This window comes from Streptomyces sp. NPDC045678, from assembly GCF_056432085.1.
This window is the reverse complement of sequence record NZ_JBWKJS010000010.1, coordinates 1-57152: the sequence shown is the minus strand read 5'-3', so window position 1 is coordinate 57152 and position 57152 is coordinate 1. Positions and strand designations below refer to the sequence as shown.

General features: G+C 71.2%; 46 protein-coding genes, 1 pseudogene and 1 riboswitch (1 of these 48 running past the window's edge). Of the genes and pseudogenes, 22 read left to right on the top strand and 25 right to left on the bottom strand.

Annotated elements, in window-relative coordinates; genetic code table 11:
- Window positions 1-2024 carry the 3' portion of a phosphoinositide-specific phospholipase C-related protein gene (locus AC07DO_RS31335; RefSeq protein WP_479064322.1) on the top strand. It extends 217 nt beyond the left edge of the window, so only the last 2024 of its 2241 coding nucleotides appear in the window; the start codon falls outside the window, past its left edge; the stop codon is at window positions 2022-2024.
- 27 nt (window positions 2025-2051) lie between these two features.
- Here the strand turns inward: AC07DO_RS31335 and AC07DO_RS31330 are convergent, their stop codons facing one another.
- Together AC07DO_RS31330 and AC07DO_RS31325 are read right to left on the bottom strand one after the other, a co-directional pair.
- Complete coding sequence (locus AC07DO_RS31330; RefSeq protein ID WP_479064320.1) at window positions 2052-5780, bottom strand: AAA family ATPase; 3729 nt, start codon at window positions 5778-5780, stop codon at window positions 2052-2054.
- Entirely contained in the window at window positions 5780-6478 is a 699-nt protein-coding gene (locus AC07DO_RS31325) for a GNAT family N-acetyltransferase (protein WP_479064886.1), read from the bottom strand. Before AC07DO_RS31325 ends, AC07DO_RS31330 begins: the two co-directional genes overlap by 1 nt.
- Window positions 6479-6755: 277 nt before the next feature.
- Window positions 6756-6975, top strand: a riboswitch (cobalamin riboswitch).
- Between the two features lie 164 nt (window positions 6976-7139).
- On the opposite strand from AC07DO_RS31325, the gene metE reads away from it, so the two are divergent.
- The 3 genes from metE to AC07DO_RS31310 all read left to right on the top strand — a co-directional run bounded on the left by metE (window position 7140) and on the right by AC07DO_RS31310 (window position 11073).
- Window positions 7140-9464, top strand: coding sequence for a 5-methyltetrahydropteroyltriglutamate--homocysteine S-methyltransferase (metE, locus tag AC07DO_RS31320; RefSeq protein ID WP_479064319.1), 2325 nt, complete (start codon window positions 7140-7142; stop codon window positions 9462-9464).
- Window positions 9465-9689: 225 nt separating this feature from the next.
- Window positions 9690-10109 (top strand): hypothetical protein, encoded by a 420-nt coding sequence (locus tag AC07DO_RS31315; RefSeq protein ID WP_479064317.1) that lies wholly within the window; start codon window positions 9690-9692, stop codon window positions 10107-10109.
- A 100-nt stretch (window positions 10110-10209) separates the two neighbouring features.
- Window positions 10210-11073, top strand: coding sequence for an alpha/beta hydrolase (locus AC07DO_RS31310; RefSeq protein WP_479064315.1), 864 nt, complete (start codon window positions 10210-10212; stop codon window positions 11071-11073).
- A 28-nt stretch (window positions 11074-11101) separates the two neighbouring features.
- Here AC07DO_RS31310 and AC07DO_RS31305 read toward each other — a convergent pair whose 3' ends face one another.
- From AC07DO_RS31305 to AC07DO_RS31290, 4 genes are all read right to left on the bottom strand, one after another.
- Window positions 11102-13837: a discoidin domain-containing protein gene (locus AC07DO_RS31305; RefSeq protein WP_479064310.1), complete on the bottom strand. Its 2736-nt coding sequence runs from the start codon at window positions 13835-13837 to the stop codon at window positions 11102-11104.
- A gap of 167 nt (window positions 13838-14004) precedes the next feature.
- Window positions 14005-15426, bottom strand: coding sequence for an NAD(P)/FAD-dependent oxidoreductase (locus AC07DO_RS31300; RefSeq protein WP_479064307.1), 1422 nt, complete (start codon window positions 15424-15426; stop codon window positions 14005-14007).
- A gap of 114 nt (window positions 15427-15540) precedes the next feature.
- Window positions 15541-16170: a hypothetical protein gene (locus AC07DO_RS31295; RefSeq protein WP_479064305.1), complete on the bottom strand. Its 630-nt coding sequence runs from the start codon at window positions 16168-16170 to the stop codon at window positions 15541-15543.
- A 68-nt stretch (window positions 16171-16238) separates the two neighbouring features.
- The gene (locus AC07DO_RS31290) at window positions 16239-16433 is read right to left on the bottom strand and encodes an antitoxin (RefSeq protein ID WP_479064303.1); all 195 of its coding nucleotides are present in this window, start codon (window positions 16431-16433) and stop codon (window positions 16239-16241) included.
- A gap of 199 nt (window positions 16434-16632) precedes the next feature.
- On the opposite strand from AC07DO_RS31290, the gene AC07DO_RS31285 reads away from it, so the two are divergent.
- The 3 genes from AC07DO_RS31285 to AC07DO_RS31275 all read left to right on the top strand — a co-directional run bounded on the left by AC07DO_RS31285 (window position 16633) and on the right by AC07DO_RS31275 (window position 18855).
- Window positions 16633-17511 (top strand): NPP1 family protein, encoded by an 879-nt coding sequence (locus AC07DO_RS31285; RefSeq protein WP_479064301.1) that lies wholly within the window; start codon window positions 16633-16635, stop codon window positions 17509-17511.
- 115 nt (window positions 17512-17626) lie between these two features.
- Window positions 17627-18373 (top strand): alpha/beta fold hydrolase, encoded by a 747-nt coding sequence (locus tag AC07DO_RS31280; RefSeq protein WP_479064884.1) that lies wholly within the window; start codon window positions 17627-17629, stop codon window positions 18371-18373.
- Window positions 18370-18855 carry a hypothetical protein gene (locus AC07DO_RS31275; protein ID WP_479064299.1) on the top strand — a complete coding sequence of 162 codons (486 nt, stop codon included), beginning with the start codon at window positions 18370-18372 and terminating at the stop codon, window positions 18853-18855. The genes AC07DO_RS31280 and AC07DO_RS31275 overlap by 4 nt, the downstream gene beginning before the upstream one ends.
- A 66-nt stretch (window positions 18856-18921) precedes the next feature.
- Here AC07DO_RS31275 and AC07DO_RS31270 read toward each other — a convergent pair whose 3' ends face one another.
- Window positions 18922-19806 (bottom strand): endonuclease/exonuclease/phosphatase family protein, encoded by an 885-nt coding sequence (locus AC07DO_RS31270; protein ID WP_479064297.1) that lies wholly within the window; start codon window positions 19804-19806, stop codon window positions 18922-18924.
- A gap of 49 nt (window positions 19807-19855) precedes the next feature.
- Here AC07DO_RS31270 and AC07DO_RS31265 point away from each other — a divergent pair, with 49 nt between their 5' ends.
- Window positions 19856-20398, top strand: coding sequence for a DapH/DapD/GlmU-related protein (locus tag AC07DO_RS31265; RefSeq protein ID WP_479064295.1), 543 nt, complete (start codon window positions 19856-19858; stop codon window positions 20396-20398).
- Window positions 20399-20540: 142 nt separating this feature from the next.
- On the top strand, window positions 20541-22136 hold the full coding sequence (locus AC07DO_RS31260; protein ID WP_479064293.1) for a helix-turn-helix domain-containing protein: 1596 nt from the start codon (window positions 20541-20543) through the stop codon (window positions 22134-22136).
- A gap of 12 nt (window positions 22137-22148) precedes the next feature.
- On the opposite strand, the pseudogene AC07DO_RS31255 reads toward AC07DO_RS31260, so the two are convergent.
- Window positions 22149-22284, bottom strand: a pseudogene (locus tag AC07DO_RS31255) (dehydrogenase); the annotation flags it as partial.
- 121 nt (window positions 22285-22405) lie between these two features.
- Between AC07DO_RS31255 and AC07DO_RS31250 the strand changes: the two are divergent.
- The gene (locus tag AC07DO_RS31250) at window positions 22406-23323 is read left to right on the top strand and encodes an aminoglycoside phosphotransferase family protein (protein ID WP_479064291.1); all 918 of its coding nucleotides are present in this window, start codon (window positions 22406-22408) and stop codon (window positions 23321-23323) included.
- On the opposite strand, the gene AC07DO_RS31245 is transcribed toward AC07DO_RS31250, so the two are convergent.
- The 3 genes from AC07DO_RS31245 to AC07DO_RS31235 form a co-directional block, all read right to left on the bottom strand.
- Complete coding sequence (locus AC07DO_RS31245) at window positions 23301-24053, bottom strand: MerR family transcriptional regulator (protein ID WP_479064289.1); 753 nt, start codon at window positions 24051-24053, stop codon at window positions 23301-23303. The two genes, AC07DO_RS31250 and AC07DO_RS31245, sit on opposite strands and share 23 nt — an antisense overlap.
- Before the next feature lie 91 nt (window positions 24054-24144).
- Window positions 24145-25056, bottom strand: coding sequence for an alpha/beta fold hydrolase (locus tag AC07DO_RS31240; RefSeq protein WP_479064287.1), 912 nt, complete (start codon window positions 25054-25056; stop codon window positions 24145-24147).
- 93 nt (window positions 25057-25149) lie between these two features.
- Entirely contained in the window at window positions 25150-25524 is a 375-nt protein-coding gene (locus tag AC07DO_RS31235; RefSeq protein ID WP_479064285.1) for a VOC family protein, read from the bottom strand.
- Window positions 25525-25693: 169 nt separating this feature from the next.
- On the opposite strand from AC07DO_RS31235, the gene AC07DO_RS31230 reads away from it, so the two are divergent.
- The 3 genes from AC07DO_RS31230 (at window position 25694) to AC07DO_RS31220 (ending at window position 28330) form a co-directional block, all read left to right on the top strand.
- Window positions 25694-26326 (top strand): RNA polymerase sigma factor, encoded by a 633-nt coding sequence (locus AC07DO_RS31230; protein WP_479064882.1) that lies wholly within the window; start codon window positions 25694-25696, stop codon window positions 26324-26326.
- Entirely contained in the window at window positions 26323-27432 is a 1110-nt protein-coding gene (locus tag AC07DO_RS31225) for a CU044_5270 family protein (RefSeq protein WP_479064283.1), read from the top strand. The genes AC07DO_RS31230 and AC07DO_RS31225 overlap by 4 nt, the downstream gene beginning before the upstream one ends.
- Window positions 27433-27970: 538 nt before the next feature.
- Complete coding sequence (locus AC07DO_RS31220; RefSeq protein ID WP_479064281.1) at window positions 27971-28330, top strand: hypothetical protein; 360 nt, start codon at window positions 27971-27973, stop codon at window positions 28328-28330.
- Here AC07DO_RS31220 and AC07DO_RS31215 read toward each other — a convergent pair.
- Together AC07DO_RS31215 and AC07DO_RS31210 are read right to left on the bottom strand one after the other, a co-directional pair.
- Window positions 28327-28923 (bottom strand): GNAT family N-acetyltransferase, encoded by a 597-nt coding sequence (locus AC07DO_RS31215; RefSeq protein ID WP_479064279.1) that lies wholly within the window; start codon window positions 28921-28923, stop codon window positions 28327-28329. The two genes, AC07DO_RS31220 and AC07DO_RS31215, sit on opposite strands and share 4 nt — an antisense overlap.
- A gap of 35 nt (window positions 28924-28958) precedes the next feature.
- Window positions 28959-29408, bottom strand: coding sequence for a MarR family winged helix-turn-helix transcriptional regulator (locus AC07DO_RS31210; protein WP_479064880.1), 450 nt, complete (start codon window positions 29406-29408; stop codon window positions 28959-28961).
- Window positions 29409-29587: 179 nt separating this feature from the next.
- Between AC07DO_RS31210 and eno the strand changes: the two genes are divergently transcribed.
- Window positions 29588-30895, top strand: coding sequence for a phosphopyruvate hydratase (gene eno, locus AC07DO_RS31205; protein ID WP_479064277.1), 1308 nt, complete (start codon window positions 29588-29590; stop codon window positions 30893-30895).
- 134 nt (window positions 30896-31029) lie between these two features.
- Here eno and AC07DO_RS31200 read toward each other — a convergent pair whose 3' ends face one another.
- Window positions 31030-32733: a class I adenylate-forming enzyme family protein gene (locus tag AC07DO_RS31200; RefSeq protein WP_479064275.1), complete on the bottom strand. Its 1704-nt coding sequence runs from the start codon at window positions 32731-32733 to the stop codon at window positions 31030-31032.
- A gap of 309 nt (window positions 32734-33042) precedes the next feature.
- Between AC07DO_RS31200 and AC07DO_RS31195 the strand changes: the two genes are divergently transcribed.
- The 3 genes from AC07DO_RS31195 (at window position 33043) to AC07DO_RS31185 (ending at window position 35568) form a co-directional block, all read left to right on the top strand.
- Complete coding sequence (locus tag AC07DO_RS31195) at window positions 33043-34617, top strand: amidase family protein (RefSeq protein WP_479064273.1); 1575 nt, start codon at window positions 33043-33045, stop codon at window positions 34615-34617.
- A 128-nt stretch (window positions 34618-34745) separates the two neighbouring features.
- Window positions 34746-35303 carry a DUF2975 domain-containing protein gene (locus tag AC07DO_RS31190; RefSeq protein ID WP_479064271.1) on the top strand — a complete coding sequence of 186 codons (558 nt, stop codon included), beginning with the start codon at window positions 34746-34748 and terminating at the stop codon, window positions 35301-35303.
- A 25-nt stretch (window positions 35304-35328) separates the two neighbouring features.
- The gene (locus tag AC07DO_RS31185) at window positions 35329-35568 is read left to right on the top strand and encodes a helix-turn-helix domain-containing protein (RefSeq protein WP_479064269.1); all 240 of its coding nucleotides are present in this window, start codon (window positions 35329-35331) and stop codon (window positions 35566-35568) included.
- On the opposite strand, the gene AC07DO_RS31180 is transcribed toward AC07DO_RS31185, so the two are convergent.
- The 6 genes from AC07DO_RS31180 to AC07DO_RS31155 all read right to left on the bottom strand — a co-directional run bounded on the left by AC07DO_RS31180 (window position 35517) and on the right by AC07DO_RS31155 (window position 44677).
- Window positions 35517-36671 carry a hypothetical protein gene (locus tag AC07DO_RS31180; protein ID WP_479064267.1) on the bottom strand — a complete coding sequence of 385 codons (1155 nt, stop codon included), beginning with the start codon at window positions 36669-36671 and terminating at the stop codon, window positions 35517-35519. The genes AC07DO_RS31185 and AC07DO_RS31180 overlap by 52 nt on opposite strands.
- Window positions 36672-36831: 160 nt before the next feature.
- Window positions 36832-37872 (bottom strand): hypothetical protein, encoded by a 1041-nt coding sequence (locus AC07DO_RS31175; RefSeq protein ID WP_479064265.1) that lies wholly within the window; start codon window positions 37870-37872, stop codon window positions 36832-36834.
- Complete coding sequence (locus tag AC07DO_RS31170; RefSeq protein WP_479064263.1) at window positions 37869-38696, bottom strand: CpaE/TadZ family protein; 828 nt, start codon at window positions 38694-38696, stop codon at window positions 37869-37871. Before AC07DO_RS31170 ends, AC07DO_RS31175 begins: the two co-directional genes overlap by 4 nt.
- Before the next feature lie 45 nt (window positions 38697-38741).
- Window positions 38742-42665, bottom strand: a complete 3924-nt coding sequence (gene fxsT, locus AC07DO_RS31165; RefSeq protein WP_479064261.1) for an FxSxx-COOH system tetratricopeptide repeat protein — start codon at window positions 42663-42665, stop codon at window positions 38742-38744.
- A 24-nt stretch (window positions 42666-42689) separates the two neighbouring features.
- Complete coding sequence (locus tag AC07DO_RS31160; protein ID WP_479064259.1) at window positions 42690-43469, bottom strand: hypothetical protein; 780 nt, start codon at window positions 43467-43469, stop codon at window positions 42690-42692.
- Entirely contained in the window at window positions 43466-44677 is a 1212-nt protein-coding gene (locus tag AC07DO_RS31155; protein ID WP_479064257.1) for an FxsB family cyclophane-forming radical SAM/SPASM peptide maturase, read from the bottom strand. Before AC07DO_RS31155 ends, AC07DO_RS31160 begins: the two co-directional genes overlap by 4 nt.
- Window positions 44678-45208: 531 nt before the next feature.
- Between AC07DO_RS31155 and AC07DO_RS31150 the strand changes: the two genes are divergently transcribed.
- The 3 genes from AC07DO_RS31150 (at window position 45209) to AC07DO_RS31140 (ending at window position 48554) form a co-directional block, all read left to right on the top strand.
- A complete protein-coding gene (locus tag AC07DO_RS31150) occupies window positions 45209-46297 on the top strand; it encodes a TIR domain-containing protein (RefSeq protein ID WP_479064255.1) in 1089 nt (362 codons plus the stop codon).
- Complete coding sequence (locus AC07DO_RS31145; RefSeq protein WP_479064253.1) at window positions 46294-48000, top strand: hypothetical protein; 1707 nt, start codon at window positions 46294-46296, stop codon at window positions 47998-48000. The genes AC07DO_RS31150 and AC07DO_RS31145 overlap by 4 nt, the downstream gene beginning before the upstream one ends.
- An 89-nt stretch (window positions 48001-48089) precedes the next feature.
- Window positions 48090-48554, top strand: a complete 465-nt coding sequence (locus tag AC07DO_RS31140) for an HIT family protein (protein ID WP_479064251.1) — start codon at window positions 48090-48092, stop codon at window positions 48552-48554.
- Here AC07DO_RS31140 and AC07DO_RS31135 read toward each other — a convergent pair.
- From AC07DO_RS31135 to AC07DO_RS31120, 4 genes are all read right to left on the bottom strand, one after another.
- Complete coding sequence (locus AC07DO_RS31135) at window positions 48540-48956, bottom strand: hypothetical protein (protein ID WP_479064249.1); 417 nt, start codon at window positions 48954-48956, stop codon at window positions 48540-48542. The two genes, AC07DO_RS31140 and AC07DO_RS31135, sit on opposite strands and share 15 nt — an antisense overlap.
- A gap of 86 nt (window positions 48957-49042) precedes the next feature.
- A complete protein-coding gene (locus tag AC07DO_RS31130; protein ID WP_479064247.1) occupies window positions 49043-49906 on the bottom strand; it encodes a carbohydrate ABC transporter permease in 864 nt (287 codons plus the stop codon).
- Window positions 49903-50871: a carbohydrate ABC transporter permease gene (locus tag AC07DO_RS31125; protein WP_479064245.1), complete on the bottom strand. Its 969-nt coding sequence runs from the start codon at window positions 50869-50871 to the stop codon at window positions 49903-49905. Before AC07DO_RS31125 ends, AC07DO_RS31130 begins: the two co-directional genes overlap by 4 nt.
- 92 nt (window positions 50872-50963) lie before the next feature.
- Complete coding sequence (locus tag AC07DO_RS31120; RefSeq protein ID WP_479064243.1) at window positions 50964-52283, bottom strand: ABC transporter substrate-binding protein; 1320 nt, start codon at window positions 52281-52283, stop codon at window positions 50964-50966.
- 268 nt (window positions 52284-52551) lie between these two features.
- Between AC07DO_RS31120 and AC07DO_RS31115 the strand changes: the two genes are divergently transcribed.
- Both AC07DO_RS31115 and AC07DO_RS31110 read left to right on the top strand, forming a co-directional pair.
- A complete protein-coding gene (locus AC07DO_RS31115; protein WP_479064241.1) occupies window positions 52552-54963 on the top strand; it encodes a glycoside hydrolase family 2 protein in 2412 nt (803 codons plus the stop codon).
- Window positions 54960-55997: a LacI family DNA-binding transcriptional regulator gene (locus AC07DO_RS31110; RefSeq protein WP_479064239.1), complete on the top strand. Its 1038-nt coding sequence runs from the start codon at window positions 54960-54962 to the stop codon at window positions 55995-55997. Before AC07DO_RS31115 ends, AC07DO_RS31110 begins: the two co-directional genes overlap by 4 nt.
- Window positions 55998-56033: 36 nt before the next feature.
- On the opposite strand, the gene AC07DO_RS31105 is transcribed toward AC07DO_RS31110, so the two are convergent.
- Window positions 56034-57053: a LacI family DNA-binding transcriptional regulator gene (locus AC07DO_RS31105; RefSeq protein ID WP_479064237.1), complete on the bottom strand. Its 1020-nt coding sequence runs from the start codon at window positions 57051-57053 to the stop codon at window positions 56034-56036.
- Between the last annotated feature and the right edge of the window lie 99 nt (window positions 57054-57152).

Here is a 57152-nt window from a genome sequence, read left to right as displayed (position 1 = left end):
GGCTGTACGACGAGGTGCTCGTCGACCCCGCGACGGCACGCGTCACCCGTGATCTGCTCGGCCGGCTGCCCGTGCCCGAGGCGCAGGTGACGGCGAACCTGAAGAACGTGCTGCCGCCCGCCACCCTGCGCACCCTGGTGGACGAGCAGATCGGTCACGCCGTGGCGTACCTGCGCGGGCAGGAACCGCGCCTGCGCCTCTCCGTCGACCTGCGGCCCGTCCTGACGAACATCGGCAGCTTCGCCGAGATCTACCTCGGTGACCTGGTCGCCTCCGCCCAGGGACGCGAATCCCCCGACTTCGCCGCGTTCACGCGAGAGCTGACGGCCGCTCTGGACGACATCTCCCGTGGCCGGCGCCCCGACAACCTCCCCGAGCTGCGCCTCGAGCCCACGGCGGCACGGCAGGCGGCGGAGTGGCTCGTAAAGGCCGTCCCTGAGGACCGGCGAGCGGCGCTGCGTCCTCAGGTGGAGGCATCGCTCGGCACCGGGGACGTGGCATCCGCGCTGGCCGCTGTGGGGCCGTACGCGCTCGGCGACCGGGTGCCCGGCGCCGCTTCGGATCTGTCGGCCCTCACGGACGACGGCCGCTGGAACGTCGTACCGGATCTGAAGGCCGCGGGCGTCGACCTGGGCGCGGCCGAGCAGGCCCGGTGGTTCACCAGGCTGGCGCTGGGCTGGGTCCAGGGCATCGCCGGCGTGCTGGCCCTCGGGGCGGGCTGCGTGCTGGCCTTCACCGGTTCCGCGTCCTGGGCGGTGCGGGTGCGCCGCGTCGGCACAGCGCTCGCCGCGGGAGGCGCGCTGTCGGCCGTGGTCCTCGCCGTCGCGCGGTGGCAGGTCGGGGACCTGATGGTCCGCCCGCCGTCGGGCTGGCCGCCCTCCATGAGCCGGCTCCTCGACGACGTGCAGCACGGTGCGGCCGACGCCCTCGTCTCGGTCGGGCTGATCACGTCGGCGCTCCCGCTGGGGGCGGGTCTTGCGCTGGCCGGGGCGCCGTGGACGTACGAGAAGATCGTGGCGCGCCGCGGAGCGCGGCTGACCGGGCGGCGGCGGAGCGCGGTGCTCGGCACGGCGGGCGGAGTCCTCGTGGCCGTCGCGATGGTGGGCGCGGTGCTCGCCCCTCTCGCGGCGGGCAAGGACGCCCGCGAGCTGTGCCTGGGCTCGGAGTCGCTCTGCGACAGGCCGTACGACCAGGTCGCCTTCCTGGCCACGCACAACGCCATGTCGACGACCGCGGACCGGTTCATCGGCCCGCTCCAGGACCCGGACATCGTCGCGCAGTTGGACGCTGGGGCCCGGGGCCTCCTGATCGACACCCAGACGTGGGAGACCCCCGAGGAGATCTCCGAGCGGCTCCGGGAAGCGGATTTCCCACCCGACACGAAGCAGCAGATCACCCGTCTGGCCGAGCGCGCCAACCCGCCGCGCCCGGGTATGTGGCTGTGTCACGCGGTGTGCCGCGCCGGAGCGATCCCCCTCGTGGAGACGCTGCGCGAGATCGGCACCTGGCTCGACGAGCACCCCGGTGAACTGGTCACCCTGATCGTCCAGGACGCCATCGACGGCGAGCGGACGCGGGAGGCGTTTCATCGGGCGGGGCTGGAACGGCTGCTGTTCACACCGGACTCCGACCCGGACCGCCCCTGGCCCACACTCGGCCAGATGATCGACTCGGGGCGACGCCTGGTGGTCTTCGCCGAGGAGGCCGACGGCCCGGCGCCCTGGTACCGCAACTTCTACCGGTACGGCATGGAGACCCCGTTCGCCTACACCGCACCGGGACAGATGAACTGCGTTCCGCACCGCGGCGGCACCGGCAAGCGGCTGTTCCTGCTGAACCACTTCATCACCGACATGGGCGGCAGCCGTCTCGACGCCGCCGTCGTCAACAGACGCGACTTCATCCTGGAGCGGGCCCGACGCTGCGAGAAGGAGCGCGGCCGGCCGGTCAATTTCATCGCCGTCGACTTCGCGACGATCGGCGACGCGCTGGGCGCGGTCGAGACGCTCAACAGACGACGCTGAACGGGTGACGCTGAACGGGTCTGACGACTACGGGCGTTCGAGTCTGCTGAGGAGCCGCGGGTCCACGGCGAGAACCATGATGCCGCGCGGCCCGGCCGCCAGGATGCGATGTCCGGGCAGGAAACGGGTGTGCCACAGCACCGAACCGATGCGGAGGTGGTGCTCCTGATGCGTCTCGAGGGACCACAGCGCCACCGAACAGGTGTGTCCTCCGGTGACCGCCAGTGGCTTCCCCGCGATGTGGGTCGTGCGGACGTCCGACAACTCCATGCCGTGCCCGCGTTCAAGGTGGACGTCGGACACCACCGACCCGTCGTCGGTGTTCCAGACCAGCACACGGGAGTACGACCCGACCGCGACGGCCACCGGGACGTCTCCCGAACGGCCGACCGCGACCTTCGAGGTGGTGAGCGGGTCACCCGTGCCCCCGTGGGCGCTGAGCGGCAGGTCCTGGTAGCGCGCCTCGTCGGTGGTCACGTCCCACAGCCGTACTTCGCGGGGCAGCTGCCAGTTCCAGGTGATGACCCTGAGAGTTCCGTGCCGCTCCTCGGGCAGAGCGGCGACCTGGAATCCGCCGCCGTGGCAGGCGAGCGGTGCTCGGAACGGTGCACCGGTGGCCAGGTCGACGAAGTGCAAGTGACCGCTTCTCGTGGGGACGAGCAGTACGGGCCGTCCGTGATGCGCTGCGGCCACGACGGTCGTGTCGGCTTCCGCGACGGGCATGTCGCGCACGGCCCGCGCGTCCGGGAACCGCCGCAGTGCGAGGTGCCGACGGGCGTCCAGGGTGACGAAGGAACATGGATCGCCGGGAAGTGTGACCGCCGTACGGCATTCCTCCTCCGGAGGCAGTTCGCCGAGCACCTCACCGGTGGCCGCGTCGAAGACGACGAGGGCGCCGTCGCCCCTGACCGCCGCGACGCAGTCGCGCTGTGCGGCGTCGATGCCCGAGGCGACGCTCCGGTAGCTGTTGGCGGGGGCCGGTGGTCCGACGGCCGGGTTGTCCCAGACACGTACGGAACCGTCGCGTCCCCCGGTGATGAGCACGGTGGAACCGTTCAACTCGCACTGGGCGAGCGACTCGATCCCTCCGTCGTGAGCGGCCAACTGCCGTACCTCGCCCCGCGCGTCACGCGTGAAGAGGTTCCCGTTCCAGTCGCCCCAGCTCCAGGCCTCTCGGTGCCGACCGGTGAAGAGCGCGACGAAGACGCCGGCGTCGCCTTGGTGCGGTTCCCCGGCGATCTCGCCGCGGACCGGCTCCCAAGCGAGCACGTGGCCTCTCTGAGCGCCGAGAAGGATCAGGGGTTCGCCCTCGCGCTCGGCGATCGAAGCCGTCCAGAAGTGCGTGTCCGGCCCCCAGTCCGCCACCCGGACCGCGGGACGCAGTGGTTCGCCGAGCGGGACGGCGGCGTTCAGATCCCACACGGCCGTCTCGCCTTCCGGTCCTGCCACCACGGCGAGGCAGCGCCCGGCGACGTGGTCCACGTCGAGGATCCGGTCCTCTTCCCCGAGCACGACGCGCGGCAATGCGAAGCGGTGACCGTCCTCCGCGGACAAGACCTCGATCGCGAGGTCACTGTCGACGGTGACCACCGCGGTGCGCTCTTCGAGACGGACCGACCAGACACCACCGAATGCGGCACGGTTCCGGGCGAGGACCTGGTGCGAGTACGTCGCGTCGGGCGTCGTCCGCAGCAGGCTCCCGTCCTCGTGCAGGGTCACGACGGCCATGCCGTCGCCCTCCCGGAAGGCCGCCATGTCGGTGATGGGCGACGCCGGCTCGCGGATACCCGTCGCCACCGGTTCACCCTCCGCGAGGTACCAGGCCTGCACCCCCCAGTCGCTCGCCGAGGCCACGACGACTCCCCGAGGAGTCGCGACGACGGCCAGGGCGATGACGTAGTCCTCGTGGTGCCCGAGCATGCGGCTCTCGGCCAGGGCGTCCCAGTGCGCCCACAGCGCCGACCAGGGACGCTCGGGCTCGGTGGCCCCCAGCGCCTCCGCCAGGCGCTCGTCGCCGGTCATGCGGGCCGCCATCTCCAGGTAGCAGACGCGCTCGTCCTCCGGCGCCACGAGGAGCTGCTGGCCCACCCGCTGGACGAGTCGGGCCACGCGCCGGCCCGCTTCGGTGCGTGCCGCGGGCAGGGCTGCCAGCAGGCGGGCCGGGTCCGCGCGGGCGAGGAAGCCCGCGTCACTCAGGAGCCGGTCCAGCACCCGGCCCTCGCCCGCGTGGTGGGCCAGGTGGAGGCGCGTGTACCTGTCGGCGTTCGCCCAGTCCCGGCCAGGGCCGCCACCGGAGGACGGCGGCAGTTGCCCGAGGAGTACGTCCGTCAGGTCGCGTTGGATCCCGACCGGGGAACGTCGGCGTGCGCCGAGCTGTCGCAGGTGTTCGCCGAGCGCCTCGTGGAAGAGCCGGAACGCGACCCGGTCTCCGTGGTCCGTGCGGTGGAGCAGATCGACGGCGTTGGTGTCGAGGAGCAGCCGGGCCACGTCGTGTTCCGAGTACGCGGCGGTTCCCAGCGCGGTGGCCGCGGCCGCCCAGATGCGCGGGTCGTCGAAGCCGTCGCCCCGGGACCAGGCGAGTGCCATCAGCAGATCGCGCAGCCACGGGCCGCCCGGCACGTCGCGCAGGTACCGGTCCATGGCGGCGCCGACCGTGGCGGGAAACGCTTCCGTCCGCCCGGGGCCGCCGAGGTCGACCGGCTCGGCGGAAGCCATCAAGGAGAGTGCCGTCAGCTGTGCCACCAGGAAGCTGGAGCCGGCGCGCGCGGCGACGGCGGTGGCGACCGCGGCAGCCTGTGCGGGCCGTGTCCGGTAGGGCGTGCGGATCTGCGGGTCGGGCTCGGCGAGCAACGTACGGCGTACGTACTCGGCGACGTCACGCCGGTCCCGGTAGCGCTCGGCATCGAGGTCGAGCACGACCGCCGAGGCTCCGAAGAGGCGCAGCAGGCCGTCGTCGCCGCCTCGGCGCGTGCCGACGAGCAGGCGGATTCCCGTCCGTTCCGCTGCTGCCGCGAGGGGTTCGAGCAGGTCGACGATGAGGCGGTACGGGTCGGAGGCCTCGTCGACGCCGTCCACGACCACCACGGCGGGCCGCGGGTCCGGCTCCTCACGGAGGTGCGCCAACAGGCCGCTGGACGTCGTCTCGTCGATCGTCAGGGCCTGGCAGATCGCGGTGGCCACTTCGTCGGCGGTACGGCCGCGCACGTGGACGGCGACGGCGAAGGCTCCGGTCGGTGGCAGCGTTCCTGCCGGTGCGGTGGCGAGCAACCCGTCGCGCAGCGCGGCATCGGCCAGGCTCACCAGTCTCCCGAGAACCGCCGACTTGCCGGATCCCGGAGCGCCGGTCACGACCCGGGCCCGCTCGACGTCCGGCCCCTCGCCCCGGATCCAGCCGACCAGCTCCCGCAGGACCTGGACGCGGCCGCTGAAGTACGAGCCCTCGCGCACGATCGACGGCAGGATCCCCCGGCCCCGGGGGTGGAAGTGACTGCGCAACTGCTCGGCCCGCTGTGCGGCCGCGGAGTCGGACGTGAGGGCCCGCAGCCGCTCCTGCTCGGCCCGCGTCGCGGCGCGGTCGCGCAACCGGTCGACGGCCGGCGGGACGGCGAATGCGCAGAGGACGAGCAGAGCCGTGAGCACGACCAGGGCCGTGGTGACGTGGTCGGAGGTGAGAACTCCGAGGACCGCGCCGATCGACGCGCCGAGTCCCGGCAGCAGGTGGATCAGGAGCCGCTCGGCCGGCGGGCGCCGGCTCATCACGGGCGGAAGTCGTCGGCGGGCAGGTCGTGTTCGGTGAACCGGCCGCAGGACCGTAAGCCCGGTCGGCGGTAGACGGGCTCGCCGTCGGCCGAGGCCTGGAGCACGGCGACGGTGTGGTCGCGGTCGCGGGCGGCGTGGAGCGCGGCGAAGGTCATCGCGCCGCCGTAGCCGCGTCCTCGGTGTGCGGCCAGGGTGCTGATGTTGTGGATCCCTGCGACGCCCGCGTACGCGAACGCCCCGGCGGAGCAGACAACTTGGCCCGCCGCGTGGCCGACGAGGAAGCGGGGCGGGCAGTCCGGAGCGAGTGCCTGCGCGGCGGCGCGGACGTGGAAGCGACGCACGGTCTCGGCGGGCGGAGTCCGGTTCGCGGCGGGGACCGTGGCGTGGTCGTCGAGTTGCCGACGTGTCGATACGGGCCGGATGTCCGGCCCGGGCACGGAGGGTTGCGGCGGGAGCTCGTCCAGGTGTGTCCACATCGCCGTCTCCTGTTCCGCGGCCGACAGTCCGGCGGCCGCAAGAAGGGCGGACAGGTCCGGCGCTGTCGAGGTGGGGCGGACCCACCACGAGAAGGCGCGGCCCGTCGCGGCCGGTGCCCGTGCGGCGACGGCGATCAGGAGGTCGTCGGTCTCCACGACGCCGGTACCCGGTGTGTCCCGGTGCAGATGGCAGGAGTGCTCGGCGAGGTCCCTCTCCATCCTGTCGAGCGGGTCGGCGCGGTCGTCGCCGCCGGCCGGTCCGAGGGGTGGACCGTCGTCGTGATGGTGGTTCATATCTCCGTAGCTTGCCGTGCCGCGGCCCTGCCCGTCGGCCGATTCGGGCCGTCGGCAACCGGGTGGGGCAGGAACGCGCGGGTGGGCGGGAAGCGCGGAGTGTGCCGCCTTCCCGCCCCCGTGACCCAAGCGCGTCGCGCACGTGTTCCACCTCACCTCCTCAATACCGGACACGACCCGGTCCGCCGGCGGACGGCGCCGTAAGGTGATCAGTGCAGCTGGTTCGCCCCGTCCGCCAGAGGGGAGCGTCGCAAGAGGGAACCCGGTGGGAATCCGGGACTGCCCCGCAGCGGTGAGCGGGAACGACCGCCGTCACACGCACTGGGACCGACGAACGGTCCTGGGAAGCGACGGCCAGTAGATGTCCTCCCCCGGAGGACGTGCCCGCGAGTCCGAAGACCTGCCCGCTGTCCGTGCCCGAACCATTCGTGCGCGGATATCCCGGTGACCTCGAGGGCGGGTCGGCGAACACATCTGACGGACCACCGCGCCCGGCGCGGATTCCCGGACCGTCCGGTGCGTCACCCCTTCGCGCTGTCGTCCCGTCCCCGGGATCTCAGGGATTCATCTCGCGAAGGAGATCTCCGTGACCACCAAGACCGCAGCCGCGGCAGCACGCGCCACCGTGTACGGCTACCCCCGCCAGGGCCCCCACCGCGAACTGAAGAAGGCCGTCGAGGGCTACTGGAAGGGCCGCGTCACCGCCGACGCCCTGCGCGCCGCCTCCGCCGACCTCCGCCGCGCCAACTGGCGGGAGCTCGCCGACGCCGGCATCGGCGAAGTCCCGACCGGCGACTTCTCGTACTACGACCACGTCCTGGACACCACCGTCATGGTGGGCGCGATCCCGGAGCGGCACCGCGCCGCAACCGACGCGGACGCCCTGGACGGCTACTTCGCCATGGCGCGCGGCACGCAGGACGTGGCGCCGCTGGAGATGACGAAGTGGTTCGACACCAACTACCACTACCTGGTCCCCGAGTTGGGCCCCGGCACAGTGTTCACCGCCGACTCGTCCAAGCAGGTGGCCGAGTTCAAGGAGGCCCGTGCGCTGGGTCTGACGGCGCGGCCGGTGCTCGTCGGGCCGGTGACGTACCTCCTGCTGGCCAAGCCCGCGCCCGGGGTCGCCGCCGACTTCGACCCGCTGACGCTGCTCGACCGACTGCTTCCGGTGTACGCGGAGGTGCTCGCCGACCTGCGCGCGGCGGGCGCCGAATGGGTTCAGCTGGACGAGCCCGCCCTCGTCCAGGACCGCACGCCCGCCGACCTCAACGCGGCCGAGCGCGCCTACCGTGACCTCGGCGCCCTGACCGATCGCCCCAAGCTGCTTGTCGCGTCGTACTTCGACCGGCTCGGCGACGCGCTCCCCGTGCTCGCGAAGGCCCCGGTCGACGGCCTCGCCCTCGACTTCACCGAGGCGGCCGCCGGCAACCTCGAAGCGCTGGCCTCCGTGGGCGGACTGCCCGGCAAGCGCCTGGTCGCCGGTGTCGTCAACGGCCGCAACATCTGGGTCAACGACCTGGAGAAGTCCCTGTCCACCCTCGGCACACTGCTGGGCCTCGCCGAGCGGGTGGACGTGGCCGCGTCCTGCTCCCTCCTGCACGTCCCCCTCGACACGGGGCTGGAGCGGGACATCGAACCGCAGATCCTGCGCTGGCTGGCGTTCGCCCGCCAGAAGACCGCGGAGATCGTGACGCTCGCCCGCGGCCTGGCCCGGGGCACCCACACGATCTCCACCCAACTCGCCGCGAACCGCGCCGATCTGGCCTCACGGGCCGGCTCTCCCATCACCCGCGACCCGGCCGTCCGTGCCCGTACCGGCGCCGTCACGGACGCCGACGCCCGGCGCTCCCAGCCGTACGCGGAGCGGACCGCCGCCCAGCGCGCCGCGCTCGGCCTGCCGCTGCTGCCGACGACGACCATCGGCTCGTTCCCGCAGACCGGTGAACTGCGCACGGCCCGCGCCGACCTGCGGGCCGGGCGGATCGACGGCGCCGGGTACGAGGAGCGGATCAAGGCCGAGATCCAGGAGGTGATCTCGTTCCAGGAGAAGACGGGCATCGACGTCCTGGTGCACGGCGAGCCCGAGCGCAACGACATGGTGCAGTACTTCGCCGAACAGCTCACCGGCTACCTCGCCACACAGCACGGGTGGGTCCAGTCGTACGGCACGCGCTATGTGCGCCCGCCGATCCTCGCCGGTGACATCTCGCGCCCCGAGCCGATGACGGTGCGCTGGACGACGTACGCCAACTCCCTCACCGACCGGCCCGTCAAGGGCATGCTCACGGGCCCGGTCACCATGCTCGCCTGGTCCTTCGTCCGTGACGACCAGCCGCTCGGCGACACCGCGCGCCAGGTCGCCCTCGCCCTGCGCGACGAGGTCGACGACCTGGAGGCGGCCGGCACCTCGGTCATCCAGGTCGACGAACCCGCACTGCGCGAGACGCTGCCCCTGCGCGCCGCCGACCACCCCGCCTACCTGGCCTGGGCCACCGAGTCCTTCCGCCTCACCACCAGCGGGGTGCGTCCGGACACGCAGATCCACACGCACATGTGCTACGCGGAGTTCGGCGACATCGTCCAGGCCATCGACGACCTCGACGCCGACGTCATCAGCCTGGAGGCGGCCCGTTCGCACATGCAGGTGGCCCGCGAGCTCGCCGCGCACGGCTATCCGCGCGAAGCGGGCCCCGGCGTGTACGACATCCACTCCCCGCGCGTCCCCAGCGCCGAGGAGGCGGCCGCCCTGCTGCGCAAGGGACTCGACGCCATCCCCGCCGAACGGCTCTGGGTCAACCCCGACTGCGGCCTGAAGACGCGCGGCTGGCCCGAGACCCGCTCCTCGCTGGAGAACCTGGTCGCGGCCGCCAGGACGGTCCGCGAAGAGATCGGGGCCAGGAGGTCCTGACGCGCGTGCGGCGCTCCGGTTCGAACCGGAGCGCCGCACACATGTGCCCCACCGGGCGGGCGGTGACCTGGTCGGCCGTCATGTGTCCGAGGTGATGTACTCGGTGGTGTCCGGCCCGTGGCTCGTAGCGCCCGCTCATTTCCTGTCGCGCTCTGCGTCGCGTCGCACCGTGCAAGGATGCGTCCACCCGAGCAGTACTCCGCGCCTCTCCCGAGGCCCCACCTCATGAGGCAAGTTCCCTCGCTCATGTTCGTCCTGTACGTGGCCTGCGCGGTGTGCAAGGCACACATCGCACACCTCGAGTTCACCCCTCCCGGCACGCATCCCGTCAGCATGCCGCGCTGGGACGCGACGAGCCGGGCCGCCTACGCGACGTCCAGGAACCACTCGCTCTGGTGGTTCACCGTGGAGAGCGAGGCATACACGAACGGCGCGGGTGAAAACGTTTCGGCCGAGGACGCGGACCGTTACCGAAGAGCCTTCCGCTATCCGCGCACCTTCGCCCGCATCCACACGGCGGGCCTCAAAGGGGACGCGGGTTTCTGCGCGGAGTGCGATGTCCCTTACTGCGCCCGGCACTGGCGCCACCAGGAGACGGCAGCCGGCGAGGGCGCGACGCTGTGTCCGCTGGGCCACCGGCGCTGACGCGCCCTCGCTCGGGCCCCGGCCGTCGCCCACCCCTTCCCGGTGGGTACTCGTCCGCACCTACGGTGATCGAGGCACCGACTGAGACACAGGAGGCCATGTGTTCGACGACTTCGAGCTGACGCGGTGCGAGGGCGACGGGGTGCGACTGCGGGTACGGCACGGCGGGAGCGGGCCCGCGGTGCTGCTCCTGCACGGTCATCCTCGTACCCACGCGACCTGGCATCGCGTCGCCCCGCTGCTGGTCGCGGCCGGATACACGGTCGTCTGCCCGGACCTGCGGGGCTACGGCGCCTCCGGGAAACCGCCCACCGACGAGCGGCACAGCCCCTACTCCAAGCGCGCCATGGCGGGTGACTGCCTCGCGGTGATGCGCGGACTCGGGCACGAACGGTTCGCCGTGGTGGGGCACGACCGGGGTGCGTACGTGGCGACGCGCCTGACTCTGGACCACCCGGACTCGGTGTCCGCCCTGAGCGTCCTTGACGCCGTTCCCATCGGCGAGGCACTGCGGCGCTGCGACGCGACGTTCGCCGCGCGCTGGTGGCACTGGTTCTTCCTCGGCCAGACCGACAAGTGCGCCGAACGCGTCATCAACGCCGACCCCGACGCCTGGTACAGGGCCACTCCGGAGCAGATGGGCGCCGCGGCGTACGAGGACTACCGGCGGGCGATCCACGACCCGGCCACCGTGCACGCCATGTGCGAGGACTACCGGGCGGGCCTCGGCGTCGACCGGGAGCACGACGACGCCGACCGGCTGGCCGGCCGGCGCATCGAGTGTCCTCTCCAGGTGCTGTGGGCCACCCGCGACGACATGGCCGAGCTCTACGGCGACGTACTGGGCGTCTGGCGCGACTGGGCGGTCCGCCCACCGTCCGGGGGGCCTGTCGAGTCCGGCCACCACATCGCCGAGGAGGCCCCCGCCGAACTAGCCGCCGCCCTGGTCGGGTTCTGGAGCTGATCCGCTCCGGAACCGACGCCCTCCTGCGCTAGTTCACCGTCAGCTCCGCGACTCCCGGGTGCTTCTTCGCCCCCGCCTCGCCGCGCACGGTCACCCGCACGTACCGCGCGAGCCGCGGGTCGTGCGCGTCCACCCGGTGCCAGTTCCGTCCGTCGAGGGAGACCTCGACGCTGTGGGCGGCCGGCTCGATGTCGCTCCAGGTCGGCGTGGCCTTCTTGACGCGCATCGGCTTGGTGAGGTCCGTCGTGAGCCGGCCGTTCGCGCCGTCCGGAACCCAGGCGGTCGCCGAGTTGCCGTCGAAGGCGGCGCCCGCGTACATGCCGGGCTGCTCGGAGGAGGCCTTGGCGGTGGTGCAGCGGGCCGCGTTGGTGGTGGGGGCCAGGTCGGGGCGGCGGGTCTCCAGGACGACGGGGGCGTCCTTGCCGAGGGTCCGCCTGCCCTGCGGGGTGTCGAGCGTCATCGGCGCTCCGCCGGTGAGGCGCACGGTCGTGCGGCGGGCGCCGATCTCGATGTCGTACGTGCGCCCCTGCCAGGCCAGGCCGCGCAGGGTGACGCCGCGGCCGAGCTGCGGGGGCAGCATCGGGTCGAGGTGGAGGCTGTTCTCCCGCATCCGCATGCCGGTGAGGCCGTTGGTGAAGGTCTGCAGGAAGCCGCCCTTGCCGGTGAGGAAGTCGTGCGCGGGCGAGCCCGACAGGGGGTCATCGGCGCCCGCCTTGTCCCCGCGGGCCTCCGAGAACTGCGCGAAGGGGCCGCGGACGAACGGCTTGATGGAGCGCTCCAGGTAGGTGTACGTGGAGCAGCCCGGCTCACCGATTCCGGCGGCGTCGACGGCGTGCACCGAGTCCGTCATGGCCGGGCCGTCCGGGTCGGTGCGCTGCGCGTAGTAGTCGAGGGTGGCGGCCGCCGCGCCCTCGGGCATCTTCCACTCCAGCGGGTACATCAGGAGGACCGTGTCGGCCTGCTTGATGGTGCTGCCCTTGTAGCCGTCGTACTGCTGGAAGACCTTGCGTCCCTCGTCGTACGGGATGCGGATGCGGTCGGCGACGGTCTTCCACTCCGCGGGGGCCCGCTCCCCGGCGAGTTCGGCGGCGCGGCTGGCGTGGCGCAGGGCGGTGACGGCGCCCGCGTTGGTGAAGACCGCGTCGTCGACGCCGTTGCTGTACTCGTCGGGCCCGGCCGTGTCCTTGATCGAGTAGCTGCCGTCCTTGTTGCGGCTGACGCGGCCGGCCCAGAACTCGGCGATGCCCTTCATGACCGGGTAGCCGCGCTCGCGCAGCCAGTCCGTGTCCTTGGTGGCCAGGTAGTACTGCCAGGTGGCGAGGGAGATGTCGGACTGGAGGTGGATCTGGGTGCGGCAGTGCGGCGGATCGACGCTGTGGCACTCCTTGGCGAGGTTGCCCGAACTCCCGCTGTTCCAGGGGTAGAAGAGACCTTCGTAACCGAACTTCCGGGCGTTCTCGCGGGCTCCCGCGCGGGTGCGGTAACGGTAGTCGACCACGGACTTGGCGAGTTCGGGCCGGGTGGCGAGCAGGCCCGGGTACATCCAGGTCTCGGCGTCCCAGAAGACGAGACCGGCGTAGTTGTCGCTGGTCAGGCCCGCGGGCGCGATGCTGTTCGAGGCGCCTCGGCGGGTGTTGGCGAGCAGCCCGTACTGCGCGGACCGCACCCATGACTGCATCTCGCGCTGCCCGCGCACCTCGATGTCGCCCCGCCACAGCTCGGCCCAGGCGGCGGTGTGGGCGCGCAGCAGGGTCCGCCAGCCGCGGTCGGCGGCCCGCCGCGAGGTGGCGGTGGCGTCCCGGCGCGGTGCGCGGGAGGTCAGGCCCGTGTCGACGCCGACGTACTTGGTGAAGTCGTACGACTGTCCGCGCCGGACCGGCAGCGCGATGTCCTGGCGCGCCGTCAGGTTCTTTGCGTGCTTGGCCTGTTGGGCCTTGGCTCCGCGCGCCCCGTGGTCGGCGCGCAGCGTGGAGGCGACGGCTCCGTCGACCTTCGTGCCCTCCGTGCGGAAGGCGACGTCCATGCTCGGCGTGGCACGGGAGCCGTCGCGGTGTCCGCCGGTCCGGTCGCCGCCGCCGGTCTGCTGGATGCGACGTGCGCCGCGGCCGTCCAGCAGGTCGGTGACGGTGGCTTTGCCGCTCCAGTGCGGCGTCATCCTCATCCGGACGGCACCGACGTGCGGGTCGGTGCGGTCGGCGAGCACCTCGTAGACGAGATCGGTGCGGCGCCCGTCGGCGGCCGTCCAGGTCAGCGACGTACGGACGACACCGCAGTGCAGGAGGAGCGACTGGCGGTAGTCGGAGATGCGGTCGGACGGCGTAGAAGAGTTGAAGGTATCGCCCTGCGCTCCGCCCGTACTGACCGTGAGGGCGGACCAGTTGGGCAGGGCGGCGACGGCCTGACGGTTCTCGGCGGTCTTCGGGTTGTGCGCGTACAGCCCGGACACGAAGGAGCCGTCGTAGCGCGGGGTGAACAGCGGCCACCCCGTCTTGGCCTCGCTTTCGGTGTATCCGGCACCGTTGGGCGCCACGCGCTGTCCCAGGTAGCCGTTGCCGACGAAGGCGTGGTGGGTGTCCTTGGCGTCGGCCCGGGTGGTGGTGCCGAGGGTCCAGCCGTCACCCGTGCGGCAGTGCGCGGCGGGGGTGGTGTCACCGTCCGGGCCCGTTCCGGCCGCGACCGAGGGCACCGAGGCGACGAGGGTTCCGGCCAGCAGCACCGCGGTCAGTCGGACGGCACGCGGCCGCGCACCGAGGGAGTACGTCATTGTTCTCCGTCACTCTGGTTCGCCTTGCGAGGGTCCAGGGACCATAAATTTCCTGAACGAGTCACGTCAATAGATGCGTGTTCTCGGTCAAGTCTCGAAGACATGGAGAACGTGTGAGGGCGGGAGTGGTCACGCGCGGGGTGCGTGCGGTGTGCTGCGTTCGGCTCTCAGCGCCGCGTGCTGCTCAGTCCGCACACCGCGAGTTCCTCGGGCGTGATGGAGGGGCCCGTCTGAGCGCCGCGCCCCGGCCCCCGGGCGACGCCGAGCAGCACCTGCGGCCTGGCGAGGCAGGTCAGGGGCGCGGACAGGGTCATAAGATCGGTCAGTGCGCGCAGGACCGCGGTGTTGCCGGTGGCGGACCGCATCATCCGCTGGGTGTATCCGCGCAAAAGCCGCGCGGCAGGCGGGAGTCGGCCGCCCGTGGTGCCGGGGTAGTTGAGGTCCTCGCCGGTGGCCAAGTCCCAGGGCCCGCCCGTCGCGCGGGCCACCGACCGCTGGACGTGCCGGGCGAACCCCTCGCGGTCGGCCGGGCGCTCACCGAGGGCGCGGTCCAGTGCGGCCGCGCTGCGGGCGGCCACCGACAGGCCCTGGCCGTAGACGGGGTTGAACGTGGCGACCGCGTCGCCCAGGGCGATGAACCCGTCCGGCGCGGCGGGCAGCCGGTCGTAGCGGCGGCGCCGGTTGACGGTGCTGCGGGTGAGGTGGACGTCCGTCAGGGGCTCGGCGCGTGAGATCAGGTCGGCCACGAGGGGGTCGCGCAGGCTGCGGGCGAACGGCTCGAAGTCGGCCGCGTGCCTGGTGGGTTCGCCACCACGGGTGCCCGCGATGGTGACCAGCCAGCGGCCGCCCTCGACGGGCAGCAGCGTGGCGCCGCGGCCGGGGGTTCCGGCGCGCGGGTCGGCCTGGATGCTGACGAGCGGGAAGTCCTCCGCGCCGGGCGGGGCGCGGAAGAGGCGGGTGGCGTAGACCTGACCGGCGTCCACGACCTCTTCCCGTACGGCGGGCAGTCCGAGCCGGGCGAGGTGCCGGGAGGCCTGCGAGCCGCGGCCCGAGGCGTCGAGCACGAGGTCCGCCTCCACGTTGCCGACGGTTCCGCTGTCGATGTCCCGTAAGGCCGCGCCGGTGACCCGGCGCGGGTCGCCGAGGAGCTCCACCACTTCCGCGCCCTCGCGGAGAGTCACCTGCGGCAGGGCCAGGACGCGTTCGCGCAGCACCGCGTCGAGGAGGTCCCGGGTGCAGGAGACGAGGAACTTCGTGTCGGGCCTGCGCGGGAACCAGCCCTGGGGGCCGAGTACGACGATTCCGTCCGTCACCCCGAGCTTCCGCGCCCCCGCGGCCACCCAGGCGTCGAGGATGCCCGGCAGCAGGGCGTCGATGACGCTCGCGCCGCCCGACATCACCATGTGCGCGTGGCGGGCCTGCGGCAGCCCGCGGCGCGGTCCGGCCGTCTCGGGCATGCGGTCCCGGTCGACGAGCACCACCTCGTCCACCCGTCCCGCCAGGACGCCGGCGGCCAGCATCCCGGCCATGCCCGCGCCCAGGACGACCGCACGCCCGCTTCCGCCTGGCTCCCCGATGCGTGCGTTCATGACCTCGGCCTCCCGGGCGGACTGCGACGCCGGACGCCCCGGCGGCTCGTACGAGCACATTCCGTCCGGGGGCTCAGGCCAAACTGCGACAGGGAGCCGCCCTGCGAACACAAGTCATGAATCGGACCGTCGCGGGCGCTCGGTGGCCGCGAGTTCCACCGTGGTGACGACGCGGGTCAGGGACGGCCTGCGGGGCACGGACCCGAAACCGAAGCGGACCGGGGGTTCCACCGCCGTGAGCGCGCCCAGGTCCCGCCCGTCCCACGACGCGCGCGCCGACGTGACAGTACGCAGGTCCCTGGCGGCGTACCACTCCCTGCGCCCCCTGCCCGCGCTGCCGCGCGTCCGCACGCCCGGCATCAGCAGGCGGGCCGGCACGTCACACAGGGCGGCCCAGCCGGGGCTGCTCGCGAGGCGCCCCGGGACCAGGCGCAGCAGGCGCCCGAGCACGGTGGACCGCCCGGGTTCGAAGGCGAGCCGCAGCGGCCCCGCGGTCACGGTCCACTGTTCCCACCCCCGCCCGGGCTCGACGGTCACGGGGCAGATGGCGATGTCGTCGAAGTGGTACGTGGCGGTGACGAACTCCGCCACCTCGTCCGACGGTGCGAGCAGCACGCGACGGCCGTCGGCGTGCTCCACCATGACGTCGGCGAACGGCCCCAGCGGGGACACCGGCCAGTGACCGACGACCAGGCGCACGCCGGAACCGGTGCCGAGGCCAGCGATCCATCCGTCGAAGCGCATGCGGCCCCCGATCCTCCGTGTCCTTCGGAGGATCGGGGGCCCGCACCGTGCGCGAATGCGCCGCCCGCCTAACTCTGCGGCGGGTCCTGCTGGGACCTGTCCGAACCGAACTGGTCCCGGAGCTTGTCCTGACCGGTGTCGACCTGGCTGGAGTACTTGCCCTGGGTCTTGTCGTCGACGAAGTCGCCTGCCTTGTCGATTCCCTGCCCGGCCTTGTCCTCGTGCCCCTTGAGCATCTGCTTGAGCTTGTCCATGACCGACATGGGCTGTACCTGCCTCTCGACTCTCTGCGTTCCTCCCCTTCTCCTCCAGATTCAGGGCGCGAGGCGGGATCCGCATCCTGTGGGACGAACGAGCTTCGAACGCGTGAACCATTTCCGCGGTTCGGGCCAGGAGAGGGGCGACGGCTCCCCTGCCGGTACGCGTAACTCCTCGGACGCGTGACCAGGAGATGTTGCGGGCATGACAAGGCTGCCCGAGCTGCTCATGGCCGTCCCGAAGTGCCCGAGGAGAACCCCCTTGAACTTGAAGTCGAAGTTGAAGTCGTCGCCGGAGTCGTCATCAGAGTCGTCGTCGAAGTCGAGCCGAACGATCCGCCGTGCGTCCCTGTCCGTCGGCGGCGCCCTCACCCTGGTCGTGGCCTTCGCGGGGTCGGCCGTCGCCGCGCCGCCGCAGGCCCTGCCCCCGAGCGCCGACGGCACCGAGCAGACGTTCCAGCCCGCGTACGACTACGACGGCGACGGCTGCTACCCGACGCCCGCCATCGGCCCCGACGGAACAGTGAACGGCGGGCTCAAGCCGAGCGGCGCCGTCAACGGGCAGTGCCGTGACGCGAGCGACCTCGCCAACACCAACGGCTACGCCCGCAGCAAGTGCAACAACGGCTGGTGCGCTGTCATGTACGGCCTCTACTTCGAGAAGGACCAGGCCGTCGCCGGCAGCGGCCTCGGCGGCCACCGGCACGACTGGGAGCACGTCGTGGTGTGGGTGAAGGACGGCCGCGCCGAGTACGTCGCCACCTCGGCCCACGGCAAGTTCCGCGTCCACTCGCGCGACCAGATCCGCTGGGACGGCACCCATCCGAAGGTCGTCTACCACAAGGACGGCATCGGAACCCACTGCTTCCGCGCCGCGACCGCCGGCGACGAGCCGCCGGAGAACCACCGCGGCGCATGGCAGTTCCCCGCCCTCGTCGGCTGGAACGGCTATCCGGCGGGCCTGCGGGACAAGCTGAGCGCTCATGACTTCGGCAGCGCCACCTTCGGACTGAAGGACGGGAGCTTCCCCGGCCACCTGGCCGCGGCACTGCCGTCCGGTGTGCCTTTCGACGTCAACGCCTGAAGCGCTGGAAGGCTCGCCGCTTCACTCGCCGCTTGACGCGTCGGGCGTGTCACGCATTTTCGGCGTGTCATACCTTTTGGGCGGTACGAGAAGCGATCGTGGGCATGTGGATCACATGACTGACCTCGGCTTCCACGCCCGCGGGTACGGGCCTCCGCCGCGCGAGGGCCGCCCGGCCTTCGTGCTCGTGCACGGACTCGGGCTCTCGGGCCGCTACTTCGTGCCGCTCGCGCGTCGGCTGGCCGCGAGCGGCGCCTCCGTTGTCGTACCCGACCTGCCGGGCAACGGGCGCTCACGGTCCGTCGTACGCCGTGCGCCCGATGTCGGACAACTCGCGGATGCCCTGGCGCACGGCCTGGACCGCGGGGATTCGCCGGCCCCCGCGGTCGTGGTGGCCAACTCGGTCGGCTCCCAGGTGGTCGCGGCCCTGGCCGCCCGCCACCCCCATCTGGTGAGCCACCTCGTACTGGTCGGCCCCGCGCTCGACCCGGGCGCCTCCGGTCTGCGGCAGTTCGGACGGCTCGTCGCCGACGCTCCCAGGGAGCCCCTCGGCCTGATCGCGCTGGCCGGGTTCGACTACCTGGTCACCGGCCCCCTGCGCTGCGCGGCCTCCTTCCGCCACGCGCTGCGGGACGCGGCCGCGGCATTCGAGGTGAACCTGTCCCGAGTCCGCGCGCCCACCCTCGTCGTACGGGGAGCGGGTGACACCATCGCCTCCTCCGCGTGGACGCGGCGCGTGGCGGACCTCGTCGCCGACGGGTACGCGCAGGACCTTCCGGGCGCCGCCCACGCGGCCCACTTCGGCGCGCCGGACGCCCTCGCCGCGCTGATCGAGAAGTTCACGGCGGGAGAGCACGGATGAAGTCCCACCCCTCGCCCTGGCTGCGTCTGCTGCCCGGCATCTCACCGAAGCGCAGGGGCTTCATCCTTGCCTGGTGGGGATTCGCCCTGACCTTCGGCGGGATGCGTCTGCTCACCTGGCTCATCCACATCGACGTGGCCGGGATCGGCGACATGCAGGCCGGCGGGGTGCACATCCACCACTACGTGTGGGGAATCCTGCTCCTGGCGGGCGTGGGTGCGGCGGGCCTGGCCGAACGCTCCGCCCGGGCACGCGCCTGGATAGGGCTGGCCTACGGGGTGGGCCTCGCCCTCGTCGTCGACGAAGCGGCGCTGCTGATCAGCCTGGAGGACGTGTACTGGGACACGCAGGGCGGGATCAGCATCGCCCTCGCCATCGCCGTGATCGCCGTCGCCGGCAGCGTGCTCGCGGTCACGAGGGGGCGCCGGGCGTCCAAGAACGATGTGGACGAGGACGGGAAGGACGACGAGGACGACGGCTGACCCTCGTCGCCGTGACCGCCGCCGTCGCCGTCCCCGTCCCTGTCTGTCCCTGACCCCGGGAACGGCCTACTTCGGTTCCACGTCGGTGTGCAGCATGTGGTGGTCCGAGTACGGCGTGGGCTGTACGCGGTGCTCGCGCGCGGCGAAGCCACGGAGGAAGACGTAGTCGAACTTGCTGTGCCAGTCGGTCGTCGGTTCGCAGGGTCCCGTGGGCTCGGGGTGGCACTCGGAGTCCGTGTCCTCGGCCAGCTCCCATATGCGGCTGAGTTCGGGGGCGTCCGGCACCGCGTTGAAGTCGCCGAGAACGATCGCGCGGTCGTGCCGGGCGATGGCCTTGGCCAGTACGCCGACCTGGGCCGCCCGGAACGTTTCCTGCTGCCGCTGGGCGAGGTGCGTGTTGAAGACCCGCACGGACCGGCCGCCGACGGTGGTGGTGACGGCCATGTACCCACGGTCCTCGGATCCGCCGTCCGGATACTCCGCGGTGACCGGGTCCGTCATGGGTGCGGCCGAGAGGATCGCCTGGCCGAAACCTCCCGGGTTCCACGGCACTCCCCCGCACCGGCCCCAGTCCTGGAGGACCGTCCCGTACCGGACGTGGTACTCCAGCCCGTAGAAGCTGCGCAGGTAGTTCCGGATCCTCTCGACGTCCCGTACGCACGCTTCCTGCAGACCGATGACCTGGGGCGCGTACGTGGCGATGTCCGCCGCCCGGTCGATGTTGCTCACGTCGCAGGGGTTGCAGATGTTCCACGTCATGACCCGGTTCGGCACGACATCGCCGACGGCGTCGACGGGCAGCGACCTGACGAAGAGGGCTCCACTCGGGGCGCTGGGGCCGACGAGCAGCATGAAGGCCGCGAACAGGGTGCCCGCCAGCAGCCGCGTGCCCTTACGGAACACCCTCGCCTCCCCCGTGCGACGACTCCCCGCAGTCACTGCGGTGTGCATGCACGAGATTATGTGACGGCCTCGGAACACCAGAAGAAGGGACCCTGACATGTCCGGCGACCGGCTCATGCGCATCCACAGCCCCGAGTTCAAGGCCATGTCCGAGCGGGTCCTGCGGGTCACCGGGCTCACGTCCCGCCTCAACGTCCTGCCCTTCGAGGACGACGACGGCAAAGCAGCCCTGTTCGAACAGATCCTGGGCAGGCCACTGTCCCCGAGAACCACGATCTACCCGCCCTTCTACACGGACCACGGCCTCAACCTGGATCTGGCGGACCGCGTGTTCATCAACCAGAACTGCACGCTCCTGGATTACGCCGGTATCCGGATCGGCGAGCGCGTGATGATCGCCCCCAAGGTCACGTTCATCACCGTCGGCCACCCGGTCGACCCCGAGGAGCGGCGAGGCTGGCTCACCGGAGGGCCCATCGACGTGGCGGAGAACGTGTGGATCGGCGCCGGTGCCACGATCCTTCCCGGCGTCAGCATCGGCCGCGACGCCGTGATCGCCGCGGGCGCGGTCGTGGCCGACGACGTGCCGCCGGCCAGCCTGGTGACCGGAAGCAAGGCGACCGTGAACCGCCAGTGGTGAGGCCGGTTCAGGCCGGTTCAGGCCGGCTTCGGGGCCTGGTCGGAGCCGTGTGCAGGACCACGTTCGGAACCGTGTTCGGACCGCAGAGCGTCTGGGTCCCGGAACACGTTGCGGGGCGGGGCTGGTGGGGGTGCCGGGGCAGATGGGGACGAGGACTGGGGCGGGGGCCGGGGTGGACGCGGGCTCGCTCGCGGAGTTGCTTCGCGAGCTCAAGGAACGGTCCGGCCTCAGCTACGGGGTGCTGGCCCGGCGGCTGCACCTGAGCACGTCGGCGGTGCACCGGTACTGCAACGGAGACGCGGTGCCCCCCGAGTTCGTCACGGTGGAACGGTTCGCGCGGCTCTGCGAGGCGTCGCCGCGAGAGCTGGTGGAGGCGCACCGGCTGTGGGTGGTCGCGGACGCGGAGCGGGGACCGAGGGCGTCGCGGTCCGACGCTTCCGGCGGTCCGGATGCGCTGGAGGCCGGGGCTGTGCCGGGGACCCGGGCCGCACCGGAGGCCGGGTTTGTGCCGGGGGCCGGGGCGGCGCCGGGAGCCGGGCCCATGCCAGGAGCCGGGTCCGCACCGGAGGCCGGATCTGTGCCGGGAGCCGGGTCCGCACCGGGGACCGGATCTGCGCCGGGGACCGGGTCCGTGCCGGGAGCCGGGTCCGCACCGGAGGCCGGATCTGTGCCGGGAGCCGGGGCGGCGCCGGGAGCCGGGGCCGCGCCCGAGGTCGGGTCTGCGTTGGAGGCGGGGAGCGCGACCGTCTCCTCCCCGTCGGTCCCGCACCCGCGGCGGCGCATCCTCGTCCTCGCCACCGTCGCCGCCGCGATCGTCGGCATCGGCTCCGTCACCCTCGCCCCGCACAACAGCGGTGACGGCGAAGGGCGGACGCAGCAGCACATCGCCGGACCCACCGCCCCGCCGACCCGGGGCACCCCCAGCCCCTCGTCCTCCGACCGGTCCGGCAGGAGCGCCGACACCGACCGCCCCGACGCCGACGCATCGTCCCGTGCGGAAGCCAAGGGGAAGGCCCGACACGGCAGTCGGGACGGTTCGTCCGCGCCCCCGCGCAAGCACGGGGATCGCGGCCGGTCGACGCCCGGCACTCCCCAGGGCGGCGGCGGGCAGGAAACCGACTCCGGCCGCGGGCGGAGCAAGACTCCCGGCCCGCCGCTGACGACGCGCGTCAGGCCGTTCCTCTACGAAGGCTGTACACACAACCTCCTGGTCAACAAGGCGCCGGGCGCGATGCCGGAACCACCCGCGGAGCAGGACGTGCCCGCCTGGGTGGGGGAACTCGGTGCGGTTTCTGCCCGTCACCAGTACATCGAGGTCACCGTGCAGGGCACCGGCAAGGACCGTGTCGTCCTGGAGGCCATGGACGTCCGCGTGCAGAGCAGCAACGCGCCGGCGGCCTGGAACAACTTCGAGATACGGACTCGCTGCGACGACCAGATCTACGCCAAGTCCTTCACCGTCGACCTAGACGAGACGGCGCCGCGCGCCACGCCCGTGACAGGACAGCGCGGCTTCCCCTACGACGTCAGCGAGAGCGACCCGCAGGTCTTCCTCGTCACGGCAGGCACCGCACTCCACGACGTGAAGTGGTCCATGGACCTGAAGTGGTCCAGCGGCAAGCGGCACGGCGTGCTGCGCCTCGACGACCAGGGCAAGCCGTTCCGCACCAGCGGCTACGAGGGGCGTCCCACCTACACCTGGCTGGGCACCGACGGGTGGGGAACGGAGCCGTTCTGACGAGCGTTCACGTCACCACGGCACCTCCCCCCTCGTCGTCGAAGAAGCCCGTCGTGCCGCCGCGGACGCCGCGGAATCCGTTGAGGTCGGTCGCGCAGAAGCCGGGGCAGGCCGCGTTGATCAGGATGTTCGTGTCGCTCAGCTCCCGGTCGGTCGGCGGTACACGGCCGGTCCTGCGACGGGAAAATGGATCGACAGATGTGCCCGTGCGACGCTGGGATGACTCCGACCGCCCGCCGCGACGAGTGGGCCCAGCGCAGGAGTTGTCCTTGACGACCGGAAGAACCGCGGGCCCCCGGCCGACGATCGATGCCGCACTGGCCGGACGGCTGGTCGGCACGCAGTTCCCGCAGTGGTCCGCACTGCCCCTCGAACTGCTCGAACCGGCGGGCTCCGACCATGTGATCTACCGTCTCGGGGACGACCTGGCCGTTCGGCTGCCCCGCCACGAGGATGCCGTCGGGCAGGCCGCGAAGGAGTCCGTGTGGCTCCCCCGGCTCGCACCGCACCTGCCCTTGGCGATCCCGGTGCCGGTCGCGGTGGGCGAGCCCGACTTCGGCTACCCGTGGCCGTGGGCCGTGTCCCGCTGGCTGGACGGTGAGGTCGCGACCACGGAGTCACTGTCCGACTCGCCCCGGGCCGCCGTCCAACTGGCGGAATTCCTCACCGCCCTGCAGACGTTCGTAGCCGAGGACTTCCCGGTGGTGGGGGCCGCCGGCGTCGCGGGTGCCGACGACGACCTCGCCGGTGAGCCGCTGGCCCAACGGGACCGCACGACGCGGGCCGCCATCGCCGATCTGGACGGCGTGTTCGACGCCGCGGCCATGACCGAGCTGTGGGACGCGGCCCTCGACGCACCCGCATGGGACCGCCCACCGGTCTGGTTCCACGGCGACTTCCACACCGGCAACCTGCTGACCGTCGACGGCCGCCTCAGCGCGGTCATCGACTTCGGCGGCCTCGGCATCGGCGACCCGGCCTGCGACCTGACCATCGCCTTCACCCTGATGTCCGCCGGGAGCCGGGCCGCCTTCCGCACCGCCCTCGGCGTCGACGACGCCACGTGGACCAGGGGCCGCGGCTGGGCGCTGGCCACCGGCCTCAACGCCTACACCACGTACGCGGCCGTCGACCCCAGGGTCGCCGCGCAGACCTCCCGCCAGATCACCGAGGCGCTGACCAGCTGAGCGACTCCCGGCGCTGCTCGGCGCGGTGGACGAGAGCGTCGACGATGCGCCGCCACGCCGGTGACGCCTCGCGGATACGGGAGGACACCAGCTTCAGGTACTTGGCGGGGTCGCCGTCGTCCTCCTGTTCGTGTTCGATCTCCCGGGCGTCCAGGTCGTCGATGAGCGTGTCCAGGCGTGGATCGTCCGGTTCCCAGTCGACGGCCCGGTCGCAGGCGAGCAGCAGGCGCGTGGTCCCGGGGTCGTCGAGGGCCGCGTGCTTCTCCCGTATCCGCCGCGGCACGAGCTGCGGGTCCAGCGCCTGCATGAGGATCCACGCGTCGCGTTCGAGCCGGATCCGCCGTTCGCCGATCCCCAGATCACGCATCCGGTCCAGCACGGCGACCACCTCGGGAAGCAGTACGAGCCGCTCGCCGTGCGCGAGTTCGGCGATCCGGCGCCGGTTCTCGTTGAGTTGGTCGATCTTGCGCCGCAGTGCGGTGTCGATGTCGTCGATGGCCTCGGCGAATGCGGCCGGCTGGGCGTGCAGCAGCGCGTCGATGCGGGCCAGCGGTACGCCGGCGTCGGCGAGTGTCCTGATCCGGATGAGGTCGACGGCCGCCTGGGCGCTGTAGCGGCGGTAGCCGGAGGCGTCGCGGCGCGGCTCCGGCAATAGGCCGACGTGGTGGTAGTGGCGAACGGTGCGCACGGTCACGCCGGCCGTCGCGGCGAGTTGGCCGATCGTGAGCACCGTTCTCTCCCCGGGTCGTGGTCGCATCGAGTCTAACCAGAGGTGATCTTGGTCGATCCCGGTCAGGCGTCGACCCGGGCGTCGATCCCGGTCAGGTGTCGATCCGGGCGATGACGTCGCTGATCGCCTGGACCACGGCATCGGGGCGGTCGAAGCAGAGCCGGTGGTGGGCGGTGTCGTGGAGGACGCGTTGCTCCCCGCGCGAGACCGTGCCCACCAGGGCCGCGTCCATTCTGGTCTTGCCCTCGTTCATCTCCTGCCACGTACGCTCCGAAGCCAACGCCTTCTGGGCCGGGTCGGCGCCCACCACGGTGAGGGCGATCACCGGGACGTCGGGAAGGCCCGGCCCGGCCCGCAGTTCGGTGGCGAGATCGGCGAGGCCGGTGCGTTCGGCGATGCCCGACTCGGTCCACTCCTCGCTCTCCTTGGCTTCGCTCAACGCCTGCCGTACGTGCTCCGGACAGTCCGCGAGCAACTCGGCCCTCATGGCGCGCAAGGCCGGACGCATCTGGTCGATCTGCTCACGGCCGGGGCCCATCCGCTCGATCGCCGCGAGCGTCGCCGTGGCGGGCATGAAGTCGTCCCAGTCGCGGTCGAGTGCGTCCAGCCGGACGAGGCCCGCCACGTCCTGCGGGTACAGCTGAGCGAACCGGTGGGCGTACAGGCCGCCGAGGGAGTGCGGCACGAGCACGTACGGTCCGGGGATGTCCAGGGCCCTCAGCAGCTCGTGCAGTTCCGTGGCGACCTCGGCGGCGCTGCGCGGGAGCGGGACGCGGTCGCTGTAGCCCGTGCCGCCGCGGTCGTACGTCACGGTGGTGGTGAACCGCGCGGCCATCTGCTGGACACCGAAGTAGTCCAGGCCCACCGCGCCCGCGCCGGGCAGGAAGACGACGGCGGGGCCGCCGCTGCCGGAGCGGTGCACGAAGACGTCGCGGTCGTCGATCTTCTGGAATCCCCCGACCGGCGGAGTGCGCCGGACGGAGGCGGTGCTGTCATTCGTCATGCGGCAAGCCTCTAACCCTGACGTAGGGTCAGGGTCAACCTAGCCCGCGTTCATGCCCCCGGAATTCATGCTCCGGGGTTCATGCTCCGGGGTTCATGCTCCGGGGAGGAAGAGACAGACCAGGTGGCCGTGCGGGTCGCGGATGATCCGTACGTTCTCGAGCGGCTGATGCTCCGCAAGGGTCGCGCCCAGTGCGCGGGCGCGCTCGGTCTCCGCCTCCAGGTCGTCGACCTGCACGTCCAGATGGGCCTGCATCTGTTGCATACCGGGGCGTTGCGGCCACGTCGGGGGCGTGTGGTCGGGTTCCAGCTGGAAACTGAGGCCGGACCGTTCCGATTCCAGCGGCCGCAGGCGGACCCATTCCGGGCTGCGCTCGACCTCCTCCCAGCCCAGCAGGGCCCGGTAGAAGTCGGCCAGGGCAGGCGGATCAGGCGTCCCGAGTACGTAGGCGGAGAGCATCGCAGTCATGCCCCCACACTGCCCCCACGTCTCGCGCCCACACCCTTGGCATACCGTCGTTCCAGGGCGGTGACGAGGCCACGAAGGTGGCGGTCAGCCGGTCGACGTATGGCGCAGGTCACAGGAACTCCGCCGGTGCGGCGGAGAGGGAATGACTGTGAGGGACTCAGAGAACGATCTGCGCGAACGCGTGAGAGCCGGCGAACGTGACGCGTTCGCCGAGCTGTACGACCAGTACGCCCGGCAGGTCTACCAGCATGCGCTGTGGCTCACCGGTGACTGGTCGACCGCGGAGGACATCATGTCGGAGACATTCCTGGCCGCGTGGCGGGGGCGTGAGCGGCTCCACGCGGACGAGGGGTCCCTGCGCCCCTGGCTGCTGGGCATCGCGACCCACAAGGCGGAGAACACGCGGCGCGGCCTGCGCCGCCGCCTTGCGTTCCTGGCCCGGCAGCGGCAGCAGACCGTGGTCGCCGACTTCGCCCCCGAGATCGCCGGGCGCATCGACGACGCGCGCCGGCTGCACGCCGTACAGGCCGCCCTGAACCGGCTGAAGCGCCAGGAGCGGGAAGTGCTGACGCTGTGCGTGTGGTCGGGTCTCGACTATCAGCAGACGGCCGAGGCGCTCGGCGTCCCCGTCGGAACCGTGCGCTCGCGGCTGTCCCGGGCGCGGGCGAAGCTCGCCCGGTTCGCCGACGAAGCGGCCGCGGACGAACGGGCGGAAAGAAACAGGGAACCGCGCATCGCTCGCGGAGAGATGACTGGTGAAGCCGCACTCGCGGCCCTGCCCGTGCGGGAGGAAACGGCATGAACCACAGGGACACCCCCTCGACCGCCTCGAACCCCTCGACCGAGGCCCGGCGTTCGGACGCCGACATCGAGGAGATCGCCCGGCTGCTGCCGCCCCCGGCCCATCGGGACCTCCCGTACGAGCAGCACCTCCACCACAAGGAACGACTGATGCGACGCATCGACCACGACCAGGCCAACCGCAACGACCGCACCGATCGCACCGATCAGGCCCACTCCGGCACCCGCCCCGCCCGCCGCCTCCTGCGTCCCGCCCTCCTCGCGCCCGTCACGGCCCTCGCTCTCGGCGGCATCCTCGCCACGGGCGTCGCGCTCACCACCGGCGATGACGCACCGGTCGCCGCGGCGACCGGCCGGCACGACGCACGGGACATGCGGCCCGCGGCGGCGCTGCTCGACCGGATCTCCGACGCCGCGGGCAAGGGCGACCCACTGCAGGTCAGGGACGACCAGTTCGCGTACACCAGGTCCAAGGTCCGCGAGGCGGACCTGACCAGCGGCAAGGCGGTCGTCAGTCCGCTCAGGGACACGGAGTCCTGGGTGTCGCAGGAGCCTGGCCCGCTGCGCGAGCTCGGACTCACCCGCAGCGAGGGGGAGACCCTGCCCATCAACGCCCAACTGGGCGACACCCACGGCACGCCGGCAGGCCTCAACCGGCCCACGTACCACTGGCTGTCCACCCTGCCCACCGACCCCGAGAAGCTGCTGACCTACCTGTACGCCAAGGTGACGAAGCCCGACCGGGTGGAGCGCGACCAGGCCGTCTTCGACTGCATCGGCGGCCTCCTCGGTGGAGTGACGCCGCCCAAGACGGCCGCCGCCCTCTACCAGGCAGCGGCCAGGATCCCCGGAGTCACGAAGGTGCCCACGGCCAAGGACGTCACCGGTCGGACCGGCGTCGGAATCGCCCGCGACGACACGACGTTCGGCGCGCGTACCGAATGGGTCTTCGACCCGCAGGACCTCACGTTCCTCGGATCGCGGAGCTACCTCTTCAAGGACACCGAGTACGGCAAGGCCGGAACGCTCATGTCGGCCCAGGCCGTGATCGACTCCACGGTGGTCGACAAGGCGGGGCAGGCGCCCGCCACGTCGCAGGAGAGCTGAGGTCCGTACGGGTCGTACGCCTCGTACGGCGTGGACGCCGGCCGCGCGCGGGAGCATGCTGCACAAGAAGAACGCAACGGGGGACAGCATGCAGACACAGCGCCGCTCGACATGGCTGTACAGAAACCTCACCCGCAGCCGGCCGCCTGAACCGAGGCCCGCCGCGAAGGCCACGCCATCGGCATCCACCACCGCGGACCCACCCGAGCCACTCCCACCCCCGCCCCCTCCCCCACCTCGACGGACATCTCTCCGCACCAGGTCCACCACCTGGCTGCACCGCACGCAGACCCGTATGTGCATCCTGCGCCACCAACTCGACGTCACAGACGCCTCGTTGGACCGCACTGGCCGACCACGTACCCGGACGAGCCAGCCGCGGGCGGGAGCGGAGTGCCTCCTCGCCAAAGCCGACGACTACATGCAGCAGGCCGCCGGAAACAGCAGCCTCCTTTGGCGGCTGGGCAGTTGGTGGAACGGGGTGGCGTACGAAGGCACGTTGGCGTGCCTTCACGGGGCCGAGGTCGCAATCATCGCGATGTCGCAACCGGCCAGGGCGTGGCCCCGTATCGACGCGGTACTCGCCCTGGCAGGCCCGCTCTGTCGGCAGGACCCGCGCCTCGCTCTGGTCGAGGAACTGAGGCGCGAGAAGTGGCCGCGTGACGAGCGTGTGCCGTGGGCGGTCGCGGCCCTGCTCGAGGCGGCCTACGCGGTCCAGGAGGAGCGGGCCGTACGCAGCCGCAACTTCCGTAACCGCTTGGTCCGGTCCGGCAGCGTGCTGACGGTACTGCTCGTGGTGGCCGTACTGGTGGCCTGGCGCAACCCGGGGGCGATCCCGGTCTGTACGGACGCCTGCACGGGACCGCAACCCGATCAGTCCCACCAACCCCACCACTAGGCCGCAGGGGCCGGGGCGGCGGCTCGTCGTTTCACCGCCGGCCACTCGGCCCTGAGGACGCTGAAGAACACCACATCGTGGCGGCCGCCGCCGGGGGTGGGGTCGTAGCTGCGCAGGGTGCCCTCTTCGGTGGCTCCGAGTTTGGTCAGGGCGCTGCGGGCCTGCTGGTTCGCCACGTGCGTCTTGAACTCCACACGCTCGGCTCCCAGGCGCTCGAAGGCGTGCTCCATGAGCAGGTGGTCCACCCAGCGGTTCACTCCACGGCCCCGGAACTCGCTGCCCAGCCAGGCTCCGCCGATCTCCAGCCGGCCCTGCGCCTCCGCCATGTTGCAGTAGCTTCTGCCGCCCGCCGCACGGCCACTGCGTCTGTCCGTGACGAGGAAGGCGACGCGTCGCCCCGACGACTGTTCGCGGAGCAGGCCCTCGAAGTATGCGTCGAAGTCCGCGTCGGTTGCGACCCGGTCGACGGTGTGGCGCCAGATCCCCGGGTCCTTCGCGATGGCGTGCAGAGACGCGTGGTCGCCCCGGGTGACGGGGCGCAGGTGGACGTACGCGTTCTCCAGCGTGGCCGCCGCGAGGTCCGACCAGCCCATGTCCATCTCACGCCTCCGTCTGTCGGTTGACGCGCTCAGCGCGAGGCGAGCCGCTCCAGCAGCGCCGCGCTGCGCTCCAGCAACACCCGCTCCTCGTCCGTGAGTTCGTCCTCGATGGCCTGCGCGAGCCAGCCGACCCTGCGGCCGCGCTCCGCCTCGAGCGCGGCCCTGCCCTCGTCCGTCAGCTCGACCAGCGACTTGCGGCCGTCCGTGGGGTGCGCCCTGCGCGTGATCAGGTTCTGTTCCATGAGCAGCCCCACCGCCCGGGCCATCGACTGGGGGCGTACGCGTTGATCGGCGGCGAGGTCGCTGGTGGTCATGGCGCCGTCGCGGTCGAGTGCGCCCAGGACGGCGACCTGGCCCAGCGGAATGCGGTCCTCGTGCTTGACGCGCCGGGTGAGCTTGCCCATCGCGGTACGCAGTTCCGCGGCGATGGCGGCGGCTTCCGGGGTGCGCGCGGTCGGCGATGCGGGCGAGGAGGGCATAGGGCACTTTATCGCGCCGGTCGGCAGCGTCGCGTATCTGACCTGCACGGCCAGACACACTATCCAGCAATGCTGTGCAGCAAAACTGAGCAGCATTGCTGTATGGTTTCGTCCTGTCGGGCTCGGCGCCAGCGTTGTCGCAGCCAGGGCCCGGCACACGACAACGGGGAGGAACTCCCATGTCCAGCAGAGCAACCGGAACCGTCGACACCCTCATCGATGCCGTCACCGCCCGTCGGATCATCGACAGCCGGGGCAATCCCACGGTCGAGGTCGACGTCCTTCTGGCCGACGGGTCCTTGGGACGCGCGGCAGTTCCCTCCGGCGCCTCCACCGGCGCCCGCGAGGCCGTGGAACTGCGCGACGGCGACTCCGCGCGCTGGCACGGCAAGGGCGTCGACCAGGCGGTGGCCCACGTCAACGGGGAAATCGCGGCCTCCGTGCGGGGCCGGGACGCGGCCGACCAGGCGGAGCTCGACGCCGCGCTTGTCGCCCTCGACGGCACCGCGACGAAGTCCCGGCTCGGCGCCAACGCGATCCTCGGCGTCTCCCTCGCCACGGCCAAGGCCGCCGCGGCGGCCCACCGTCTGCCCCTCTACCGCTACCTCGGCGGAGCCGACGCCCACCTCCTGCCGCTGCCGATGATGAACATCGTCAACGGCGGTGCGCACGCCGACAATCCGCTGGATTTCCAGGAGTTCATGATCGCACCGGTGGGCGCGGACACCTTCGCCGAAGCGGTCCGCATGGGCAGCGAGGTCTTCCACACCCTGCGCCGCGACCTGCTGGCGGCCGGCCACTCCACCGGCGTCGGCGACGAGGGTGGCTTCGCGCCCGCGTTGCGCACCGCCGAGGAAGCACTCGACTTCGTGATGGCCGCCATCGAGCGCACAGGCTACCGCCCCGGCACGGACATCGGCCTCATCATGGACCCGGCGTCGTCGGAGTTCTTCCGTGACGGCGTGTACGACTACTCGGGCGAGGGCGTGCGCCGTACGCCTTCCGAGAACGTCGACTACCTGGCCAAACTCATCGACGCCTACCCGGTCGTCTCCATCGAGGACCCGATGGCGGAGGACGATCTGGACGGCTGGCGCGAACTGACCGCACGCGTCGGCGACCGCTGCCAGCTCACCGGCGACGATGTGTTCTGCACCAACGAGACGCTGCTGCGCGAGGGAATCCGCACCGGCGTCGGCAACTCGGTCCTGGTCAAGGTCAATCAGATCGGCACGCTGACCGAGGCGCTTGCCGCGGTGACCACGGCCCAGCGGGCGGGCTGGACCGCCGTCATGTCGCACCGCTCCGGCGAGACGGAGGACACGACCATCGCGGACCTGGCGGTGGCGACCGGCTGCGGCCAGATCAAGACCGGCTCGCTCTCCCGCTCCGACCGCACGGCCAAGTACAACCAACTGATCCGCATCGAGGAGGAGTTGGGCGGCTCGGCGCGATACGCGGGCGGTTCTGTGCTGCGTCGGGCGTGAGGCGAGGGCAACAGGAGGAAGGCAGCGGCAAGAGGGCGCCAGTAGGAGACGGCCGTGCGGGCCACCGGTCAGAAGCGGTGGCCCGCACGGGTCCTGGGGCGCGCGATCGGTCCGCCGCGGTCAGCTGTCCGCGGTCAGCTCGCCAACGCCGCGCGCAGCGCCTTCTTGTCGACCTTGCCGACCTTCGTCGTCGGCAGCCGGTCGAGCAGGACCGTCTTCCGGGGCGTGTACAGGTCGCCCAGCTCGGCGGTCACCGCCGCGCCGACCGCGTCCGGGTCGACGTCGGTGCCCTCCGCCGTGGCGAGGAAGATCTGCACGGCCTCGCCGTACTCGTCGTCCGGCACGCCCAGCGCCGCCGCGTTGCGCACGCCGGGCAGCGTGAGCAGGAAGTCCTCCAGGACCCGCGAGTAGACGTTGTCGCTGGTGCTGCCGGTGACGATGATGTCCTTGGCCCGGTCGACGAGGTACAGGTAGCCCTCCGCGTCGAGGTAGCCCATGTCGCCGGTGCGCAGCCAGCCGTCGTGCAGCGCCTCCGCGGTGCGCTCCGGGTCCTCGTAGTAGCCGAGCATCACCGTCTCGCCCCGCACGCACACCTCGCCGACCTGCCTGACGGGCAGCGCCTCCGCACTGTCCTCGGCGCGTATCTCGATCTCGGTGTCGGTGATGGCGCGACCGCAGCTCCGCCAGAGCTCGGGCCGCCTCGCCCCCTCCGACGCGAGGTCCTCCGCGCCGAACGCGGCGATGCCGAGCGCCTCCGACTGTCCGTAGCCCTGGCTGAGCACGGGCCCGAAGACCTCGACGGCCTGCTGCAGGCGGCTGGGCGACGTCGCCGCGCCACCGACGATGACGCGCCGGAGGTCGGGAAGGGCTCCCGGCTCGCACTCCGGGTGGTCCAGAAGCGCGTACAGCATGGGCGGTACGAACATCGTGGCCGTGATCCGCTCCTCGCGCAGCACCGTGAGCGCGGCGCCCGCTTCGAACTCGGGGAGTACGACGAGGGGTGCCCCCGTCACCAGCGCCTGGAGCGAGGTGAGGTGGCCGCTGCCGTGAGTGAGCAGCGTGGAGACGAGCACGCGGTCCGCGGCCGCGGCCATGGGCGGGAAGAGCGTGGCGCCGGCGCCCTGCGAGGAGCGGTGCGGCGCGTCCGCGTGGGGGTCTCGCGCGGCCTCCGGCCGGGAGTCCTGCGGAGCGTCCGGCCGGGAGTCCTGCGGAGCGTCCTGCTGCGCGTCGTCCACCAGGCCCACCAGTGCGTCGTACAGCCGGTGGCTGTGCGCGGCGAGCTTGGGGCGGCCCAGGGTGCCGCCCGTGTAGAGGACGGTGACGGCTTCGTCCGCCGCCGGGGCGGGTATGCCCTCGGGGCGTACCGGCGGGCACTCGGCCGCCAGGGCCAGGAGGTCCGGGCACGGCTCGGCGCAGGGCCCGAGGCTGAGCAGCGTGGGGGCGTGGACGCTGCGGCCGGCCGCGTCGGCGGCCCGGTCCGCGAAGAGCGGGTCCGTGACGACGGCGCGCGCCCGGGACTGCTCGACCAGCGCGGCGAGCTCGCCGGGCCCCGGCTCGGGCGGCAGGAACACGACGCGGCAGCCGATGAGATGCACGGCGAGCTGCACCAGTACGGAGTCCACGCGATTGGCCAGGAACAGGCCCACTCCGTCGCCGGGCTCCAGCCCCTGCCCGCGCAGCGCCTGCCCCAGACCGAACAGCCGCTGCCGAGCCTCTCTCCTGGTCAGCCGCTGCTCGCCCTGGACGAGCGCTTCGGCGCTGTCGTCCGTGTGCCAGTGCTCCAGGACGCGGTCCACGTACGTCCGCGGCTCGGTTGTTTGCTGTGCGTTAACGATCATGGACATATGCAAACATGCGGCCCGGGGGCCGGGACCGCGCAGGGGGCGGGTTCGGCCGGAAACAAGCGGAGTACTATGCCCCGCTTTGCGGTGATCACCGCCCCTCGACTCGCCGCGAGTGCCGTACGGGATGGCCCGCAGGGCACGGAACACTGCCCCTCCGGACCTTGCCCTGAAGATCATCCAGGTCGTGTGCGAGCGCGATCCACCGTCCCCGGTCCACCCACGGGCCCCGGGAAGCGGCGGTTCATGTCACGGACACCTCGCGCCTCTTGCGTCGAGTGGTGCGCATGTAGTGCGCTGATCCTCATGGGGAAGAGAAGCATTGCCGCAATGACCGCCGTCCTTGTCGCGGGGTCCCTTCTGACAGGCGTATCGGGTACGACCGCAGGCGCCAGCACCGGTGCGGAGGCACGGCCGACCGGCTCGGACCGGGTGCCCGGGGTCGACCTCGACACCGTGACGATCCCGGAGTTACAGGCCCGCATGGCGCGCGGTTCGCTGACCTCGTCGGCGCTGACCTGGGCGTACCTGGGGCGGATCGAGAAGATCGATCCCAGGATCCACTCCGTGCTGCGCACCAGCCCGACGGCGCTGCGCGAGGCGGCCGCGAGCGACGAGCGGCACCGGCACGGCAAGACCCTCGGGCCTCTGGACGGCATCCCCGTCCTGCTCAAGGACAACGTGAACACCCGCGACATGCCGACCACGGCGGGGTCGCTCGCGCTCGCCGGGAGCCCGCCCGGCACCGACGCCGCCCTCGTGACCCGGCTCCGCGAGGCGGGGGCCGTGATCCTCGGCAAGACGAACCTGTCCGAATGGGCCAACTTCCGTGCGGCTAAGCCGACATCGGGCTGGTCGGCCGTGGGCGGCCAGACCAACAACCCTTACGTCCTCGACCGCAATCCGTGCGGTTCGTCGTCCGGCTCGGCCGCCGCGCTGGCCGCGTCGCTGGCCCAGGTGGCGATCGGCACCGAGACGGACGGCTCCATCGTGTGCCCGGCCGGCATGAACGGCGTCGTCGGCCACAAGCCCAGCCTCGGCGTGGTCAGCCAGTCGGGCGTGGTCCCGATCTCCGCCGAGCAGGACACCGCGGGGCCCATGGCGCGCAACGTGACCGACACCGCGCTCACGCTGTCCGTACTGAGCGAGACCAAGGGCGCGTACGGTGACACCGCCCGCGGCAGCCTGCGCGGCAAGCGGATCGGCCTGTGGCGCCTGCCCTCGCTCGGCGCCGACGCCGACGCGCTGATGACGCGTACGGCGAAGAAGCTGCGCAAGGCCGGAGCGGTGGTCGTCGAGGTGACGCCCCCGTACCAGGCGCGGCTCGCCGAGCTCGAATTCCCGGCGCTGCTCAGCGAGTTCCACCGGGACATCGACGCGTACCTCGCCACGCGCGAGGGCCCGCGAGATCTCGCGGAGCTGATCGAGTTCAACCGCACCCATCCTCAGGAGCAGAGCTGCTTCGCGGGCCAGGAACTGTTCGAGCAGGCTCTCGCCGCGCCGCCCACGACCGACCCCAAGTACCGTGCGGTGCGAGCCGAGTTGAAGGACCTCTCGCAGCGCTCCCTGGACGAGACCATCGCCACGCACCACCTCGACGCCATCGCCGCACCCACGAACCCGCCCGCCTGGACGACGGACTGCGCACGCGGCGACAACGACGTCATCCCCTCCTCCACCCCCGCGGCCGTTGCCGGATACCCCTCCCTCTCGGTTCCCGCCGGATCCGTGGGCGAGCTTCCGGTCGGCCTGCTCCTGATGTCCGGCAACCACCAGGACGCGAAACTGCTGTCACTGGGGGCGTCGGTCGAGGACCGACTCAAGGCCTGGCGGGCGCCGCGGTTCCTGCCGACGGCCGGACCGGCGGGCGCGGGTCGGTGAACAACTCCGCGTACTGACGCCGCCGCAGCGACTTGTCGTTTATCGATATGCTCCTCTAACCTGAGGCATATCGATAAACGATAGGAAGGCTTGCAGTGGACACGCGACTTACGAGGACCCTGGCGTCAGTGACCTTCGCGCTGGCGGTGCTCTGCGGGCTCGCCTTCGCCGGTACGGCGGTCACGCACATGCTCGACGACGGAGCGGTCTGCGTGGAGACGGGCTTCTGGGCCAACGCCTCACTCGCGTCGGACCAACCCCTCCCGGTCAGCGAGGGCGTGGACGCCTCCAGCAGCGCCGCCCGCCTCTGCCAGGACGGCCCGTCCTTCGCACAGCGCGCCGCCGACCTCGGGGGCGAACTGCCCTGGCTCCTGTTCGGCGCCCTGACGCTGCTGCTCTTCTCGCGGCTGCTCAAGACCGCCCTCGAGCAGGGGCCGTTCACCGACGCCGCGGCCCGGCGGCTCTCCGCCCTCGGCTGGTTCGTCACCGTGGGCACGCCCGCCGCCGGACTCGTCGTCGGCTGGTCGCAGTCCTGGCTCGTCGGGAGCATGGCACCGGTCGCCGGTTCGGAACCGAGCATCGTCGGGCCGCAGGCGCTCATCCTCGCCGGTCTCGCCGCGGTGATCATGGGAAAGATCATGCGCGAGGGCGTCCGTATGCGGGAGGATCTCGAAGGGACCGTCTGAGGCCCGAAACCGAAGAGAACATCTGATGCCCGAAGAGGAACTGCACGCGATCCGGATCCACCTCGACCGGCTCCTGGCCGAGCGCGGCATGACCCTCACCGAACTGTCGGAGAAGGTGGGGATCACCGTCGTCAACCTGTCCGTTCTCAAGAACGGGCGGGCCAAGGCCATCCGGTTCTCGACCCTGTCACGGATCTGCGAGGTCCTCCGCTGTCAGCCGGGGGACTTGATCACCCACGATGCCGGCGAGGGGCAACGGGGCTGATCGGTCGGAACGGACTCGTCCGACAGGGGCGGCTGACGTCGACTCCACAACTCGTTCGTCACGAAGTGCAGGACGTTGACCGTGACGACGGCCGGCGCGACGATCGCCACCGTGCGCGGGAACGCCGGCTGCAGGGACAGCGCGAGAACGACCGCCGTCACACCGTTCTGCTGGCCGAGCGCCAGGGACACCCTGTCGTAGCGGTCCAGGTTGCGCGTGATCACCCAGCCGACGACCATCTGGGCGACGAAGGCGGCCGCCCCCAGGGCGATCCCGGGCCCCGGCTCCACGCCATCGACCAGGAGCAGCCCCAGCGCCACGAGCGCCAGGTAGTACGCGGTGGTCAGCACCCGGCCGATCACCGGCACCAGCAGGGGCGGCCGGTAGAACAGGCCGACGACCGCCACACCGAGCATCAGGCCGTACGCGGTGGCCGCCGCGAGGACACCGGCCAGCACCAGCAGACAGACGGCCGCGCGCAGCACATCGCGCCACCCCCTCCCCACCCCCGCCCGCCGCGGCCGCAGCACGCACCAGGACAGGGCGGCCACAAGGACCAGGGCCACGTTCCCCAGCATGGTCAAGGCGTACGCGTCCGGCGTGACGGGCAGCGCGGAGGAGTCCGCCCCGCCGTCCAGCGCGCTCAGCGCCACCGGTGCCAGGTAGGCCGTGAGCAGCACGGTGACCGGGTCGTCGAAGGACGACCAGACGGACAGCACGGTATTGCCGCGCTCCGACATACGGCTGCGCGAGCGCAGGGCCGCCACCGAGAGCGGGTCGATCTGGGCGACCGCGACCGCCAGGATCAGGTACGCCGGTTCCCTGACCGCGAGCCACAGGACCGGCACGATCAGCGCGGCCTTGGCGAGCACACCGACGGTGACCGCGAGAACCAGCGTGCGCAGATCGCCGCGCGCCTCGGCGAGGTCGATGCCGGAGGTCGAGCCGTACAGTCCGACGGCGAGCAGCAGCGACACGATCACCGGGTAGGCCGCGGAGTCGGTGAGGAGGCCGGTCCCCGTGACGGCGGAGAGCACCCAGCCGGCGCCGAGGACGGCGAGCATGATCCACAGGTGGTACGCCGCTCTCAGCGTCCTCGCCATGACCCGCTCCCGTCCGGCCGACTGCCCACGGCGACGAGCATCCCAGCAGTGGAGCGGCGCCGGGACCGAATGCCCGCGGTTCGTACGTGCGATGTACCCGTGTGAGCGAACGGCCACCCCGACTTGACGTCACGCGACTCGGCCATCGCCGACGCGGGGTTCAGCGTCGTCCGCCCGCCTCTTCGCCCGCCGCCGACGCCACCAGGTGCATCAGGTCGTTCATCCGGCGGTCGGCGCGGGCCACTTGGCTCTGGTCGAGGGTGACGCCGAGCAGGAAGTGGTCGTCGGGACGGTCGACGTAGAAGAGTGCGCCCTCCTCGACGTCGAGAACGACCCGCGAGAGACGGCCGGGCATCACCGCGCGCAGGGACTGGTTGAGGCGTGCCACGACGTAGTGGAGGCGCTCGCCGAGTTCGGTGTAGCGGGTGCGCCGTTCGTCGCGGGTGAGGCTGCCGCCGAAGAAGCGGGACAGCTCCGGGTCGTTGAAGACGTCGGCGCTGAGGCGGCCGGTGCCCGGTGCGACGTATCCGGCGTAGTGCAGGGCCTGGGGCGAGACCGACTCGACGCAGTGCTCGAGCAACTCGGGTTCCGTCGTTCCCCAGTCCCCCTCCACGACCCGGTGGGGCTCCTTCGACACCGCGGGGGACGTCCGCGCGATCACCGGCAGCGACGTCTCCGACGCGAAGCCGCCCGGATTCATCAGGGGCAGGCCGATCTCCTGGCGGAACGCCCCCACGAGTTCGGCCATGGCCCGGTCGCCCGCGTCCACCGTGTCGGCGCCCAGCGAGACGCCGGTCAGACAGTCGTCCGCGCGGAAGTAGTAGTGGAAGACGGCACCGTCACCGACCTGGAGCACGCTGCGGATGAGCTTGCCGCTGTCGACGGAGCGCAGTACGTGGTCCATCCGGCCGAGGACGTAGTGGAGTTGTCGGCCGAGCCGTACGAACCGTTCGCGCCTGACGTCCTGTTCCTTGCCGCCCGGCCCGCCGAACCCGCCGCCCTGCGCCTCGGGAAGCCGGTCCAGGATGTCCACCGAGTAGCCGAAGACGCCCCAGCGGTACTGGGCGACATGATGGAGCCCGGTCTCGCTGAGCGCGTCGGCGCACAACTCCACGAACACGTCGCTGTCGTCGGTCACATGTGACGCGCGGCGCACCTCCGGCGGCGCGCCGGTACCGTTCACGGTCCTGTCATCGCTCATCTCGCCCCCATGGCACCGTCGTTGAGAACGTCCGGCCACCGTGCCAGCATCTGCTCCCACAGCGCCCGGACCAGCGGACTGCCGGTGCCCGGCAGCCGCCCCAGGGCGATCGTGGCCGCGCCACCCCGGTCGTACGGCAGTCGCATCAGTGCGGGAGAGGCCTCCGTGGCCTCGGCCGCCCCCGGTCGCGCGCCGTTCGGGTCGTTGCACACCCGGCCGAGGACCTTCTCGTGCAGCCCGCGCTCCGTCAGCCACGTCATGAGCTCGGCGCTCTCCATGTCGCTCGTCGGTCCCGACTGGCCGATCAGGACGATGTGCTGGACCTGTCGGCACACCTCGAGTGTGACCGGGGTGCGGACGACACCGCAGTCGACGATCAGACAACCTTGGAGATCCATCAGCCGTTCGACCGCGGCACCGACGGTCTCCTGGAGTGTCCCGTTGGTCGGCAGGTGTTCGCCCGGCTTGTCGCCGGGGCCCAAGGGGAACACGGCCATGTCCTGGCGGCGCGGGTCTCCGGTGTGCACGTGCCGCAGGTAGCCGTGCACGGAGCGGTTGGCCAGCTCGATGGGGTCCTCGGCGAACCCGATGAGGCCGTCGACGCCGGCCTCGGAGTGGGCGTTCCAGTACCGGGTCAGCTCGGTGAGACCGCCGCCGTCGGTGTCGGCGTCCATCAGGACCACCGTCTGCCCGACGCGGCCCACGGCGTCGTCGACGATCAGGCCGGCCGCGGCCGTCAGCAGCGTCGCGCCGCACCCGCGGGCCGTGGAGAGCACCGCCACGGCGTGCGGGACGCCGATCGACCCCGTCCACGGATACGCCATCAGGTCCTCCTCGTTCCGTGCTGTCCACTCAAGTCTTCGGTACGTCTAGATCTTCGGTACGTCCAGTTCGATGCTGATCCGGTTGTCCGGACTCGCGTGGTCCCCCGCGTCCGGCCGCAGCCCCAGATGCGCGGCCACGGTCAGCGTGAGGGGGTGGTCGGGGCCGAACTTCTCGAGGAGGCCCCGGTGCGTCGCCTCGTCGAGTTCCCGCGCCGCCCGTGAGTCGCCCGCGAAGACGAGCATGTTGGCATGGCACAGGGCCGCGGTCAGGATCAGCGGATGGTGCGGGTCCACATAGAGGATCTCCCTGAGGCCGCGCAGGCCCCGCTCGCTGAGTTCGGCGGCGGTCTCGTCCTCCGCGTCGCGCAGCACCAGGGCGAGGTTGACCTCGCAGATCCGGGTGAAGAGGTGGTCCTCGCCCCACTCGCGGAACGCCGCGAGGTTCTCCTCGGCCAGCGCCCGCGCCCCGTGGGGCCCGTCGATCCGGCCCAGGAACCGCAGGTCGGCCGCGAGTGCCACACCCGAGACCAGGGCCTCGGGGTGCCGGGGGCCGCCGTACACGACGAAGGCGTCCCGCGCCCGTGCGTTGAGCATGCGGGCCGAGTCCGCCTTCGCCTTCCGGGTCTGCGAGGACAGCGCCGGGGAGAGCGTCGCGATGTGCCGCAGGGTCGAGGCGAGCGAGCAGGCCGCGAGGAGCGTCGTCATATGGGCCCAGCCGAGCTCCTCGTTCGTCTGGGTGAGGCGGTAGATCTCCTGGAGCCGGGTCAGTGAGTCCTCGTACCGGCCTATCTCGCGCAGCCTGCTGGCCACGTGCACGGAGCTGCGCAGGGTCAGCTCGTGCTGCTCGCCGAGGACCCGCACCCGGTGCTCGTGCACCTCCTGGTGCTGCTCCAAGGAGTCGTTCGGCAGGCCGACCATGTCCAGCGAGAGCCCGAGGTTGCTGCCGGCCATCAGGGTGAAGTGATTCTCCGGGCCGTACTTGGAGCACAGGATGTCCCGGGTCGACTGGTCCTCGGCGAGGGCGTCCTGGGGGCGGCCCAGGGCCCGCAGCTCGCCGCCCCGCCCGAGGGCGCTGCGCAACGCGAACTCGCCGTCCAGATCCTGCAGCCTGCGCAGTTCCTCCAGCGCCGCGCCGTTGATCCGGTTCGCCTCCGGGTACCGGCCGGCATCGGTGTGGATGTTGGCCAGTTCCACGCGCAGCCGCAGCAGGAGAAGCAGTCGCTCGTCGTCGGCCACCGCCCCGGCGGTCCACGTCCGCTCAAGGCGCTGGGCCAGGGTGAACGCGGCCTCCAGGCACTGGGTGCGGCGCCGGTAGCGCACCTGGTTGACCAGCCAGCGGCGGACCTCGGGGCTGTCGTCCAGGGCCGCGCCCGAGGACTCGACGTGGAGGTCCAGCTCCGCGTAGCGCGGGAGCATGTCCTGGTCGTCGACCCGGTCGTCCGGGGGCGCGTAGGCGGCGAGGACGCGGCGGACCCCGGCGGCGACCTCCGCCGCCTCCGTCGGCTCCAGCTCCCCGAGCTGCGCCGCGAGGATCATCCGGGACGCCGTGAGCCGCTTGCCGTCCTGGCCGCGGCGCGCCTGGGACCTGCTGAGCAGGCCGCGGGCCGCGAAACCGAGCTGGTGCCGGCCCTCCGCGCCCTCGGGCAGCCCGAGGAACTCCAGGGAGGCCGGCGACTCCAGCAGGTCCCAGCCCGCGCCCTCCGGCGACAGTGCCGTCAGCATCCGCAGCAGGTCCAGGGAGGCGGGGCGCTCCTTGCCCAGGTCCTCGACGACGCTCTGCCACACCGCGGAGGAGAATTCCAGGCCGACGGCCTGCCGGTTGCCGACCCCTTGCACGAACTCGGCGACCGCCGCCTCGGGCGGGCGTGCCGTGCTCTGCAGGTACGCGGCCATCTGGTCGAGGAGCTGCGGCAGTGTCTCGCCCAGTCCCACCAGCTGCTCGGCGAGTTCGGGGGTCAGCTGTGGTGCCTTGCGCCGCAGGTACCGTACGGCCTCCTCGGCGGACGGCGGCTCGATGCAGATGGGGTGGGCCAGCGTGCCCCAGTCCGGGTTCTCGGACGTGATGAGCACGTGCACCTCGTTGCTGTTGAAGAGCAGACTCTCGATCTCGTCGGGGTGGCGTGCGTCCTCGTAGACGAGGAGGAGCCTCTCGGGTCCGCCGCGCCGGCCCTCCAGGAGCTCACGCAGCGCGTCCACGGCCCGGGGCGACGAGCGCCGGGAGGCGCCCAACTGCGCGCTGAGCAGCACCAGTTCACGCACGACGTTCTCGGAGCTGTCGGCGGGCATCCACCACACGATGTCGTAGTCGGCGCGGAACCGGTTCAGGTACTCCAGCGCGTAGGTCCGCTTGCCCACTCCGGGCGGGCCGTGCAGCACGACCGGTTTCCGCGCCGCCTGGCCCGGGGGCAACGCGTTCCGCACTTCTTGCAGGCAGTCCTCCCGTCCCAGGAACTCGCCCTGGCGGAGCGGCGGGACGTGGGAGATCTGGGGGTGCCTGCCGGGGAAGCGCGGCCCGTGCCCGGACCGGTCCGCCCACGGGACGCCGCGGCGGTCGCCGGGGATGAAGTGCGCCAGGAGGGCGTTGCGCGCCGGCCCCTCCTCCAGCGTGTGCAGCCTGGGGCCCGGCCGGTCCCGGAACGGGGGGTGCACCTCGACGTCCTCGAGCCAGGCCACATCGACCTTGCGGCGGCCGATGAGCCCGTCCGGATTCAGGTACGCCATGAGACCGGTGAGGCGGGACGAGCCGACCATGACGGACGACATCAGGACGAGGTAGGTGACCGTCGTGTCGCCCCGGGTGGCCCGCTCGCCGGATCCGCGGTCGAACTCGCACATCACCCCGTTCGCGAAGAGCTCGGCCCGGATCCAGTCCGCCCACCGGCGCTCCTGCGGCTCGAACACGAGCCGTACGACCCGGGAGGCCGCCGGGACCTCGGCGAACAACTCGGCGTGCTTCTCGCGGACTTCGGCCGCGACGGGGGCGAAGCGCAGGTCGGCGTCGCCGCTGATCTCCCGGCCGAGACGTTCGTAGGCCTGCTTCTGCAGGGAGGGTTCGTAGTTCTGCAGCGCGAAGGGGAGGAGGACTTCCTCGTACGCGACGTGCGGCAGGTGGGCCACCTCGACCTCGCGCCAGTACTGCTCCTCGCCGGTGAGCAGGATCGGGCTCGCCGCGCCCGTGAACTGGTCCCTGGCGCGGGACCGGCGGCGCTCGGCCTGCTCCGGATGGGAGCGGTCCACGCGCATCGGGACCGGCAGGACCCTGATCCGGCCGGCGGACTGCTCGCGCACCTGCCGGGCGACGGCGGCGGAGCCCTCGATGGACTGGTTGCTGAAGTTGAAGCCGACGACGACCACGTCGGGCAGGAGCAGCGTGCACAGGCTGGCGTTGTCCGAGTGGCCGGTGCGGCTGTCGATGAGCACGTAGTCGTAGTCGTCGGAGCGCAGGCTCTCCCTGAGTGCCTCGGCGAAGAGCCGTCCGCTCTGCTCCTGGTAGAACCGGGCCCAGTCGAAGGTCGCGACGCGCCGGCCGTACAGGCCGTCCTGGCAGCCGGGTCCGAGGAAGTCGATCCTGCCGGTGGGGCGCGCGAAGCGGTAGGAGAGCGAGTCGGTGTGCATGCCCACCTGTGTGTGCCGCTCGAGCAGCTCCGCCAGTCTGACCTCCCTCTCGACGTCGGGGAGGTTCTCGGCCGCCAGTGCCTCGACGGCGCGGCCGTAGTCCTGGACCATCTCCACCACGCCGGTGGATTCGGTCAGTTCGGGGTTCCGCAGGAAGGGGCGCAGATAGCGGTGCAGTCCGGGTGACTCCAGGTCCCAGTCGATGACGAGGACGCGACGGCCCGCGTCGGCGAGCAGCCAGGCGACGTTGGCCAGCGCCATCGTCCGCCCGACTCCGCCTTTGTACGAGTAGAAGGTGACGACGGTCGCCTGGTTTCCACCACGTACGGAACCGGACGGCTCTGCACTGCTCATCGATGTCGCTCCAGCGTGGGTGCGTCAGCTGTGAGGCCCCCGGAGGATGGGCCGCTCGTCGCTCTCCGGAGTGGAGAACCAGGAACGGTGAGGGGCTGCCTCCCACCATGCCTCGGCAGGGCGGGACGGTGGTACGGCGTGCGTTGGCTGCCACGGTACCCGCACCGGAGCGAACTGCCTATCTAGGAATTTCCTGGCCCCAAGAGGAATTCTCGGCATTCCCGAAACACCTGGGGAAACAGTGAAGTACAGGTCTTCAGGCGTCATGACGGGAGGCGAGTGACGGGCTCCGGTGACGATTCGTTCGACCACCGCCCGCAGAACCTTCAGATAGCCGCCGCGGGCCTGTGGTGCCCCTACGAGTCCTCCGAGGCCGGATCGCGTGTAGTCGCCGACCGGCACGGCCAGGGTGTCGGGCTCCTTGCGGGGCGGCAGCCCTTTGGTGTTCCACGGCACGAGCACCAGGGCGGGCGACCGCTCGCCGGTCTGGTGCTGGCCCCAGAGCAGCCGTCGCCGGAACACCTCCAGGTCGCGAACGGTGCGTGGCTCGTTGTAGTAGCGCTCGGTGAGCAGGACGAGCAGCGTGCGGCAGCGCATCGCGGGCGTCCAGTCCGGGCCTTCCGCCGTCGCGTGGCCGCGGCAGGGTTCCGAGAGGACGCCCGAGTGGCCTGGGCCCGGGCCCAGGCGGCGGTGCATCTCGGTCTGGACGTCGGTGTGGAACTCCCGCAGCCACGGATCCGACGGCACCGGGAGGGCGTGGCTTATGTAGTAGTAGGGAGCGTCTGGACTGCGGTGCGCGGTCATGCGCTCCACCCCTCTCGGTCAAGGTGCGCGCGCAACGTGCCGACGCCGTGCGTGAGCCGCTCCCGTACGTGGTCGATGAGGAACCTGAGGTCGGCACAGAAGCACGACGGGTTGTCGAAGCCGTTGTCGGGGCGGTGGCGGTGGGCGCGCAGTCCGCCGCCGCAGATGTCGACGACCGGACAGGACCGGCACTGCGCGCAGAGTCCGGTCAGACCGGCGCGCTCGGCGGCGAAACCCGGGTCGGCGGCCGCACGGTCGAAGTCGTGGGCGCCGATGTGGAGTACGGAGCGGGCGGCCCGCGCGCTCACCGTCTTGAGGATGTCGTTGTACTCGATGAGCCCGGACGGCTGGATCACCACGACGTCCGAGCCGTAGGGGCCCCACATCTCACTGGTGCTCGTGCCGCCCAGGTGCAGGTCGAGCAGCGAGTCGAAGAGCCGCAGCGAGGTCTCCCGCCGCGGGGCGTCGAACCAGCGGTCGAAGACGGCGGCCAGCCAGCGGCCGTAGGCCGCCTCGTCCGCGCCCGGGGGCCGGGGCGGCGGGAACTGCCAGGTGGCGTGCGGGAGCAGCAGGTCGACGGTGGGCGGCTCGTGCTCGAGTAGTGCCTCGTACGTCTCCACGGGGTCGGCGTCGATGTCCACGACGCACAGCAGTCCGCCGTACAGCTGCCGGTAGCGCGGGGTGCGCAGCAGGGACAGTGCGCGGGCCACCTCGGTGTACGTTCCCCGGCCCGCGCGGTCGGGGCGCCTTCGGTCGTGCGAGCGGGCGGTGCCGTCGACGCTGACGCCGACCGTGACGTCGTACCGGCGGAAGATCTCCAGGAAGGTCCGGTCGACACGGGAGGCGTTCGTCTGGACGAGCAGTTCGACCCGGGTGGCGAGGTCCGCGCAGTCGGCGCGCAGGCGGCGGGCGAAGCGCTCCAGGATCGCGGGCCCGGCCAGCAGGGGTTCCCCTCCGTGCAGGACGACCTGGGCCCGTTCCGGGGTGTGCCTGCGCAGGTGTTCGGTGATCCTGCCGGAGAGCCGTCTCATCACGGCGGGGCCCATGACCAGGGGCTGCTCGGTCCAGCCTCGGTCCCGGTGCTCGTAGATGTAGCAGTCGGGGCAGCCGAAGTTGCAGCGGCTGTAGAGCTTCACCACGAACTGCGTGAACGTCGCCGCCGGTTCGTCGGGGGGCGATGTGGCGCGGGGTGCGGTGTCACACCGCACTTTCCCACCTCGGCCGCTCGGGGCCGGCGGCTCGGCCGGCGTTGCGCAGCAGAGCCTCGACGAGGGCACTGCGGGGAAGTCTGCTCAGGGTGAGGGCGTCGGGCGGGCCGTGCGGTGCGTTGTCCGCGGATAACGCGCCGCCCTGTGCCGTGTGCTGTGCCGCGTCATGTGCCATAACGCAGGCTCCCCCCGACTGCTCGACTCCGCGACGAGCGGAGGCCGTCCAACATGCCACGGTCGAACGAAAGTGCTTCTGAAGGGAATCGAGCGACTGCTGCTACAGTCCGGGACTCGTGCATCCTCGGACCGGTCGTCCCCCCGCTCGCGAATGCGTCGGTGCGCTCACCGAGCGCTCCCCCCAGATGCCTGTGAGTATATCGGCCGGGGCCAAGTAAGCCTATCCTCTGGGGTATTGAGGGAGTATGAACCGGCCTCGGAGGAGCCGCCGCTGACCGACCGGCCATCCGTTCTCACCGAGTCTGCGCGAATGTCCATCACGCCGGACCGTTGGCGGAAGTTTGTGAGGGGCGCGTGGATCCAGCCGCTTTCTTCTATACGAGTTGTGTACGCGCCGATGGCTGGCGTGCGCTGACGCGCTTCCACGCCGATCTGGAGTACCAGCTGCGGATCCAGGAGGGGTTCGGCGTCAGCGGCGTACTCGGCGCGGCGGCGGGTCCCGATTTGGTCCGGGAGTCCGCCGTGACCAGGGCCGGAGTCATGATCGTGCTGTACTCCCCGCGGTACTTCACCGACCGCGGCGCGGGCCTCGAATGGGCGGTCTTCGACGCCCGTATGCGCCACCACGAAGGCATCCGGGGCGTCCCGGCGCGCGGCTGCCTGATCCCCCTGTGCTGGAAGCCCGTCGCCGACGATCAGGTTCCGGAGGGCGTACGCACATCGGTGGAGGGCCCCGGACCCTTCGACTGGCTGCGGCGGTACGGACTGGGGTCCCTGGCGGCCCCTACCCATGCGGAGAACGAAGTACGGTATTACGCGCTCCTCGAACAATTGGCCAAAACCATTGCCGAGGCGGGGCGTACGGAACTGGAACGACTGGACCCTGCCGACGCCCAGGAGCTGGACCCGGCGTTCGGCAGCGAGAGCGCCGCGCAGGCCGGACAGCCTGCTGACGCCGAGGTGCGGAACTGGGCGCGCTGGCCCGAGATGCTTGACGCCGGGGCGCTGCAGCGGCGTGTGCCGGGCTCGGTCGCCATCAGTTACGTCGGCGCCGACCAGCCCTGGGCCGACTGGATGTCGGAGGTGCTCGGCCAGCGGGGCCACGACGTCGTGCAGCGCCGCTGGCGTGCCGGCCGGGAGAGTCTCCAGGACGCTGTCGCCCAGGCGCGGGCCGCCGCCGAGCGCATGCTCGTCATCTTCTCGCGCAACTACTTCGCGGCCGGGAACACGAGCCCCACCGAGTGGGCGGACACGTTCGTCAACTCCCCCAACCGGCCTTCCCAGGCCGTCCTGGTGCAGATCGACAAGGCGCCGCGGCCGGTGCTCGTCCGTGATGCGAACGTCGTCGTCCTGGCCGGCGCGGACCCCGCGGAGGCCGAGCACCTGATCGAGCAGGTGCTCCCCGAGACCCAGCAGTCGGCGGATCGCGGGAGCGGCCGGTGAGCCCGTCGCGGCGTCCGCCCCGGGAGCTGCCGCAGATCAACAACCTCCCGCCGCTGCCGGCACCGTTCGTCGGCAGGGACGAGGAGATCGCGGACGCGCACCGGCTGCTCATGGACCAACGCGCCGTGCTGGTGCACGACCCTGAGGACCGCCCGCACGGGTACGGCACCTCACAGCTCGCCATCTCCTACGCGCATCTCTTCACCCAGCACTATGAACTGATGTGGGTCTTCGACTGCGCACGGGAACCGGACCCGGCCCGGCTCGCGGAGCGTGTCGCGGAGGAGACGGAGCGGCTGCGCGAGCGGTTCGAGCGGGACCTGGGGCTGCCGCTGGACGGTCCCACGGCGGCCGACTGGCTCTACGTCTTCGACAACGCGGCGGACCCGGACGGCGTGCGGCAGCACTTCCCGGAGGGCAACGCGCGCATTCTGGTCACGTCGCGCGGGACCGGCGCGTGGAAGCCGGACACCCGGTTGCCCGTGGGCCCGTTGGCCCGTGCCGACGTGGTCCGGCTCCTCATGGAGAACATGGGTCTCGACAAGCGGCAGGCCGCACGGCTCGCGGACACCTTCGACGGGCATCCGCACCAGATCGTGCGCGCCGGCGAAGCCGTCCTGTCCGGCAAGGTCACCGTGGAACAGGTGGCCACCGTCACGGAGATAGCCCGTATGGCTCCCCCGCCGCCCGAGCGCCTCGAACCATCGCCCTCGCTCCCCGCACCGCACCGGGCCGACGCGCTGGACAAGGCGCGCACGAGTCTGCGGTCCAGCCTGTTGCGTTCGACGGTGTGCGAGAACACCGGCAGTTACCTGCGCTGGATGGTGGCCCTGCGGTCGCGGCCGACGGCGACCGTGCTGCCCGAAGCGGCGTCCGTGGGTGTGGAGCTCCTGTCCATGGCGGAGCGCGTCGATCTCCTGCTCGACACCGTGTTCGAACAGGAGGATCCCGGGCTCGTGCGGGCACTGGCCGACACGGTCGCGGAGGCGACGGCGGCTGCGAGGACCGGCCGTCAGATGGCCGACAGCGTACGAGGGATCGCCGAGGAGCTGACGGAGCGCTGGCAGGGTACCCGGGAGGCGTCGCCGACGGAGCCGGCCGAGGCGCCCTCCTGTTTCTTCTTCACCAGCTGGCACAACCGGGACGTCGACTTCGACGAGGCGCTCAGGTTCCACAACCTGCTGGAGAAGCGGGTGACGGCGAAGCTCGGGGGGCGGGTGACGAAGTCCGGCTTCTTCGACAAGCTGATGCAGCACGGGGCGACGTGGGAGCCCAAGATGATCGAGGCGATCCGCACCACGCGGCTCATGGTCCCCCTGATCACGGAGGGGTACTTCCAGCGGGACTGGTGCCGGCGCGAGTGGGCCGTCATGGTGCAGCGCATGGCGAACCTCAACGCGGCCCCCGGCCAGGAGCCCATCGCCATCCTGCCCGTGTTCTGGATCAGGCCCCTCTCGGACTGGCAGATGCCGGCCGACTTCGCTCCGTACCAGTACTCGGTGCACCTGGAGGGCAGGCCGCAGTACGAGGGTGACGTCTTCGATCTGGTGGCGGACAACAAGGAGCGGGAGCTCAACAGCTACGTGTCGACGCTCGCCCAGTCCATGGTCGCCCAGGCCAGTACGCCCCTCCCCCACCTGGACAGGGACCTGGTGAAGAAGCTTCCGCTGGCATTCCGGGATGTCGCCGGGCCGGCGACGTGACCGGCGGCGACACCGCCGGCAGCATGTTCTGACAGCCGCGCCGCCCTGCGTGTGACGGCCGCGCCGCCCCTCGTGCCTATCGTTCGCCCATGAGAGCCGAACACCACGACCCCGACTGCGTCTTCTGCGAGGTCGAAGCGGGAGCCAGACCGGCCCGTGTCGTCGCGGGAACCGCGGACACCCTGACCTTCCTCCCCCTCAACCCCGTCCACCCCGGACATGTGCTCGTCGCGCCCCGACGCCACGTCGCGGACATCTGGGACCTCGACGAGGCGACAGCGGCGGCCGTCGGTACGGCGGTGCTCAGGGCCGCGCACGCGGTCCGGGCGGTCCACCGCCCCGAGGGGCTGAACGTCATCCAGTCGTCGGGCGCGGTGGCCACCCAGTCCGTGTTCCACCTCCACGTCCACGTCGTACCGCGCTACACGGGCGACAGGATGCCGCGGCTGTGGCCCGAGGCGGCAGAGACGGACGCGGACCGCCTCGACGACTCGGTGCGGCGCCTGCGGGCGGCACTGGACGCGCCGCGCTCACGCCCCTCACAGGACGAATAGCAGCGCGAAGGCCTGAGCCAGGGCCAGGCCTCCGTAGAACCCGGCGATGGTGAAGGAGGCGGCGGCCTTCAGTACGCCCGCCTTCTCCCTGCCCGGTGCCACGTCCATGGCGAACGGTTCGATCGTGTTCGCGGCGGACGTGCTGCGCACCCGTTCGTAGAGGCGCCGGAACAGCCGCTCCTGGTAGAGGAAGTAGCCGTCCAGGGCCCAGAAGGCGAGCACCGGCACGAAACCCACGACGGCGATGGCGCTCTTGTCGTTGCCGACGGCGTAGGCGAGCAGGGCGCCCGTGACCGTCAGCGACCACCCCTTGATGAGGAAGGAGTTGTTGCCCATCCGGGTCACGATCGTCTGGATCAGCTCCAGATGCCGCATCCGCCCCTCGTCCAGCCCCTCCGACATGCGTCCCCCCGACAACTCGTCTGCCCAGGAGCTTAGTCAGTGCTCGCGGTTGGGCCAACGCCCTTCCTCTGGCGGCGCTACTCCCGCTACTTGGTGGCCCCCTGGGCGAAGCCGTTGTAGATGTAGCGCTGCAGGAACAGGAAAATGAGCAGGGTCGGCAGGATCACGAGTATCGCCCCCGCCGAGATAGCTTCCCAGTGCGCCCCGAAGGGCCCTTTGAAGCGGAACAGCGCTGTGGAGATGGTCCCCTTGTCCTCCGACGGCATGTAGAGGAAGGGGATGTAGAAGTCGTTGTACGTCGTGATGCCCTTGACGATGACGACCGTGGCGATCGCCGGCTTGAGCAGCGGGAAAATAATCTTGCGGTAGATCGTGAAGGTGTTCGCGCCGTCGAGCCGCGCCGCCTCGTCGAGTGAGGTAGGAATGCCACGGATGAATTGCAGGAAGATGTAGATCGACACGATGTCCGTGCCCATGTAGAGCAGGATCGGCGCCCATCGGCTGTCCACCAGGCCGAAGCTGTTGACCACCTGGAAGGTGGCGACCTGCGTCGTCACACCGGGGACCAGCGTGGCGACGAGGAAGAGGGCCATCACCGTCTTCTTCATCCGGAAATCGAAGCGGTCGATCGCGTACGCGGTCATGGAGCCGATGAGTACGGTGCCGGTAATGGAGAACAGCAGGATGAACGCGGTGTTCCCGAACGCCCTCAGCATCTCGCCGTCGTTGAACGCGGTGGCGTAGTTCGAGAAGTTCAGCCAGTCGTGCGGCAGGCTCAGCGCTCCGCCGTCGCTCACTTCCCGGGAGGATTTCAGGGAGGTGAGGAAGATGACGACCAGGGGGACCAGGACGACGAGCGAGGCGACGACCAGGGAAACGTACGTCAGGGCCGTGCCGATGCGGGGCCCCTTGCGGGTCGTCGGCCGGTCGGGGGTGGTGAGCGTGGTCATACGAGGTCCACCTTGTCGTCGGGCACGAGGCGTCGCTGGATCCAGGTGATCACCAGGATGATCAGGAGCAGCACGACGGCGCAGGCCGAGGCCAGGCCCGTCTTGTTGAACTGGAAGGCGAGCTTGACCGTCTGGATGACGAAGGTCGAGGTGCCGGTCGCCCCGCCGGTCATGATGTACGGGATCTCGAAGACGGCGAGCGAGCCGGAGATCGCCAGGATGACGCTGAGACTGAGCACCGGCCGGATGCCCGGCGCGATGATGTGCCGGAACTGCTGCCACCGGCTCGCGCCGTCGAGTTGCGCCGCTTCGTACAGCTCTCCGGGGATCGACTGGATCGCGCCGAGGAAGAGGACGAAGTTCAGGCCGGTGAAACGCCAGACGGACACCCCGGCCAGTGAGGTGTTGGCCGACTCCGGATCACCGAGCCAGGCGTGGTCGCCGCCGACGCCGAACCACGACAGGACCGAGTCGAGCGTGCCGCCGTCCTGGAAGAAGTACAGGAAGACGAAACCGATCGCGACACCGTTGATCAGGTAGGGGAAGAAGAGGATCCCCTTGAAGAAGTTGCGGAAGCGGAGGTCGAAGCTGAGGACCGTCGCGAAGTAGAGGGCGACGACGATCTGCACGGCCGAGGCCGCCAGGTAGTAGAAGCTCACGAAGAACACCCGGAACAGCTCGGGCCGGGTGAAGAGCTGGGTGTAGTTGTCGAACCCGACGGTGTCCCGGTCGGGGCTGACGCCGTCCCAGTCCGTGAAGCTGTAATAGATCATGTTGCCCACGGGGACGTAGGTGAACGTGATCAGGAGCGCGAGCGGCGCGAGCAGGAAGAGCCACGGGGTGATCCTGCGCAGCGGATGATCGTGCCAGGACCGGACGGGCCGGGCGCCCCGGCGGGAGCGTCGGCCGACGGGGATGGCACGGCGTACGGACGTCGGCGGCGCTTTGGACGTGGTGTCGGTCATGTCGAACGGGCCTTTCGTGATCCGTGTCGAGCGTGCTGCAGGAGCGGGGCCCGGCCCCGCGGGCGGTGCGGGGCCCCGTGCTCGTGTCCGGGTCAGTTGCCTGCGGTGGCGGCCGCGTCGGCCCAGCGCTTGTCGAGGTCGTCGAAGTAGTCCTGGAGGGAGCCCTTCTGGGCGCCACGGGCGATGTCGATCAGCTTCTGCCGGTAGTCCTGCTTGGCGAGGCCGATCTCGGAGGCGTTGTCGATGGCATTGACCTGCTCGGTCTTGGCCTCGGACCGCTCGATGAGCTTGACATCGTTGTCTTGATACAGCTTGAGGACGTCGGGGAAGCCCATGGAGGAGAGCGCGGAGACCCCGCCCTCCTTGGCGGCGAAGCCGGACTTCTCGGTGAACCAGTCGATCCAGGCACGGGCGGCGCTCTTGTTGTCGGAGTGCGCGTTCACGGCCAGCTGGTAGTCGGAGAGCATCGTGGCGCAGAACTTGCCGTCCTTCTGGACCGGAACGGGCATGAACCCGATGTCGTCCGGGTCCTGGTCCGCCTTCGTGGCGGCGTCGCGTATCTGGTTCACGGCCCAGGAACCGAGCAGCATGCTGCCGATCTTCCCCTTGGCCAGGTCCGTCTTGGACGTCTCCCAGTTGGTGGTGGTGGGGTCGTTCTCCGACATCTTCCCGTGGACGATGTCGTGGAGCAGGGAGTCGAGGACGTTGAGGTCGCTGCCCTTGGCCCACGGCTTGTCAGCGGTGGCGAGGGCGTCGGACGCCTTCGCGTCGCAGCTGACCGACCCGACGCTGTTGGTCCAGGGGCTGCTCAGCGGCCAGCCGTCCTTGAAGTTGGTGTAGTAGGGCGTCGCTCCGGTCCTCGCCTTGATCTGCCTCAGATCGTCGAGGAACCGCGCGGGGGTGGTGGGCCAGTCGGTGAGGCCGGCCTTCTTCCACACCGCCTTGTTGTAGACGAGGCCGTTGACCGTGCCGAAGTTGGCGATGCCGTACGTCTTGCCGCGCACGTCGGTCTTGCCGGTGAAGCGGTAGGTCCGGGCCATGTCCTTGGTGTCACCAAGCGGCGCGAAGAACTTCGGGTAGTCGCCCTTGGCTATCACCGAGGGGATCAGCAGGACGTCACCGTAGTTCTCGGTGTTCATCCGGATCTTGACCTCCCCCTCGTAGTCGGTGATGCCCTGGAACTTCACCGTCACCTTGGGGTGGGTCTTCTTGAACTCGGCGGCGTACTTCGCCATCGTGCCGTCCTGCACCAGGTCGGTGCGGTTGGTCAGCACGGTGATGGTGCCCGATGCCTTCCCGGGGTCCGAAGGCGCGGTGGCGGCTTCCCCCGTCGAGGCCCCTCCTCCGCCACATCCCGCGACGGTCAGCATCGCGGCGGCAAGCAGTGCGGCGCTCAGCGGCTTCTTCCTCATGTGCCCAACTCCTTCCAAGGGTTACGGCTCAGGCCCAGCGGCTGACGGCACTATGTCAGCCATCCGTGAACCGGTAAAGCATTGATTTCCGGCACGATGCCCAATCGTTACGCGTAGGTCCGGCCCCGACTTCCGATAGGAGCTTCAGGCAAGGGAGTTGTGCGCAGCGATGATCGCCACCCAGGACTGGACCGGTTAACCACGTGAGGGTTAGGTTGGCGGGCATTGCGCACGACCAGGGCCTGCGCCTGTCTGATGGGAGCCGCTGATGAAAGACATCGTCCAGCTGACCAAAGGCTGGCATGTCAGCCACGAGGGGAGACTCCTCGAAGCCCGCGTCCCCGGCTGCGTCCACACGGACCTGCTGACCGCGGGCCTCATCCCCGACCCCTTCCTCGGCGCGAACGAGCACGAGGTGGAGTGGGTGGGGCGGCGAGCATGGAGCTACACGCGCCGAACGGACGAGGCCGCGCCCGGCGCGACCTCGCACGAGCGCACCGACCTGGTCTTCGAGGGCCTCGACACCGCCGCCCGTATCGTCCTGGACGGTCAGGAGTTGGGGCGGACCCGCAACATGCACCGGACCCATCGGTTCGATGTCACCGGTCTCGCCGGGGAGCTGAACGTCACGTTCGCCTCGGCGTACGACGAGGCCGCCGCCGTCAGGGAGCTGACGGGCGACCGGCCCAACGTCTATCCCGAGCCGTTCCAGTACATCCGCAAGATGGCCGCGAACTTCGGCTGGGACTGGGGGCCGACCGTCGTCACCGCGGGCATGTGGCGCCCGGTCCGGCTCGAGCACTGGTCGACGGCGCGCATCGACCGGGTGCGTCCGCTGGTGACCGTGGACGGAACGCGCGGACGGGTGGAGCTCCACGTCGATCTCGAACGCACCGCCTCCGGCACCGGCCGGCCTCTCACCGCACACGCCACGGTGGCGGGGGCCACGGCACGCGCCGAGGTCGTTGACAACGCTGTCACGCTCATACTCGACGTGCCGGACGTGGAACTGTGGTGGCCGCGCGGCTACGGCGAACAGCCTCTGTACGACGTAGACTTGACGCTCCATGACGGCGACAGGGTCCTGGACGGCTGGCGGCGGCGGATCGGCTTCCGCTCCGTCGACCTCGACCGCACGGCCGACGAGCACGGGACCGGGTTCACGTTCGTCGTCAACGGCGAGCGGATCTTCGTACGCGGTGTGAACTGGATCCCCGACGACGTGCTGCCCTCGCGCATCACGCCCGAGCGCTACCGCGCACGCCTGGAGCAGACCGCCGCGGCCAACGTCGACCTCGTACGGATCTGGGGCGGCGGCATCTATGAGGACGACGCCTTCTACGACGTCTGCGACGAGCTCGGCCTGATGGTCTGGCAGGACTTCCTCTTCGCCTGTGCCGCCTACCCGGAGGAGCAGCCGCTGCGCGGCGAGGTGGAGGCCGAGGCCCGCGACAACGTCATACGGCTCATGCCGCACCCCAGCCTCGTGCTGTGGAACGGAAACAACGAGAACCTGTGGGGGTTCCGGGACTGGGACTGGGAGAAGCCCCTCGCCGGGAACTCCTGGGGCGAGGGCTACTACCTGGGGCTGCTGCCGCGCGTGGTCGCGGAGTTGGACCCGACGCGGCACTACTCGGCAGGCAGCCCCTGGTCCGGCTCCTGGGAGCGCCACCCCAACGATCCCGACCACGGCACCTACCACTCGTGGGAGGTGTGGAACCGGCAGGACTACACCGACTACCTGGACAACGTGCCGCGCTTCGTCTCCGAATTCGGCTGGCAGGCGCCCCCGGCCCTCACCACCCTGCGCCGCGCCCTGCCCGGCGAGGACCTCGCCCCCGACTCCCCCGGCATGCTGCACCACCAGAAGGCCGAGGACGGCAACGGCAAGCTGAACCGCGGCGTCGAGCGTCATTTCGTCCTCCCTGAGGGGGACTTCGACCGCTGGCACTACCTGACCCAGGTGGTCCAGGCCCGCGCCGTCGCCACCGGCATCGAGCACTGGCGCGCCAACTGGCCGCGCTGCGCCGGAACCATCGTGTGGCAGATCAACGACTGCTGGCCCGTCAGCTCCTGGTCCGCGATCGACGGGGACGGCCGCCTCAAGCCGCTCCACCACGAACTGCGCCGCGTCTACGCCGACCGACTCCTCACCCTCCATCCGGGCCCCGACGGGCCTGAGCTCGTCCTGATCAACCAGGCGGCAGCGCCCTGGACTTGTGACGTCACGCTGCGGCTGATGCGGACCGACGGCACGCTCGCCACCCGCGTCTCGCTCGGGTTCTCCGTTCCCGCACGCGAGGTCCTCCGGCTGCCGGCACCGCCGGAGGTGCGGCCTGCGACGGGGGCCACGAAGGAGTACCTGGTGGCTGATGCCGACGAGCTGCGTGCGCTCCATCTGCCCGTCCGGGACAAGGAGTTCGACTACCCGGCACCCCGGTTCGACATCGCGGTGGAGACCGTGGGCCAGAACCGGGACACGGTCGACCTCGTGGTGAGTGCGCACACGTTCGTACGCGACCTGCTGCTCCAGCCCGACCGCCTCGCACCCCACGCGACCGCGGACCGCGGCCTGATCACGCTGCTGCCGGGCGAACGGACCCGCATTCGTGTGCACGGCGCCGAGGGTGTGGGCGCCAACGCGTTCCGAGCGGCCCTCTTCTGCGTGGAACCGGCGTGAGCGCACCTGCCCGACGCGTCACCATCAAGGACGTCGCGGCCGCCGCGGGGGTGTCCAAGGGCGCGGTGTCGATCGCGTTCAACCACAAGCCGGGCCTGGCCGAGCCCACCCGGGAGCGCATCTTCGCCGCCGCCCGTGAACTGGGCTGGGCACCCGACTCCTCGGCCAGGAACCTGTCGACGCGGCGGACCGACACGATCGGCCTCGCGCTGTGCCGCCCTGCCCGGCTGCTCGGCCTCGAACCGTTCTACATGGAGTTCATCTCCGGCGTCGAGAGTGTCCTGGCCGAACAGTCGTGCTCCCTCCTGCTGCGTCTGGTCAGCAGCCTGGACGAGGAGATCTCCCTCCAGGAGACGTGGTGGAGGGAACGGCAGATCGGCGGGTCCATCCTGGTCGACTTCCAACAGGACGATCCGCGGATCGAACCGCTCAAACAGCTCGGCATCCCGGCGGTGGCGGTCGGTCACCCCGACCTGACCGGCGGTCTCCCGTCGGTGTGGACGGACGACGCCACCGCGGTGGCGGAGGCGGTGCGCTACCTCGCCGCCCTCGGTCACCGCCGCATCGCCCGGGTCGGCGGCCCACCGGGCCTCGGGCACAGCGCCATCCGCGAACGGGCCTTCGACGACACCCTGCGGGAGCTGGGCCTCGGCCCTGGGATCCAGCTGGCGACGGAGTTCGCCGGCGAGGAAGGGGCCCGCGCCACACGCTCGTTGCTGCTGAGGCCCGAGCGGCCGACGGCCGTCGTCTACGACAACGACATCATGGCCGTGGCCGGGCTCGGCGTCGCCTCCGAGATGGGCATCGCCGTACCGGACGAGCTGTCCCTGCTGGCCTGGGACGACTCACAGTTGTGCCGTCTCACCCATCCCACGCTGTCGGCGATGAGCCACGACGTGCACGGCTTTGGCGCCGAGGTCACCCGTGAACTCTTCGCCGTCATGGCCGGCCGGGACGTCGGAGCGCGTGCGGTGCGGACCCCGTCGCTGACACCTCGCGCGTCGACCGCCTCGCCCCGCGTGCGGCGGGCGTGACCGCGGATCCCGCGCACGAACGACCTCCGGCCCACCTCAGCTCGCGCGAGGTGGGCCAGTGCTTGCCCGGGGCACGAGGTGGGCGGCGTCCACCTGGAGGTGTTCGACGGGGTTCTTGTCGATGGCGGACAGCAGGGCCCGCGCGGCGCAGGCGCCGTACTCGGGGATGTCCCGTGTCAGGGCGGTGAGTTGGGGGCGTACGGCCTGGGAGACGGGTGAGTCGTCCCACGCCACCAGGGACAGGTCGCGGGGGACCTCCAGGTTCAGCTCCTGGGTGACCGACAGGCCCGCGACCGCCATGATGTCGTTGTCGTAGACGATGGCGGTGGGACGGTCCGGGGTGATGAGCAGCCTGCGGGTGGCCTGTGCCCCGTCCTCGCCGGAGTAGTCGGTGTGCACCACGACGGGCTCGGGCAGGCCCGCTTCGCGGCAGCTCGCCTCGAACGCGGCATCGCGCACGGTGGTGTGCGCGAGCCCCGCGAGTCCCGCCACCCGGGCGATGCCGCGGTGCCCCAGCGTCGCCAGATAGGCGACTGTTTCCCGGATGCTGGCTCCGTCGTCCGACCAGACAGTGGGCACGGTCCCGGTCGCGTGCGGCGGGCCGAGGGCCACCACGGGCAGGTTCAGGGCGGCGAGTGCGGGGATCCGGGTGTCGTCGTCGTGCAGGTCCACGAGGAGCGCGCCGTCCACCCGGCCCTCGCCCCACCAGCGCCGGTAGAGCTCGATCTCGTCCTCGTGGCTGGTGACGGTCTGGAGCATGAGCGCGATGGAGCGCGGGGCGAGCTCGGACTCGATGCCGCCGATGAGTTCCATGAAGAACGGCTCGACGCTGAGGGTGCGTGCGGGCCGGCACACGGCCAGGCCCACGGCGCGGGCCCGCGCGCCGTTCAGCGCGCGGGCGGCGCTGCTGGGCCGCCAGCCGACCTCCTGCGCGATGGCCTTGATCCGCGCCCTGGTCTGTGCGGAGACGCCCGGCTGGTCGTTGAGCGCATAGGAGACCGCGACCTTGGAGACTCCCGCCTGGCGCGCGATGTCCGCGATCGTCGGCCGTTTCATGCGCCCTCCCGCTGTACCGGTTCCGTGGTGTGGGGGGGGGGGGGGGGGGGGGGGGGGGGGGGGGGGGGGGGGGATACCAAGTGAGAAAGAGGAGTCCAG

What these genes read in the sequence shown, in the direction of transcription:
- AC07DO_RS31330 (WP_479064320.1), bottom strand. Translation starts at nt 5,780, where the DNA reads ATGAGCCGGCGCCCGCCGGCCGAGCGGCTCCTGATCCACCTGCTGCCG.
- AC07DO_RS31325 (WP_479064886.1), bottom strand. Translation starts at nt 6,478, where the DNA reads ATGGAGAGGGACCTCGCCGAGCACTCCTGCCATCTGCACCGGGACACA.
- AC07DO_RS31315 (WP_479064317.1), top strand. Translation starts at nt 9,690, where the DNA reads ATGAGGCAAGTTCCCTCGCTCATGTTCGTCCTGTACGTGGCCTGCGCG.
- AC07DO_RS31305 (WP_479064310.1), bottom strand. Translation starts at nt 13,837, where the DNA reads ATGACGTACTCCCTCGGTGCGCGGCCGCGTGCCGTCCGACTGACCGCG.
- AC07DO_RS31300 (WP_479064307.1), bottom strand. Translation starts at nt 15,426, where the DNA reads ATGAACGCACGCATCGGGGAGCCAGGCGGAAGCGGGCGTGCGGTCGTC.
- AC07DO_RS31295 (WP_479064305.1), bottom strand. Translation starts at nt 16,170, where the DNA reads ATGCGCTTCGACGGATGGATCGCTGGCCTCGGCACCGGTTCCGGCGTG.
- AC07DO_RS31290 (WP_479064303.1), bottom strand. Translation starts at nt 16,433, where the DNA reads ATGTCGGTCATGGACAAGCTCAAGCAGATGCTCAAGGGGCACGAGGAC.
- AC07DO_RS31285 (WP_479064301.1), top strand. Translation starts at nt 16,633, where the DNA reads ATGACAAGGCTGCCCGAGCTGCTCATGGCCGTCCCGAAGTGCCCGAGG.
- AC07DO_RS31280 (WP_479064884.1), top strand. Translation starts at nt 17,627, where the DNA reads ATGACTGACCTCGGCTTCCACGCCCGCGGGTACGGGCCTCCGCCGCGC.
- AC07DO_RS31275 (WP_479064299.1), top strand. Translation starts at nt 18,370, where the DNA reads ATGAAGTCCCACCCCTCGCCCTGGCTGCGTCTGCTGCCCGGCATCTCA.
- AC07DO_RS31270 (WP_479064297.1), bottom strand. Translation starts at nt 19,806, where the DNA reads ATGCACACCGCAGTGACTGCGGGGAGTCGTCGCACGGGGGAGGCGAGG.
- AC07DO_RS31265 (WP_479064295.1), top strand. Translation starts at nt 19,856, where the DNA reads ATGTCCGGCGACCGGCTCATGCGCATCCACAGCCCCGAGTTCAAGGCC.
- AC07DO_RS31260 (WP_479064293.1), top strand. Translation starts at nt 20,541, where the DNA reads ATGGGGACGAGGACTGGGGCGGGGGCCGGGGTGGACGCGGGCTCGCTC.
- AC07DO_RS31240 (WP_479064287.1), bottom strand. Translation starts at nt 25,056, where the DNA reads ATGACGAATGACAGCACCGCCTCCGTCCGGCGCACTCCGCCGGTCGGG.
- AC07DO_RS31235 (WP_479064285.1), bottom strand. Translation starts at nt 25,524, where the DNA reads ATGACTGCGATGCTCTCCGCCTACGTACTCGGGACGCCTGATCCGCCT.
- AC07DO_RS31225 (WP_479064283.1), top strand. Translation starts at nt 26,323, where the DNA reads ATGAACCACAGGGACACCCCCTCGACCGCCTCGAACCCCTCGACCGAG.
- AC07DO_RS31220 (WP_479064281.1), top strand. Translation starts at nt 27,971, where the DNA reads ATGTCGCAACCGGCCAGGGCGTGGCCCCGTATCGACGCGGTACTCGCC.
- AC07DO_RS31215 (WP_479064279.1), bottom strand. Translation starts at nt 28,923, where the DNA reads ATGGGCTGGTCGGACCTCGCGGCGGCCACGCTGGAGAACGCGTACGTC.
- AC07DO_RS31210 (WP_479064880.1), bottom strand. Translation starts at nt 29,408, where the DNA reads ATGCCCTCCTCGCCCGCATCGCCGACCGCGCGCACCCCGGAAGCCGCC.
- eno (WP_479064277.1), top strand. Translation starts at nt 29,588, where the DNA reads ATGTCCAGCAGAGCAACCGGAACCGTCGACACCCTCATCGATGCCGTC.
- AC07DO_RS31200 (WP_479064275.1), bottom strand. Translation starts at nt 32,733, where the DNA reads ATGATCGTTAACGCACAGCAAACAACCGAGCCGCGGACGTACGTGGAC.
- AC07DO_RS31195 (WP_479064273.1), top strand. Translation starts at nt 33,043, where the DNA reads ATGGGGAAGAGAAGCATTGCCGCAATGACCGCCGTCCTTGTCGCGGGG.
- AC07DO_RS31185 (WP_479064269.1), top strand. Translation starts at nt 35,329, where the DNA reads ATGCCCGAAGAGGAACTGCACGCGATCCGGATCCACCTCGACCGGCTC.
- AC07DO_RS31180 (WP_479064267.1), bottom strand. Translation starts at nt 36,671, where the DNA reads ATGGCGAGGACGCTGAGAGCGGCGTACCACCTGTGGATCATGCTCGCC.
- AC07DO_RS31175 (WP_479064265.1), bottom strand. Translation starts at nt 37,872, where the DNA reads ATGAGCGATGACAGGACCGTGAACGGTACCGGCGCGCCGCCGGAGGTG.
- AC07DO_RS31170 (WP_479064263.1), bottom strand. Translation starts at nt 38,696, where the DNA reads ATGGCGTATCCGTGGACGGGGTCGATCGGCGTCCCGCACGCCGTGGCG.
- fxsT (WP_479064261.1), bottom strand. Translation starts at nt 42,665, where the DNA reads ATGAGCAGTGCAGAGCCGTCCGGTTCCGTACGTGGTGGAAACCAGGCG.
- AC07DO_RS31160 (WP_479064259.1), bottom strand. Translation starts at nt 43,469, where the DNA reads ATGACCGCGCACCGCAGTCCAGACGCTCCCTACTACTACATAAGCCAC.
- AC07DO_RS31140 (WP_479064251.1), top strand. Translation starts at nt 48,090, where the DNA reads ATGAGAGCCGAACACCACGACCCCGACTGCGTCTTCTGCGAGGTCGAA.
- AC07DO_RS31135 (WP_479064249.1), bottom strand. Translation starts at nt 48,956, where the DNA reads ATGTCGGAGGGGCTGGACGAGGGGCGGATGCGGCATCTGGAGCTGATC.
- AC07DO_RS31130 (WP_479064247.1), bottom strand. Translation starts at nt 49,906, where the DNA reads ATGACCACGCTCACCACCCCCGACCGGCCGACGACCCGCAAGGGGCCC.
- AC07DO_RS31125 (WP_479064245.1), bottom strand. Translation starts at nt 50,871, where the DNA reads ATGACCGACACCACGTCCAAAGCGCCGCCGACGTCCGTACGCCGTGCC.
- AC07DO_RS31120 (WP_479064243.1), bottom strand. Translation starts at nt 52,283, where the DNA reads ATGAGGAAGAAGCCGCTGAGCGCCGCACTGCTTGCCGCCGCGATGCTG.
- AC07DO_RS31115 (WP_479064241.1), top strand. Translation starts at nt 52,552, where the DNA reads ATGAAAGACATCGTCCAGCTGACCAAAGGCTGGCATGTCAGCCACGAG.
- AC07DO_RS31105 (WP_479064237.1), bottom strand. Translation starts at nt 57,053, where the DNA reads ATGAAACGGCCGACGATCGCGGACATCGCGCGCCAGGCGGGAGTCTCC.